Origin of the sequence: uncultured Roseobacter sp. (assembly GCF_947499265.1) — a bacterium.
Lineage (GTDB): Bacteria > Pseudomonadota > Alphaproteobacteria > Rhodobacterales > Rhodobacteraceae > Roseobacter.
In genome coordinates, this window is record NZ_CANMNK010000002.1 from 225,452 (window position 1) to 283,122 (window position 57,671).

At 59.9% G+C, this 57,671-nt stretch carries 45 protein-coding genes and 1 tRNA gene (2 of these 46 running past the window's edge); 32 read left to right on the plus strand and 14 right to left on the minus strand.

Annotation, left to right across the window (positions count from 1 at the left end):
• From Q1A63_RS05755 to Q1A63_RS05765, 3 genes are all read right to left on the minus strand, one after another.
• A protein-coding gene (locus Q1A63_RS05755) for a TRAP transporter large permease (protein WP_298970026.1) crosses the window boundary here: on the minus strand, positions 1-1,259 show its 5' portion. It extends 133 nt beyond the left edge of the window; the window shows 1,259 of its 1,392 coding nt (coding positions 1-1,259); the start codon lies at positions 1,257-1,259; its stop codon lies beyond the left edge, outside the window.
• Positions 1,256-1,738, minus strand: a complete 483-nt coding sequence (locus Q1A63_RS05760; protein ID WP_298970025.1) for a TRAP transporter small permease — start codon at positions 1,736-1,738, stop codon at positions 1,256-1,258. Before Q1A63_RS05760 ends, Q1A63_RS05755 begins: the two co-directional genes overlap by 4 nt.
• 78 nt (positions 1,739-1,816) lie before the next feature.
• Positions 1,817-2,815, minus strand: a complete 999-nt coding sequence (locus Q1A63_RS05765) for a TRAP transporter substrate-binding protein (RefSeq protein WP_298970024.1) — start codon at positions 2,813-2,815, stop codon at positions 1,817-1,819.
• A gap of 105 nt (positions 2,816-2,920) precedes the next feature.
• Here Q1A63_RS05765 and Q1A63_RS05770 point away from each other — a divergent pair, with 105 nt between their 5' ends.
• From Q1A63_RS05770 to Q1A63_RS05800, 7 genes are all read left to right on the plus strand, one after another.
• The gene (locus Q1A63_RS05770; protein WP_298970023.1) at positions 2,921-3,874 is read left to right on the plus strand and encodes a LysR family transcriptional regulator; all 954 of its coding nucleotides are present in this window, start codon (positions 2,921-2,923) and stop codon (positions 3,872-3,874) included.
• Positions 3,875-4,016: 142 nt separating this feature from the next.
• Positions 4,017-5,165 (plus strand): ABC transporter substrate-binding protein, encoded by a 1,149-nt coding sequence (locus tag Q1A63_RS05775; RefSeq protein WP_298970022.1) that lies wholly within the window; start codon positions 4,017-4,019, stop codon positions 5,163-5,165.
• A 57-nt stretch (positions 5,166-5,222) separates the two neighbouring features.
• Positions 5,223-6,311, plus strand: a complete 1,089-nt coding sequence (locus Q1A63_RS05780) for an iron ABC transporter permease (RefSeq protein WP_298970021.1) — start codon at positions 5,223-5,225, stop codon at positions 6,309-6,311.
• Positions 6,308-7,081, plus strand: coding sequence for an ABC transporter ATP-binding protein (locus Q1A63_RS05785; RefSeq protein WP_299630999.1), 774 nt, complete (start codon positions 6,308-6,310; stop codon positions 7,079-7,081). The genes Q1A63_RS05780 and Q1A63_RS05785 overlap by 4 nt, the downstream gene beginning before the upstream one ends.
• On the plus strand, positions 7,065-7,541 hold the full coding sequence (locus tag Q1A63_RS05790; RefSeq protein WP_299631001.1) for a pseudoazurin: 477 nt from the start codon (positions 7,065-7,067) through the stop codon (positions 7,539-7,541). Before Q1A63_RS05785 ends, Q1A63_RS05790 begins: the two co-directional genes overlap by 17 nt.
• A gap of 159 nt (positions 7,542-7,700) precedes the next feature.
• Positions 7,701-8,951: a hypothetical protein gene (locus tag Q1A63_RS05795; protein ID WP_299631003.1), complete on the plus strand. Its 1,251-nt coding sequence runs from the start codon at positions 7,701-7,703 to the stop codon at positions 8,949-8,951.
• Complete coding sequence (locus Q1A63_RS05800; protein ID WP_299631005.1) at positions 8,948-9,316, plus strand: replication factor A protein 3-like protein; 369 nt, start codon at positions 8,948-8,950, stop codon at positions 9,314-9,316. The genes Q1A63_RS05795 and Q1A63_RS05800 overlap by 4 nt, the downstream gene beginning before the upstream one ends.
• 197 nt (positions 9,317-9,513) lie before the next feature.
• Here Q1A63_RS05800 and Q1A63_RS05805 read toward each other — a convergent pair whose 3' ends face one another.
• Entirely contained in the window at positions 9,514-9,930 is a 417-nt protein-coding gene (locus Q1A63_RS05805) for a response regulator (protein ID WP_298970016.1), read from the minus strand.
• A gap of 190 nt (positions 9,931-10,120) precedes the next feature.
• On the opposite strand from Q1A63_RS05805, the gene Q1A63_RS05810 reads away from it, so the two are divergent.
• The 12 genes from Q1A63_RS05810 to Q1A63_RS05865 all read left to right on the plus strand — a co-directional run bounded on the left by Q1A63_RS05810 (position 10,121) and on the right by Q1A63_RS05865 (position 27,901).
• Positions 10,121-11,200 carry a serine hydrolase gene (locus tag Q1A63_RS05810; protein ID WP_298970015.1) on the plus strand — a complete coding sequence of 360 codons (1,080 nt, stop codon included), beginning with the start codon at positions 10,121-10,123 and terminating at the stop codon, positions 11,198-11,200.
• Positions 11,201-11,420: 220 nt separating this feature from the next.
• Positions 11,421-12,611, plus strand: coding sequence for an alginate export family protein (locus Q1A63_RS05815; RefSeq protein ID WP_298970014.1), 1,191 nt, complete (start codon positions 11,421-11,423; stop codon positions 12,609-12,611).
• Between the two features lie 22 nt (positions 12,612-12,633).
• On the plus strand, positions 12,634-13,227 hold the full coding sequence (locus Q1A63_RS05820) for an alginate O-acetyltransferase AlgF (RefSeq protein WP_298970013.1): 594 nt from the start codon (positions 12,634-12,636) through the stop codon (positions 13,225-13,227).
• 24 nt (positions 13,228-13,251) lie between these two features.
• Positions 13,252-14,649 carry an MBOAT family protein gene (locus Q1A63_RS05825; RefSeq protein WP_298970012.1) on the plus strand — a complete coding sequence of 466 codons (1,398 nt, stop codon included), beginning with the start codon at positions 13,252-13,254 and terminating at the stop codon, positions 14,647-14,649.
• Between the two features lie 11 nt (positions 14,650-14,660).
• Complete coding sequence (locus tag Q1A63_RS05830) at positions 14,661-15,710, plus strand: hypothetical protein (protein ID WP_298970011.1); 1,050 nt, start codon at positions 14,661-14,663, stop codon at positions 15,708-15,710.
• Positions 15,707-17,020: a hypothetical protein gene (locus Q1A63_RS05835; protein WP_298970010.1), complete on the plus strand. Its 1,314-nt coding sequence runs from the start codon at positions 15,707-15,709 to the stop codon at positions 17,018-17,020. The genes Q1A63_RS05830 and Q1A63_RS05835 overlap by 4 nt, the downstream gene beginning before the upstream one ends.
• Positions 17,021-17,147: 127 nt before the next feature.
• Positions 17,148-17,660, plus strand: coding sequence for a molybdopterin-dependent oxidoreductase (locus tag Q1A63_RS05840; RefSeq protein ID WP_298970009.1), 513 nt, complete (start codon positions 17,148-17,150; stop codon positions 17,658-17,660).
• 24 nt (positions 17,661-17,684) lie between these two features.
• Positions 17,685-20,237 (plus strand): PAS domain-containing hybrid sensor histidine kinase/response regulator, encoded by a 2,553-nt coding sequence (locus tag Q1A63_RS05845; protein WP_299631010.1) that lies wholly within the window; start codon positions 17,685-17,687, stop codon positions 20,235-20,237.
• Between the two features lie 139 nt (positions 20,238-20,376).
• Positions 20,377-21,804 (plus strand): HlyD family efflux transporter periplasmic adaptor subunit, encoded by a 1,428-nt coding sequence (locus Q1A63_RS05850; RefSeq protein WP_299631012.1) that lies wholly within the window; start codon positions 20,377-20,379, stop codon positions 21,802-21,804.
• On the plus strand, positions 21,791-23,374 hold the full coding sequence (locus Q1A63_RS05855) for a glycosyltransferase (RefSeq protein WP_299631014.1): 1,584 nt from the start codon (positions 21,791-21,793) through the stop codon (positions 23,372-23,374). The genes Q1A63_RS05850 and Q1A63_RS05855 overlap by 14 nt, the downstream gene beginning before the upstream one ends.
• Positions 23,375-23,750: 376 nt before the next feature.
• Positions 23,751-25,151, plus strand: coding sequence for a nucleotide sugar dehydrogenase (locus Q1A63_RS05860; protein WP_299631016.1), 1,401 nt, complete (start codon positions 23,751-23,753; stop codon positions 25,149-25,151).
• A 44-nt stretch (positions 25,152-25,195) separates the two neighbouring features.
• Positions 25,196-27,901 (plus strand): calcium-binding protein, encoded by a 2,706-nt coding sequence (locus tag Q1A63_RS05865; RefSeq protein ID WP_299631018.1) that lies wholly within the window; start codon positions 25,196-25,198, stop codon positions 27,899-27,901.
• A 21-nt stretch (positions 27,902-27,922) separates the two neighbouring features.
• Here the strand turns inward: Q1A63_RS05865 and Q1A63_RS05870 are convergent, their stop codons facing one another.
• From Q1A63_RS05870 to Q1A63_RS05895, 6 genes are all read right to left on the minus strand, one after another.
• Positions 27,923-28,537 carry a response regulator transcription factor gene (locus tag Q1A63_RS05870; RefSeq protein ID WP_299631020.1) on the minus strand — a complete coding sequence of 205 codons (615 nt, stop codon included), beginning with the start codon at positions 28,535-28,537 and terminating at the stop codon, positions 27,923-27,925.
• Between the two features lie 184 nt (positions 28,538-28,721).
• Positions 28,722-28,796: transfer RNA gene (locus Q1A63_RS05875), tRNA-Gly, on the minus strand.
• 118 nt (positions 28,797-28,914) lie between these two features.
• The gene (locus tag Q1A63_RS05880; RefSeq protein ID WP_299631022.1) at positions 28,915-29,295 is read right to left on the minus strand and encodes a VOC family protein; all 381 of its coding nucleotides are present in this window, start codon (positions 29,293-29,295) and stop codon (positions 28,915-28,917) included.
• A gap of 131 nt (positions 29,296-29,426) precedes the next feature.
• On the minus strand, positions 29,427-32,867 hold the full coding sequence (locus tag Q1A63_RS05885; RefSeq protein ID WP_299631024.1) for a pyruvate carboxylase: 3,441 nt from the start codon (positions 32,865-32,867) through the stop codon (positions 29,427-29,429).
• Between the two features lie 160 nt (positions 32,868-33,027).
• On the minus strand, positions 33,028-34,167 hold the full coding sequence (locus Q1A63_RS05890) for an alpha-hydroxy acid oxidase (RefSeq protein WP_299631026.1): 1,140 nt from the start codon (positions 34,165-34,167) through the stop codon (positions 33,028-33,030).
• A gap of 88 nt (positions 34,168-34,255) precedes the next feature.
• Positions 34,256-36,151 carry a diguanylate cyclase gene (locus tag Q1A63_RS05895; protein WP_299631027.1) on the minus strand — a complete coding sequence of 632 codons (1,896 nt, stop codon included), beginning with the start codon at positions 36,149-36,151 and terminating at the stop codon, positions 34,256-34,258.
• Positions 36,152-36,367: 216 nt separating this feature from the next.
• Here Q1A63_RS05895 and Q1A63_RS05900 point away from each other — a divergent pair, with 216 nt between their 5' ends.
• Entirely contained in the window at positions 36,368-38,779 is a 2,412-nt protein-coding gene (locus Q1A63_RS05900; RefSeq protein WP_299631028.1) for a UvrD-helicase domain-containing protein, read from the plus strand.
• A 4-nt stretch (positions 38,780-38,783) separates the two neighbouring features.
• On the opposite strand, the gene Q1A63_RS05905 is transcribed toward Q1A63_RS05900, so the two are convergent.
• Complete coding sequence (locus Q1A63_RS05905) at positions 38,784-40,049, minus strand: Hint domain-containing protein (protein WP_299631029.1); 1,266 nt, start codon at positions 40,047-40,049, stop codon at positions 38,784-38,786.
• 543 nt (positions 40,050-40,592) lie between these two features.
• Entirely contained in the window at positions 40,593-40,829 is a 237-nt protein-coding gene (locus tag Q1A63_RS05910; protein ID WP_298969997.1) for a DUF1127 domain-containing protein, read from the minus strand.
• 224 nt (positions 40,830-41,053) lie between these two features.
• Between Q1A63_RS05910 and Q1A63_RS05915 the strand changes: the two genes are divergently transcribed.
• The gene (locus Q1A63_RS05915) at positions 41,054-42,127 is read left to right on the plus strand and encodes an Mrp/NBP35 family ATP-binding protein (RefSeq protein WP_298969996.1); all 1,074 of its coding nucleotides are present in this window, start codon (positions 41,054-41,056) and stop codon (positions 42,125-42,127) included.
• Positions 42,128-42,141: 14 nt separating this feature from the next.
• Here Q1A63_RS05915 and Q1A63_RS05920 read toward each other — a convergent pair whose 3' ends face one another.
• Complete coding sequence (locus Q1A63_RS05920; protein WP_298969995.1) at positions 42,142-42,912, minus strand: hypothetical protein; 771 nt, start codon at positions 42,910-42,912, stop codon at positions 42,142-42,144.
• 739 nt (positions 42,913-43,651) lie between these two features.
• On the opposite strand from Q1A63_RS05920, the gene mraZ reads away from it, so the two are divergent.
• From mraZ to murD, 8 genes are all read left to right on the plus strand, one after another.
• Positions 43,652-44,155, plus strand: coding sequence for a division/cell wall cluster transcriptional repressor MraZ (mraZ, locus tag Q1A63_RS05925; protein WP_298969994.1), 504 nt, complete (start codon positions 43,652-43,654; stop codon positions 44,153-44,155).
• A gap of 3 nt (positions 44,156-44,158) precedes the next feature.
• A complete protein-coding gene (gene rsmH / locus Q1A63_RS05930) occupies positions 44,159-45,148 on the plus strand; it encodes a 16S rRNA (cytosine(1402)-N(4))-methyltransferase RsmH (protein ID WP_298969993.1) in 990 nt (329 codons plus the stop codon).
• A 2-nt stretch (positions 45,149-45,150) separates the two neighbouring features.
• Positions 45,151-45,513 carry a cell division protein FtsL gene (locus Q1A63_RS05935; protein WP_298969992.1) on the plus strand — a complete coding sequence of 121 codons (363 nt, stop codon included), beginning with the start codon at positions 45,151-45,153 and terminating at the stop codon, positions 45,511-45,513.
• On the plus strand, positions 45,510-47,291 hold the full coding sequence (locus Q1A63_RS05940; protein WP_298969991.1) for a penicillin-binding protein 2: 1,782 nt from the start codon (positions 45,510-45,512) through the stop codon (positions 47,289-47,291). Before Q1A63_RS05935 ends, Q1A63_RS05940 begins: the two co-directional genes overlap by 4 nt.
• A gap of 17 nt (positions 47,292-47,308) precedes the next feature.
• A complete protein-coding gene (locus Q1A63_RS05945; RefSeq protein ID WP_299631030.1) occupies positions 47,309-48,790 on the plus strand; it encodes a UDP-N-acetylmuramoyl-L-alanyl-D-glutamate--2,6-diaminopimelate ligase in 1,482 nt (493 codons plus the stop codon).
• Positions 48,787-50,223: a UDP-N-acetylmuramoyl-tripeptide--D-alanyl-D-alanine ligase gene (murF, locus tag Q1A63_RS05950; protein WP_298969989.1), complete on the plus strand. Its 1,437-nt coding sequence runs from the start codon at positions 48,787-48,789 to the stop codon at positions 50,221-50,223. The genes Q1A63_RS05945 and murF overlap by 4 nt, the downstream gene beginning before the upstream one ends.
• 3 nt (positions 50,224-50,226) lie before the next feature.
• On the plus strand, positions 50,227-51,309 hold the full coding sequence (mraY, locus tag Q1A63_RS05955) for a phospho-N-acetylmuramoyl-pentapeptide-transferase (protein ID WP_299631031.1): 1,083 nt from the start codon (positions 50,227-50,229) through the stop codon (positions 51,307-51,309).
• Between the two features lie 159 nt (positions 51,310-51,468).
• Positions 51,469-52,860 carry a UDP-N-acetylmuramoyl-L-alanine--D-glutamate ligase gene (gene murD, locus Q1A63_RS05960; RefSeq protein WP_298969987.1) on the plus strand — a complete coding sequence of 464 codons (1,392 nt, stop codon included), beginning with the start codon at positions 51,469-51,471 and terminating at the stop codon, positions 52,858-52,860.
• Positions 52,861-52,881: 21 nt separating this feature from the next.
• Here the strand turns inward: murD and Q1A63_RS05965 are convergent, their stop codons facing one another.
• Positions 52,882-54,057 (minus strand): NAD(P)/FAD-dependent oxidoreductase, encoded by a 1,176-nt coding sequence (locus Q1A63_RS05965; RefSeq protein ID WP_299631032.1) that lies wholly within the window; start codon positions 54,055-54,057, stop codon positions 52,882-52,884.
• 136 nt (positions 54,058-54,193) lie between these two features.
• On the opposite strand from Q1A63_RS05965, the gene ftsW reads away from it, so the two are divergent.
• The 3 genes in view from ftsW to murC are tightly spaced (each overlapping or abutting the next) and all read left to right on the plus strand, a layout consistent with a single transcriptional unit that may run on beyond the window.
• A complete protein-coding gene (gene ftsW / locus Q1A63_RS05970) occupies positions 54,194-55,363 on the plus strand; it encodes a putative lipid II flippase FtsW (RefSeq protein WP_298969985.1) in 1,170 nt (389 codons plus the stop codon).
• Positions 55,360-56,463, plus strand: a complete 1,104-nt coding sequence (locus Q1A63_RS05975) for a UDP-N-acetylglucosamine--N-acetylmuramyl-(pentapeptide) pyrophosphoryl-undecaprenol N-acetylglucosamine transferase (protein WP_298969984.1) — start codon at positions 55,360-55,362, stop codon at positions 56,461-56,463. The genes ftsW and Q1A63_RS05975 overlap by 4 nt, the downstream gene beginning before the upstream one ends.
• Positions 56,460-57,671 carry the 5' portion of a UDP-N-acetylmuramate--L-alanine ligase gene (gene murC, locus Q1A63_RS05980; RefSeq protein ID WP_298969983.1) on the plus strand. It continues 195 nt past the right edge of the window, so only the first 1,212 of its 1,407 coding nucleotides appear in the window; the start codon lies at positions 56,460-56,462; its stop codon lies beyond the right edge, outside the window. Before Q1A63_RS05975 ends, murC begins: the two co-directional genes overlap by 4 nt.

Here is a 57,671-nt window from a genome sequence, read left to right on the forward strand (position 1 = left end):
TTGCTGATCCTGGCGGCGACAAAGAGGTTCACCCCGATGGGTGGGGTCAGAAAGCCGATCTCGCAGGTCATGACCGTGAAGATGCCAAAGACCACCGGGTCGATTCCCAGGCTGGTGACCAGCGGGAAGAACACGGCGGTGAAGATAATGATCTGCGGGATGCTTTCCAGCCACATGCCGACAAGGATGTAGAAGGCGCCGATCATCAGCATCACCAGCCAGGGAAATTCGACCAGCCCGCGAAAGAGGCTCAGGACCGCATCGGGAATGTCGAAGATCGTCACCAATTGACCGAAAGCCTTGGTGGAGCCCAGAATAAAGAGCACGGTGCCAATGACGATGGCGGTGAATTTGAAGGCATGAAAAAGCTTGGCCAGGGTCAGCCCGCGATAGATGAAGAGACCGACAAAGAGCCCGTAGGCCACGGCCACGCCTGCCGCCTCGGAGGGGGTGAAAATGCCCGCGTAGATGCCGCCGAGAATGATCACCGGCGCAAAGACCGCCCATTTGCCTTCCCAAAAGGCCTCCAGCAATGGCCCCCAGCGGAAGGGCTCGCCGGTGCCGCCATAGCCGTTCTTGGTCGAGATGATGAAGACGACAACCATTAGCATCAGGCCCAGAACGATGCCGGGCACGATGCCGGCAAGAAACAGGCGCGGGATGGAGACATCGGTGACCAGTGCAAAGATGATCAGAAGATTTGAGGGCGGGATCATGCTGCCAAGCGCCCCGGCCGCGGCGGCGATGGCCCCGGCAAAGCGGGATCTGTAGCCCTCTTCCTGCATTGCCGGAATGGTGATCGATCCGATGGCCGCCGTGGTCGCGGGGCCCGAGCCGGAGAGGGCGGCAAAGAACATGCAGGCCACCACCGTGACCAGGCCCAGCCCCCCCTTATAGGCGCCCACGAGTTTCTGCGCGATATTGACCAGCTTCTCCGACATGCCGCCCTGTTCCATCAACTGCCCGGCCAGCACGAAAAGGGGGATGGTGACCAGCGGGAAGGGCTCAAACGCGGTCCAGGCCGCCTGTGCCATCAGGGTCATCGGAATGTCGGCGATATAGAGCCCTGCCACGGTGGCAATCCCCGCGGCAAAGGGGATCGGCACGCCAATGACCATGGTGACGACAAAGATCACCGCCATTGTGACCGGACCGTTCAGACCCACGGCATAGGTGGCGGCGACCCCAAGGATCATCAGGCCAAAGATGATCGACGGGATGATGCCGCGGCGCGCAGGGGACGTGTCTGTCTGGCTCACAGCGGCAGCCCTTTGAAGCGATCGTTTTTCCAGCGCCAGTAGACCTGTAGAATGCGAAACAGCATCAGGCAGAAAAGCATCGGGATGAACATCTGCACCCATCGCTGTTCGATCCCGAGGCCGGGCGTTTGATAGGTTACGTTAAACAGCAGTTGGGTATATGTGGTGGTCTGTACGATCATGAAGATCACAAAAGCGAACCACAAAGCATCCGCCAGCACGATCGAGAAGACCTGCAAGGCGCGGGGCAGGCGGCTGACCAGCAGCGTGATGCGGATATGGGCCCGTTCCCGCACGGCCATCGTCGCGCCCAGATAGACCGCAAAAATCATGCCGTAGACCGCGGTTTCTTCGGCCCAGACGGCGGCAGAGTGAAAGACGAAGCGCATCACCACCTGAATCAGGACCGATCCCACGACACAGGCCAGAAAGATCGTGCACAGAACCTCTTCGAAGTGTCGATCAAGTTTGCCCAGCATGAACCACCCCTTTCGTGTCGGGTGAAAAGCAGGCTGCAATCATCTGATCGCAGCCCGAAGTTTCAGGGAGAAAGGGTGTTATTCAGCCGCCGCCCGGATTTCGTCGACCAGCGTTTTGAAAACGTCGTCCTTTTCGGCGGCATATTTGTCCTGCACACGCTGCCCGGCGGCAATGAAATCGGTACGGTCAAACGCGGCGGTTTTCATCCCGCCCTCACCGGTGAGGAATGCGCGGATCTCATCCACCTGTTTCGTCATTTCCTCTTTCTGGTAGATCCCGGCTTCGCGGGCGGCCCGCATCACGGCCTCGCGCTGGCTGTCATCAAGCTTGTCCATGATCCGCTGACTGGCGAAAAGCGGTGAGAAATAGGTGAAATGCTCCAGCGCGGTAAAATGCGGCATGATCTCGTAGAATTTCTGTGACTTGATGAAGGAGGTGCCGTTGTCCGCGCCCTCTACCGTTCCGGTTTGCAGCGCGGTGGGTGTGTCGGCCCAGGGCAGCGGGATCGGGGCGGCGCCAAATTCGGCAAATGTATCGATCATCACCTGGTTCTTGGGCACCCGTACCTTGAGGCCCGCCATATCCTCCATCTTGGTGATGGGGTTGCGCGAGTTGTAGAAGTCGCGATCACCGACAAAGCCGAAGGTGAGCAGATGAACGCCCGTTGCGGCCTGCAGCTGCTCGGCAAAGCCCTGTCCCACGTCACCTTCAAGCACGCGGTAGGCATGTTCCTTGTCTTCAAAGATATAGGGCAAGACAAAGGCGTCCATCAGCGGGAAGTGCGGCGAGATGTTGTTGCCGGTGATCACATGCATATCGACGGTGCCCAGCTGCATCGCCTTGAACGCCTCATCCTCACCCATCAGCTGCCCGCAGCAGCGCACTTTGACATCGATGGTGCCATCGGAATAGGTCTCGGCCAGCTCTTCGAATTTATTGGCCAGAACCGCATAGGAACTGCCCTCGGCTGCCGCATATCCAAGATTGATGACGACATCCGCGGCGAGCGTCGCGTGGGCGGACAGGCTCAGGGACAGCAGCGATGCCGCAAGCGGCAGTGATCTGAAATTTGGCATTTTTCTCTCCGTGTTGAAATTTTTTTGGTTATTCCCGCAAGATTGCCACAGGTGTCATTGCAAGTATAATATCAAATCAGTCAGCTTTGATAACGAAACGGCATCATGAAAATTGGCCTCAGACATATCCGGTATTTCATCGCCGTGGCCGAAGAGCTGCACTTCCGCCGTGCGGCGGACCGATTGAGCGTGGCGCAGCCCGCATTGAGCCGCGCCATTCAGCATCTGGAGCAGGAGCTGCAGGTGTTGCTGTTTGATCGGTCGAACCGCAGCGTCCGGATCACCGATGCGGGCCAGACTTTTCTGGAAGGGTGCCGCAGCATCATGAACGCGGTGGAGCACACCATCGACGATGCCCGTCAGGTGCACCGCGGGCAAATAGGCAGCCTGCGCATTGGCTATACGGATATGGCGATTGCGGGTGTGCTGCCAAGGTTGCTGAAATCCTTTCAGGCGCAGCAACCGGGCATCGTTTTGCAGCCCAACCATCACGTGACCGCCACCCAATTGAAAAAACTCGATGAGGGCGAGCTCGACATCGGCTGTGTCACCGGTCCGATAAGCCGATCCGGATATGAGCAACAGCTCATTCAGTCGGAGCGTCTGGTCTGTGTGGTCTATGAAAATCACCGGCTGGCCCACCGTGGCAGCATCCATCTGGAAGAGCTGGCGCATGAGGATTTTGTGCATGGACCGTCAAAGGATTGGGAACATTTCTATTCCTATCTGATCCCGCTTTGTCGCAGATCGGGGTTTGTTCCGCACATCGTACAGGAAGCCTATAACTCTGCCGGTATATTGGGTCTTGTCGCCTGTGGGATGGGCGTAACCGTCCTGACGGAAAGTGTGCGTGGCTCACTGACCAATGACCTCGTGCCACTGGAGCTGGAGGGGATCACCGAGCAGCTGCAAACTGTCGCACTTTGGCGCACGGACTCGATTGTGGGGTCCAAATCCCTCTTCGTGGATTTCCTGCGGCAGAATGTATTTGGTGGCGCGATGGGGGCACCCCGGCGACAGGCTGATCAGGGCTCGAAAGGGAATGCGGGGCGAAGTTAACGCTGAACCGCGGGTTTGGGTCTTGAAACCGTCATGCGCAGACGGGCTTTACAGAAATCTGAAATTTCCGATAAAAATACTTGGGTATTGCCGCGAAATGCGCTACCAGCACCGCACACTGACTAACACATTGGAGACCGCCATGTCGTTTTCGACACCCACGCGCGGCTTCCTTGGTGCTGTTACAGCCAGCGTGATGATGATCGCGCAAGCCAGTGAAGCTCAAGCGGAAGCCTTGACTGTAACTGATATCGCTGGCCGAGAAGTCACCTTTACCGACCTGCCCGAAAAGATCGTTCTGGGCGAAGGGCGGATGATGTATTCCATCGCGCCGCTCGTCGATGGCAATCCTTTTGAAAAAATCGTCGGGTGGAAAGACGATCTGATCCTCTATGACCCTGACGCCTTTCGCAAGTTCGAAGCGGCCTTTCCGGAAGACACTGCCCGACTGATCAATTTCGGCAACCCCTATGCGGGCGATTTCAGCATCGAGGCCGTGCTTGAAGCGGAAACCGATCTGGTGCTGCTGGATGTCGGTAATCTCTTCAAGGCTGAAGAAACCGGGTTGGTGGAAAAGTTGGGTGATGCCGGTGTGCAGGTGGCGTTTGTCGATTTCCGGCGCAACTCGACCGAAAACACGGTGCCGTCCCTGCTCTTGATGGGCCGCATCCTTGGCGAAGAAAAGCGCGCCGCTGAATTCATCGATTTCTACATCGCGCAGATGCGCAGGGTTACCAATGTGGTTGACGCCATCCCCGCCGAGGATCGCCCGCTGGTGGTGGTTGAAAACGCCGCCGGGTGGCAGCAAGATTTCTGTTGCTGGTCCTTCGGGCCCTATAACTACGGCCGCTTTGTCGAGCTTGCGGGCGGGGTGAATTACGCTTCTACACTTGCCAACGCTTATTCGGTCGACATCAGCCTGGAAGGCATTCTGGAAGCAGACCCCGATCATATCATCGGCACCGGCGCCAACTGGGTGGAAGCACGGCCCGAGGTGACCTCGACCCTGCTGGGCTACGAAGGCGACCCGGCGGTCAATGCGCAAAAGCTGCAGGCCCTTGCCGACCGGGCCGGTTTTGCCGATCTGCGCGCGGTCAAGGAGGGCAATCTGCACTCCATCTACCACCAGTTCTACAATTCACCCTACCACTTCATCGCGGTGCAACAGATCGCCAAATGGCTGCACCCCGATGACTTCGAAGACCTTGATGTGGAAGCGAACTTCGACGAGCTGCATAAACGGTTTCTGCCGTTTGCGGCCTCAGGACAGTTCTGGACAACCCTGAACTGACACTCTGCGCCCGCGCCGGTATCTCGCCGTGGGCGCACCCCTGATCTGGATCGCGCCATGAAAGACCATGCCATCGCACCCGCCTCGGTATCCGGGCCAACTGCTGCGACGCTTGTCGCCGCCTACAAGAGGCGCAACCTGCGCCGCGTGGCACTGGTGCTCGGCGCTGGCGTGCTGCTGTGCTGCCTGATTGTGCTGGACGTGATCACCGGCCCTGCAAACCTCAGTTTCGGGCGCACGGTACAGGTGATCATTGACCCCTCGGTTGCCTCGCCGAAGGAGCAGGTGATCATCTGGCAACTGCGCCTGCCGGTGGCGCTGATGGCCGTGGCCGTCGGCGCGATGCTGGGTGTGGCTGGCGCCGAGATGCAGACAATCCTGAACAACCCGCTGGCGGACCCCTTCACGCTGGGGCTGTCTTCTGCGGCCAGCTTTGGCGCCGCGCTCGCGATCGTGCTGGGCTGGTCGGTGGTGCCGGGGGTCGGTGGGCTCTTCGTGACGATGAACGCCTTTGCGCTGGCCATGCTGACCTCGTGTTTTCTGTTCCTTTTCACCCGTCTGCGCGGGGTCAGCCCGGAGGCGATGATCCTCGTGGGCATCGCGATGCTCTTTACCTTCAACGCGTTGCTGGCCTTTCTGCAATACGGGGCCTCCGAGCTGCAATTGGCCCAGCTGATTTTCTGGCAACTGGGCTCGCTTGCCCGCGCCTCATGGGCAAAGGTTGGCGTCTGCGTCGTCATCCTGCTGATCGTTCTGCCCTATTTCATGTCGCGCTCCTGGGCGCTTACCGCCCTGCGCATGGGCGAGGAAAAAGCCGCCGCACTTGGGGTCAACGTGTCGTTGTTGCGGATGTCGGTGCTGGCCGGTGTCTCGCTGCTTTCTGCCGTTGCGGTCTCCTTCGTGGGCGCCGTGGCTTTCGTAGGCCTCGTCGGGCCACATATCGCGCGCATGATCGTGGGAGAGGATCAACGCGGCTTCCTGCCGCTCTCGGCGCTTTGCGGTGCGCTCATTCTTTCGGGCACCTCCATCGCCTCCAAGGCCATCACCCCCGGCATTGTCTATCCCATCGGCATGATCACCTCGCTGATCGGTATCCCGTTCTTCGTCCTGCTCATTCTGGGTCAACGCAAAAGGCACTGGCAATGAACACGCTTTCCGCTTCTGGCCTCGGGTTCTCCTACGGCGCCCGTCCGGTGCTGCAGAACGCCGACTTCGCAGCGCTGCACCCGGGGCAGCTGACGGCGCTGATCGGGCCAAATGCCGCGGGGAAATCGACCCTGTTTCGTCTGATCGCCGGGCTGGCCAAACCGACCACCGGCCAGATCAGGCTGGGTGACACCGATCTGTCCGGTATACCCACCCGCGCGCGTCTGAAACGCATCTGTTTCATGCCGCAGTTCTTTGCCGCCAACGCCGCCCTTACGGTCTTTGACGTGGTGATGATGGCCCATAAGCAGCTCAAGGGGTGGCGGGTGTCGGAGGCGGACATGCAGACCGTCAGCCGCGCCCTGCAGGCTGCAGGCATTGGCCATCTGGCGGAGGCCTACGTCAGCGACCTGTCAGGCGGGCAATCGCAAATGGTCTCGGTCGCGCAGGCGCTGATCCGCAACTCCGAGGTTTATCTCTTTGATGAACCCACCTCCGCCCTTGATTTGCGCCACCAGCTGGCGGTGCTGACCCGGATCAAATCGGCTATGGCCGACCGCGGTGCCATCGGCATGGTTGCCTTGCATGATCTGAACCTCGCCGCCCGGTTCGCCGATCACCTGATCCTGTTGGGGCAAGGGCGTATTCTGGCGCAGGGCCCGCCGGAAACGGTCCTGCGTTCCACGGCTATTTCGCAAACCTACGGGGTGGAGGTTGAGATCACCACCGGCCCCAGAAAGGATCTGATTGTCCATGCATACGCGTCGTAACATCATCCTGTCGTTGACCGCCTTGGGGGCCGCACGCGCCGCCTGGGCCTGCCCGGCGCCTACGGTGGACAAGACCGGCAACCACAGCGTCCTCATGCTCAATGCCGCCTGCGGGGACAGCAACACGCCGAACGTCTTTGAACCTGCAATCCTGCGCATCAACCGCGGCGAGAGCGTGACGTTCCTGCCCACGGACGCGGGGCACAACGCAGCCTCCAAACGCGGGATGATCCCTGAGGGGGCGCAGCCGTGGAATGGCGCAATCGATGAGGTGCTGACCGTGGATTTCACCGTGCCCGGCATCTACGGGTATCTCTGCTTGCCGCACTATGAGATGGGCATGGTCGGGCTGATCGTGGTGGAGGAAGATCTGTCCAATCTGGCAGCGGCCAAGAAGGTGCGCCACCCGGGATCTGCCCGCAAGACCTTTCGGGCATTGTTGGATCAATTGGACGTTTAACCTGGATCGTTTGCGCCAGAGAATCTGCGGCCATCGGGCGGTGGATCCCCTTTGATAAAGGAGGCCTCGCGCCGAAACACAATGAGCGGTTCTTTCCATGACGGAGCCATTAACCAAAGATTTCTTGTCGTGTGCCACCACCTGAGATAGAATTTTTGCATGAACGTCAGAGCTCAACCGTTGCGGAAACCACTTCCAACCGCCACCCGTCAGGCGAAACCACAGCTCAGCGCGGTGGGGGGGCAGGCGCATGTGCTGCAGGCCATCGCAGACCGCGCGAGCAATGCGCGGCAGTTGGGCGTGTTGCAGCGGATGGCTGATGGGCGCGCCCGGACAAACATCCCCGCAACGCCGGTGATCCAGGCCTATGGCCTGACCGACGAATCGAAAGATCCGGTTTGGCGGGTCAGCGACTCTGACAAATCTGCGGTGCCACAGGATCAGGACGAGGGTGGCAACAAGCTCTATGCAACACCCGACATCATCAAGGACGGGGACAAGAAGCTGCTCGCCGCCTCCTCGGCGATTGGTCTGCACCAATCCGATGATGAAATGACGCTGGCAGGCGAAACCGTTTACGGCGTGGCCCCCTATCTGCGGGATCAGGCCATCGCCGACGTGGATCATGATCGCACGAAAAAGCTCAAGCAGATCAACGCGGGTGATCTTGAGGATGATGAAGGGGTCACAGATGATGAGATCATGGCGCTCTGGACCGACTGCGGCAAGGCGGCACGCACAATCATGGGCGTGCAGGACACCGGCAAAAGCCCAAAGGCCACCACCAACATTGGCGATAGCGCCCCGTCCGGCAACCCGGCAGATTATTCAAACGAGCTTTATCCCAAAGCCATCACGGCGTTTTTCGGAAGCAAGGCGAACAAGAAATTCCTCAAGAAAAATGTGCACTACACCACCAACTTCATTGGCTGGGTCAGCTTTGTGAAGCCGAAGGATCCGAAACATGCCCGCAAGATGTATTCGGCGCTCGGCGAAGAGGGTCGCGAAGCCTTCGACAAACACGTTGGTATCAACCGCTTCGCCAACCCGGAGATTGGCGACGCCTACACGATGGTGACCGAAAAAGACATGCCGGGGTTCAAATCGTCCGGCCGCACGTGGAACTTCCACTGGGCCGGCGTCATCGCCAAGGATGGCGGCGACAATCTGACCCTGGAGGGTTATGCGGTCAGTGCCGCCTCTGAGATCAAGGAGGCCAAAGAAACCATGTCTGGTCAAGCGCTTAAGGACGAAATCGCGCGCCTGCGCAAGTGGGCGGCGGACTATGTCGACCGGGATTGGCTGTTCCAGATGTATGGAACCAAGCGCAAGGGCGAGACCTTCCACGACGATCATCTCGGTAGTGGCACCCACGGCAACCGTGCCACGACCTTCCACGCCACAAAATGAGCCAGGATGCACCTCTGATCGCGCCGTCTGCACTTGCCGAGAATGCCGGGCGTGTCGTTCGTCTGGCTGGCACCTATCGGGCTGAGTTTGACCCGGTGCACAAGACGCCCATGCTGGACGCGGATGGCCGTTCTGCCCCGGCAGCCTGCGTTGTGTTGCTCGCCCTTGATGATGGCACTTTTGTCGATCTTGCCAATCGGCCGGTGGAGGAAGGCCATCGCCTGGATGGGCAACGGGTGATCGCAACCGGTGAGCTTTCGGCGCCCTTGTCGGGTGGGGACGAACTGCTGGATGAGGCGGTGGCGGCAGAAGAGCCGCTCTATTCACTTATTCATCTCGCAACCATCAAAAAGGCTGACGGATGATCGCGGGCCGCCCCGCACAAACGTTATTTTGAGCGCTCAGATGTCGCCAGATGTCGCCGTGTGGGACAGGGCGGTAACGGCATCAGCGGCGAAAACCCCATCCAGGATTATGTCGACCAGATCAGCTTCAAGTTTCTAGGTTATTTTTCCAGCGGGTACGCCGTTTATCGGGAGGTCGACGGTTCATTGCCGATCTTTCACGCCTGTGCTTTGGCGCTGAAAATCTGCGTTGCAGCGCCTCCTCGCTTGCCGGAAGGCGATTTTCCAAGGTAGTTGATCAAAGCCTTCAGATCGCGGAAATCGACCGGTTTGCGCATGACCCATGAGGTGTTTTGATACATTTGAAACAGCTCGCCATTCGCAAATTTTGTACTGCCAGTGACATAGACAACCTCGGCATCCGGTGCCGCGTATCCGGCAAGTGCCGCGATCTGCAGGGAGCTGTCGTTTCCGATCATCAAATCCAGCAAAAGAATGTCCAGTTTGCAGCTGTTAACGATATTTGCCGCGGTCTCGATGTCTGAGACGGCATGGACGTTGTGGTTGTCGCTCTCCAATGCCTGAGTAAAGGCTAAGAGCAAAGGCAGATCGTCCTCCAAAATCAGGATATCCACGACGCCCTTCCCCCCGGTCTCAAATCAATTAACAAAAGGTAAATGGACTTTGTGAAGAAAGAGTTAAAACGCTCAATACCGTGTTCACAAAACGCAGCAAAGTTTTGGGGTCTTGGCTGATGTCCAGCCGTTCTCCGCCCAAAAAGTGACTGGGATTGATTACGTTGAGACGCGTGACCAAATCAGATCCATGCGGATCTTACAGCAGCTCAAACTGGCCTGTTACTCAGCGATTTTCATGACGTCGCAGACGGCATATGCGCAGGATATGTCGTCTCTGGCAAACGAGGTGCTGGAAATCAGTGGGGCGCCTGCGGCCAGCATCGGGGTCATGCGGGATGGCAACATGCGCGTGGCCAGCGCCGGTGCGATCTATCGCAATGGACCTGCCGTGACAGATGAGAGCCTCTGGCACATTGGGTCCAATACCAAATCGATGACCGCAACGCTGATTGCCCGATTGGCCGAACGTGGCGTGATCCGTTGGGAGGATGCAATTGCCGATGTTCTAGGGCCCGTCCTCTCGGACATCGATCAGGGGTATAGGGCGGTCACCTACGCTGATCTTCTACATCACCGCGCGGGGTTGCCGGCCAACCCAGGGCGTTTGTCCATGATCCGCATGTCCGGAAGCGCAGCGGAGCGCGATGTGCCCGCCGATCGCCTTTCGGCAGCAGCGGCTGCCTTGGCGCAGGCACCCCGGGCTCAGGGGTCCTTCCAGTATTCCAATCTGGGCTACATCGTTGCGGGTGCCATGCTGGAACAGCAAACCGGACTGCCATGGGAAACGCTGATCACGCGTCATGTCTTTAGCCCACTTGGGATGGATAGCGCAGGGTTTGGCGCCCCCGGTGTTTCCACGCCGGAGACGCAGCCCTGGGGTCATCGAAAGTTCCTCTTTGTGCGCCGCGCGATCTCGCCCGGCCCCGCCGGGGATAACCCGCCATTTTTTGGCCCCGCAGGCACCGTTCATCTCTCGATCCCGGATCACCTGACCTACCTGAACGCTCACGCAACGCAAGACACCACATTCCTGACGCCGGAGAGTTGGCGGCGTTTGCATGATCCGCCTGAGGGAGCCGATTATTCCGCCGGGTGGGGCCACCGCCAGGGGGTGCTGGCGCATGCCGGGTCCAACACGATGTGGTATTCCTTTGTTGCTTTCGACCCGCAGACGCGAACCTCTGCGGTCATAAACGTCAACAGCGGCGACCGCGCGCGCGCCGAGGCCGCGATTGCGGCGGTGGTCGCAAAGCTTTTCCAGCCCTAGGGATTCACGCCTTTAGCCCATCCTGAGCGCGCGGCTGAATATACCAAAGGATAGCCCGCCTAAACGGATTGTCGTCTTCCTGTGCCTTTGCAGGTCTGCTCGGAGCGAGCGGTCTGCCGTAGTCATTCCTCAGCACAGCCAGTGCGAGGATGGTTCGATGGTAACGAGTAAAAAGACAGTTCAAGGCACGATGTTTGCTGCCCTTTGTGGTCTGTGTCTGATGGCAGAGACAACTGGCGCGATTGCAGGCAGCAAAGATGCACCGCAGGCATCAGTGGTTTTTGACATCGCCAAACGTAAAAAGGCGAAACGCACCGTCACGCATTGGCTGCGCACCTCGTTTTACGGCAACCTGCGGTTTCAGGGTGAACGTGATATCGCCCGCGACGATGGCGTATCAGATCGCAAGGATGAATTCGCCAGCTATCTGGGGGGGGTCGGGCGCGCAAACATCGCGCGTGGTGTGACCGGGTTTGTCCATGGTGAGGTAAGCCTGAAGGACAAAAAGACCCACGCCCGCTCCTATGATCGGATCATGCAACCGCAGCTCAAAGAGGCGCTTGTTTCTGTTGCGCTTACAGATCGGGCGCAGGTGAGTGTCGGGCGGCTGCGGTTTTCCGATCCCCATAAATGGGTTGCTGACGCATCGGTGGATGGTTTGCATTTTGCACATAGATTGCAGGGCAGGGCCTTTGAGTTTGCCGCGGTGTCCGGGACGCGTGATATCACCGCCGACTATCTGATCGCCCATATCTCGGACACAGATCACGCGCGGCGCTTCGGCCTCTTTGCCATCGCAGAACGCGATGGAAGCCAGCGCCGTCTGCACCTGTCCACCTATCGGTTCGCCCAGGTATCGGAGCGATTTTCCTACCAGCTCAACGCGGGTGTGGTGATGGGGGATGCGGCACAAGACCGATCATATGGCGTCGGCGTCGATGTCCGCGCGCATCAGGAATTGAGCACAGGCCGCTGGAACCCGCAGATCACCTATGGGGTTGCATTTGGCACATCCGGGTTCCAACAAAGCGGGCTGCACAGCAATAAAACCTATGACGGCGGGCAGACGCAGTTTCACCGGTATGGCTATATTTTTCAGCCTGAGCTGACCAATATCGCCATTGGCACTTTGGCCTATGGGTTGCGCCCCTCGCGCAAGTTTTCGATGGATCTGGGCTTGCACGCATACTTGCAACCCAGCCGGTCCACGATTGGCCCGGAGGCGCGGATCAAGGGGACCACCACGGGAAACGCACGTTTTCTCGGGTCGGAAATCAGCCTCGCGGGGGCATGGCGGCCCGGCAAGAAATCCAAAATGGAATTCGGCGTGGCCCGGTTCACGCCGGGATCGGCCTATTCTGATCGCAGCAAGGCCCACCGCGTCTACGCCCGCATCTCCTATTACTTCTGACGCTTTTTGAAGGAGCCTTCATATGAAACATTCATACCTCACCGCCATTTTCATTGCAGCCCAGGTGATATGTTCAACCGCCACGGCGAGTGACACGAGCCTTTACCCTGAAGCCGCCCCGGCGGACGCCAGCTTTGTCCGCTTTGCCGGGTTCGATCCTGACGAGACCGCGGAATTCGCGGGCAAATCCTTTGCGCTCACGCTAGAAGATGACTGGGCCTACCTCCCGGTGTCCTCGGCGCTGCTGGACGGGGTCGCTCCGGGAAGCTTTGTCACGATTGTGCGCGGCGCGGATGGCCATCAGCAAGCCATCCTCGAGGGGCCGCGTTCTAATGCGGCACGCGTGCATCTCTTTTTGATCAATGCGACCGAGCGAGTTCTGGAGCTTCGTCTTGCGGACGGGTCCACGCCGGTGATCGAAACCGTGGCTGCGGCAACCGCCGGTGCGCGCGACGTCAACCCAGTGGCCATTGCGCTGGGCGTCTTTGAGCTTGGCAACCCGATCCCTCTGGCCATTTTCGATGTCGCACTGAGGCGGGGGCAGAACCTGAGCTTCATCGCCGATGACACCGGCATCCGGCTGGTCGAAAACCGCTTTGGCACCGTCGCCAGATAACGCGCCCCGCAGCAGAGGTTTCTGATGATTTTTTCCAGCGCCATATTTGTCTTCGGGTTTTTGCCAGCCTTTCTGACGCTTTACTATCTGGCTCCGAAGCGGGCGCGATCCGCTGTTATTCTGCTGGGCAGCTACGCGTTTTATGGCTGGTGGCGTCTTGACTATCTGGCGCTGATCTTCGGCATGTCGTTGGTGAGCTATGCCGCGGCCCATGTGGCCCACACCACGAAATCCGGCGGGGTCAAAACCTGGGCGGTTCGGCTTGGCGTCCTCTTTGATCTGGCTGTGCTGGCGTACTTTAAATACACCATCTTCGCGCTCACGGGTCTGAGCGATCTTTCGGTGGCGCTTGGCGGCGGCGATATCACCGTCCCGGCAATCATTCTGCCCATCGGCATCAGTTTCCACACTTTTCAATCGATCAGCTACATCATCGATGTGGCCCGTAAGGACGCACCCCCCGCGCGCAATTTGATCGATTTTCTCGCCTTCGGGTCCTTGTTTCCCCAGCTGATTGCAGGGCCGGTGCTGCGCTACAAGGACCTGTCCGCGCAATTTGCCAATCGCACCCATTCGGCTGCAAAATTCCTGCAAGGTGTTGGGCGCTTTTCGCAAGGTCTGGCGATGAAGCTGCTGATTGCCGACAGCGTCGCCCCGCTTGCGGACCGCCTCTTTGCAATCTCCGCCCCTTCGGCGAGCGAGGCCTGGTTGGGCGCTCTTGCCTACGCCATCCAGCTTTTCTTCGACTTCGCGGGGTATTCAGCCATGGCCATTGGATTGGGCCTGATGATCGGATTTCGCTTTGTCGAAAACTTTGACGCGCCCTATAGCAGCCAATCGATCACCGAATTCTGGCGGCGCTGGCATATCAGCCTGTCCCATTGGTTGCGGGACTACCTGTATCTGCCGCTGGGCGGTAACCGCAAAGGGCCGCTGCGCACATATTTCAACCTGATGCTGACGATGGTGCTGGGTGGTCTGTGGCACGGTGCCAACTGGACCTTTCTGCTCTGGGGGGCCTGGCACGGGGCGTTGTTGGCAATCGAGCGCGCACTTGGGGCGAAATCGGCGGCGCAGGTCTGGCCTCGCATGATCGGCTGGCTGGTGACGATGAGCGTGGTTTTGATCGGGTGGGTGATGTTTCGGGCCGCGTCTGTTGAAGACGCGTTTCAGATCTACGCCGGGATGGTGGGGGTCCATGGTTGGGTCGTCACAGCAGGCATCGCCTGGCAGATACAGCTCACAGAACTGACCGCATTGGCCGGGGGGATGGCACTCTGCGCACCCGGTCAATGGCTCCAAAGACCAATAGCAAATGCGTCACGTTGGCTGCGCGGGGCGGGGGCGTTCTCACTGATGATCGTATCCTGTCTCGCGCTGATCGCGCAAACCCACTCTCCCTTTCTCTACTTCCAATTCTAAGGAGGATCCTGATGTATCTGAAACAATCACATCTGCACCATGCGGCGGCGTTCGGCTTTGTCGCGGCGCTCGCGGGCATCGGGCTGGCAAGTCATCCAGGGATCAAGAGTGACCATACATCTGCGGATGTTTTCAGGGGCGCGGTGCAATCGCAGTATGAGGCGGCCTTTGTTGCAAATAACCCGCTTGAGGAGATCGCCGTGTCGACCCTTGGTGCCGTTCGCTATGGCGTTTTTGGTCAGGCGATGCCCGGCGCGATTGTCGGGCGTGACGGATGGCTGTTTACCACCGAAGAGCTCGTCACACCCGAAGGTCAAACGCAGAACATCGCGTTGGCGGCGGACGAAGTGGCCGTTGTGCATGCTGAATTAGCCGCGCGTGGCATCACGTTGATCCCGGTGATCCTGCCCGATAAAGCGGAGATCTACTCAGAGGCCTTGGGTGTTGCCCGCCCGGAAATGGTTAAATCACGGCGCCAGCGGTTTTTGCAGGAATTGGCCGCAGAAGATATCGCAGCGCTGGATGCGACCGACACCCTGTTGCGGACCAAGGAAACGGCAGATGCGTTCATGCGCAGCGACACGCATTGGTCGCCTGCTGGCAGCCGGGCCGTCGCCCATCTGGTGGCCGAGTGGGTGAGGGACCAAGGTATCACCCTTGCGCCAGCCACTGTCACGACACGCGCTGAGGGGCGCATTGCCTTTGATGGGGACCTGCTGCGCTTTATTCCGACGGGGGCTTTCCGCCCTCTCATGGGCCCGCCGCAGGAACACATCACCCGCTACACGACAACTGTGGAAACGGGTGGCGGTCTGTTCGGCGCAGCGCAGGTTGATGCTGTCTTGGTTGGGACCAGCTTCAGTGCGCGCGAGGATTGGCATTTTGCGGGTTTCCTCAAACAGGCGCTGAGCGCGGATGTGATCAATTTTTCCCAGGAAGGCCGCGGGCCGTTCCGGCCGATGGATGCCTTTCTGGCGTCCGACTTTCTCAAGAATACACCCCCAAAAACCGTCATCTGGGAAATTCCGGTGCGCTATGTCTCAAAGGAGCTAAGATCATGAAAACGTTGCTTGCCAAGGTGGTTCTCGCCACCAGTATTGTCCTGGCTACGCCGGTGTTGGCGACACCTTATTGCGTGGGGCTGGAGAACATCGAGAGCCTGCCCAAGAAGTATCAGAAACGCGGGCCGTTCTATTCCGATGCGGAAACTGGATGGATCATTGGCGCTGACCAACTCAAGGCCGATTTTGCCGTGTCAGAAGAAGCGACGGAGCTTTGGCGATTGATGGCTGCGGAATTCAAAGCCCGCGGCGCACAGCTGGTGGTTCTTGCTGCGCCCCCACGCCCGCTGTTTGTGCCGGAGGATGTTGTTGCGGCCATGGGTCTCGACGGCAGCTTCGACCGGCAGGCCCTGTCACGGGGGTTTTCGGACTACATCGCGGCGCTGAACCAGGCAGGGATTGTCGCCCCGGACCTGTCTGAGCTTGCCGAAAGCGATGAATCTGAGTCGATCTATTTCAAACGCGACACCCATTGGACGCCGAGGGGTGCGGCCCTTTCGGCCGCATATCTTCGCTCAGCGATGGCGGGATCAACAGGGCGTGAAGCCTTGCCGGAGGTTCCGTTCTCCGCGGACTACAGCGAAAAAGGATCATTGAGCGTGGTAGTGGAGCAGGTTTGCGAAGAAAGGCCGAGGCCGGAGACGGTACCGGCGCCGGTATTCGCAAAGCGCGGCACCGCATCCGACCTTCTGTCGCAAGAGGCCGGGGGGCCGCGCATCGCGCTGGTGGGCACAAGCTTTTCCGACCGCTATCAACGGGACGCCTATCAGGTCGCGGATGCGCTGGCGCATGTGCTGGACGGAACGGTTGAAAATCACGCGGTGACCGGTGGCGGCCTTGTCGGATCGATGACCGCGTTTATCGGCAGCGGCGCCTTGGATCGGGGACAGTTTCAGACGGTTGTCTGGGAATCCCCCTATACGGCTGCGTTGACCCGGGTTGACGGCCTGCGCCAGATCCTGGGCGCATTGCGAGGCCAATCAGCGACCCACCGCACGCCTGTCAAAATCGGGCCCGTCGGGGACGCCTGGACCGGGATTTCCCATGCATTCGATGCTGTGGCCTACAGCGGCCTCGAGATCGAAACACGGGGTCGATCAACCGGCACGCTCGTGGTCGAATTGATCGGTCAGAGCGGCGAGAAAACACGCATCAAGCTGATCAAATCTGAACGCATTGACCCGGCGCAGCGTAGTGATCACTGGCATGTGGCGCTGGCTGCCCTGGAGATGACCGATATTGCAAGGATCAAACTCCGTCTTGTCGGGCAGAAGGCGACCCATGGCACAGAGCTGCGTTTGCTGCACTAGATCGCGGCGATTTCGGCGGCGACTATACCTTCGTATAGCGGCCTATCCCGTTGCTTTGTCGCATTCGTTTCGCGCAGGCCCTAATCAGGAACACAACCGACACCCGCGCAAATCCGACGGAGCCATCATGACCCATTTCAAAGTGAACCTTGTCGCGACAACCCTGATCGCCGGTCTGACAATGCCTGCGCTGGCTGAGCAATTGCCTGCGCCGACAGGTGAGGTTGTTCTGACCCTGTCCGGTGATCTGATGCATGAGACAGCGGATGATGTCGTGACACTGGACATGGCGATGTTGCAGGCGATGGATCAGATCGTGTTTACAACCTCGACGATCTGGATGGAGGGTGAGGTTGAATTCACCGGCGTTTCCCTGCGCGATGTGCTCGACTATGCCGGGGCGCAAGGCGATACGGTCAGCGCGCTGGCGCTGAACGACTACAAGGTCGACATTCCAGTGGGCGAGATTGAAGAGGGCGCGCCCATTGTCGCTTATCTGATGGACGGCGCGGAAATGTCGCCACGCGGCAAAGGGCCGCTTTGGATCGTCTACCCCTATGACGAGGACACCAAGTACCGCACCGAAGTCGTCTATTCACGTTCTATCTGGCAACTTGATCGTATACATTCGGGCGACTAGCGCGGTGCTGGTCGTGGCATTGGAATGATCCCTGACGTGTTCGAACAGAGTGGTATCCTGAGACGACTAATCCCGCTTGGCGTGATCTTTGCAGGCATCGCGGCGCTGGCGGTGACCTTCCTGTCGATCACGCAGCGGATGACCGACCTGCGCGAGGCACCGGGCGACAACCTGACCTGGACCCTGTCACAGGTTGAGGTCGACGTCTTGCTGCTGACGGATGAGGCGTTGCTGGCGATGCAGGCGGACACACCGGATCTTGCCACGCTGCGGCGCCGGTTCGACAATGTCTACAGCCGCGCCACCAGTATCAGCGAGAGCCCGGTCTTTGGTGCGATGCGCGCAGATGAGACCTTTGCCGCGCAATTGGCAACCTTGCGGACCTGCATCGACAAGCTGGCGGTGTTGATCGACGCTTCGGATGTTGAGTTGGTGGCAAATCTGCCAAGGGTCTGGGAACTCTCCAGCACGATCCGCGAGGACGCGCATGACATAGCGCTGACAGGTATCAAGCTGCGGTCCGTTGCTTCGGACGCAGAGCGTGAAGCCTTCAGTCGGCTGCTCTTTGCGGCGGCGGCCATCAGCCTGGCGCTGATCTTGTTCCTGGGGGTGATGCTGGTCTTTCTGTTGCGGCAATACCGGTCACATCGCGAAATCTCCGAGGCGGCGGAACGGGCGAATTCGCGGTTGAAATCCAGTTTCGATGTATCGCTGGATGCGATCATTGTTGCGGATGATCAGGGGGTCATCCTCGACTATAGCGGTGCCGCGGAAACCGTTTTTGGTTTCAGCAAGGACGAAGCGATTGGCGCCAAGATGTCGGATTTGATCGTCCCGCATCAGCACCGCGCCGCGCATCTTGCCGGGATGGAGCGTTTCAACAGAACCCGCGAAGCGCATCTGGTGGGCAAGGGGCGCATCGAGATCACCGCCTTGCGCAAGTCGGGCGAGGAGTTTCCGGTGGAGATATCCATCGGCATGTCGACGGATCATCGTGGTACGATTTTCATTTCCTACCTGCGCGACATCACCGACCGGCGCGCCGCTGAAGAGGACCTGAAACGTGCGCGCGATGAGGCGTTGCAGGCCGAACAGGCCAAATCCAATTTCCTGGCGGTGATGAGCCACGAAATGCGCACCCCGCTCAATGGTATTTTCGGCACCATTGAGCTTTTGCAGAATACGAAACTTGGAAAAACGCAAAGAGGATACCTCGATATCGCCAAACAGTCGGGCGATATCCTGCTTTATCATGTCAACAACGTCCTCGACGTTGCGCGGATGGATGTCGGCAAGCTGGAGTTGAGCAACGATACCTTTGAGCTTACACAGTTTTTCAGGGATATCGTCACGACCAATGAAACCACTGCCTATGCGCAAAGCAACCGGTTGAGCCTCGATCTGGGCGACATGCCGCGGTGTCATGTCGTCGCCGATGAGCAGCGGTTGCGGCAGGTGGCGTATAACCTGGTCAGCAATGCGCTCAAGTTCACCCATCACGGGGAGGTCACGCTGAAAGCACGGATCATCGGGCAAGAATGGCTCGAATTTTCCGTGACCGATACCGGTGTCGGCATCCACCCCGAGGATCAGACCCGGGTGTTTGATCGTTTCTTTACTCAGGAAAAATCCTACGACCGCCTGGCGTCCGGCGCGGGGCTGGGTCTGACCATCTGCCGACAGCTTGTTGATATGATGGAAGGCACGATTGCGCTCGACAGCGCGGTGGACAAGGGCAGCACCTTCACCGTCCGGGTCCCGCTTCGCATTGCGACCGAACCGCTCAAGCCTGCAGCCAAACCGGAGGTGCCAGAGAATACCGACGCGCTCGATGGCCTGTCTGTTCTGCTGGTGGAGGACAATGAAATCAACCGGCTGATCGTGCGGCAGATGTTGCAGTCTCAGGGGGCTGCGGTCACCGAAGCCCACAATGGGCAGGAAGCTGTGGACCGGGTTCATGAACAGCAATATGCGGCCATCCTTATGGACGTCAGCATGCCGGTGATGAACGGTGTGGACGCCACCGAGATTATTCGACAGGCGGACACGCCAAACAAGCAAGCACCGATCATTGGGCTGACCGCCCATGCGCTTGCGGATGAGCAGGCAAAATTCCTTGCCGCCGGCATGGACATGTGCCTGAACAAACCCGTATCGCAGGCCGATTTGGTGGGTGCGCTTGTCTCCGTTGTCACACAGGATGGCGCGCCGGGCCAAAATCGACCAAAGACGGCTCCCAATGACCTGATCGACGCCCATATCTTTGGGGACCTCAAGAGCGTGTTCAAACCTGAGAAACTGCAAAAACTGGTTGAAGATTTCGAAGCGGAAATATTCGGTCTCCTGGCCGCGATCCCGGATCTGATGAACGCCGAAGACCTGTCCGACCTGGCGACGCGCACGCATAAATCGATTGGCTCGGCGGGCATGATCGGGACGCTCGGATTTCAGCGCCAATTGCGCGCGCTGGAACAGGCCGCCAAGGACAATAACGCAGAAGTGGCACAGGCCGCAGCGGCGGAAGTTAAAGCCGCCTGGAAGGGTACGCGCCGGGCGTTGCGCGCTGCTGCCCACTGAGCATGCCCTATCCCAAAGCCTAGTCTGCCCTAGGCTTTTGACGCAGTAATTGTCCGGCTGCGCCCCCCAACCCTTTTGAAACTCCTGATATCCAGTGATGGTGGCAGTCGCCGGACTGTCGATCAGTCGGGAGTATGCCATGAACATTCGCCACGCATGTCCTCTGCCGGATCTGTCATTTCCCGTGACAGCACCGCTGCATTTGCACAAGGCGAATGGCTGCAAGATCGTTGTGCGAAGGTGGTCCCTGGAGGGGCTCTGGGTAGAGGGCACATCCGGGGATTTGGCTGGCGATGTTGTGTTATCCGTTCCCTTTCAGGGTGTTGAGGTTTCATTTCCTGCCACATTGACCGCTGCGGATACGCCCGGCCAATATCATTTTGTCGACCTCACAGTGCGCCAGCGTGAAACACTCTCGGCCTTTCATCAGGGGGTGCTGTCGGGGCAAATGGTGTCGACCGCCGATATGATCACCAGCCTCGACACACCCGTTGATCTCGTGCCGATGGGCGAGACCGAAGAGGAAGAAGCAACAGGGCGCGCCAGGGCCAGGCCGCGTTTCCTGCGTATCCTGGGCAATAGCGTCATCTATCTGATGCTTGCCCTGATACTGGTGGCAGGCCTGGGCGGGCAGATCTGGCAGCGTTTGTCGCAGATCACTCTGGATCATGCGCGTTTTACAGCCCCGGTAATCGAATACACGGCCCCTGATGCGGGATATGTGGCCCGGCTCACCGTCAAGGTGGGGGATGATGTCGCCGCCGGGGATATCCTGGCGCAGATCGAGGATCCCGATCGGCGCAGCGATGTTGAGGAAGTCCGGACAGAGGTGCTTTTGGCGGAACGGCGTCTTGCCACCGCCGAGGACCGTCTGGCCCGCCATCTTGCGCTGCGGGCTGCGCGTCGGGCCGCTTTGTTCGAAGCGTTTCAGCAGCTCTGGCTGCCGTGGCACCGTCGCGATCCGCGCGCCACCCGCTATCCGCCCCGGATCGAGGCGGCGTGGCGAGCCCTCTACGCGTTTGACCGGGGGCGCGATACCGAAGCTGGCGGGTATTTCGACATGCTGGCAACGCTGCAATCCGGCGTTGAAGAACGGCAGTTGGACCTGCGGCGCTGGAAACGCGAGCTGCGCCACCGCAAAGCCGCCGCCGACAAGCTGGTGATCCGAGCACGTTCTGCGGGCACGGTCTTTGCGGTGCATGCTGGCAAAACCAGCTACGTGGCGCGCAACGCCCTGGTTTTGGAGGTTGAGGACCGCACACCGCGTGTGGCCGTGGCCTGGCTAGATGACAGCATGGCGCGCGACGTCCACATCGGCATGACCGCCGACATCACCTACATTTTTCGGGGCGCGCGCAAACACGCGTCCGGCACGGTTACCGACATTCAGGCAGGCGCCGACCACGTTCGACCTGATCGTTTCGGGATGGTCCTGACGGTAACAGCGGACGATGTTGGGCTGTTGAACAGCCGCAAGTGGTTTCGCCGTAACGCGCCGGCGCATGTAACGCTCAACCGGCGCCCGGTCATCGCATTCTGGTCGGGGGACGGCAATGACACCCCCTGAAACCCTCTACGCAAGGGAAAAACACCTTGATGGCTGGCTCCAGCAATTGTCAGGTCCGGCCCCACGTGGCTTTGCCAAATGGTCCGGAACAAGGATCGCGCAGTTTGGCGTTTTGCTGGTGGCGTTGACTGCGGCCATGGTCTGCTGGCCCAATAATTTTTTCCACCCTGATTTGGTGCAGGTGACTTTCGTGCTGGGCGTGCTCGGCATCTGGCGGTTCGGGTGGTGGTTTACCCACGCGATCCGCGCCGAGAACTATGCGCGCCTGAAATGGCCGGGCATGCGGCGGCGGGCCAATGCGGTTTGGCAAAATGGCTGGCGGCCGCGTCATCTGCATATCCAGATGACCACCTATTACGAAGACCCGGCCATCACTCGACGAGTCATCGGATCGATCATCGGGCAAATCCGGCGAGAAGGCATTCCGACGACGCTGTGGATCGGCACGGGCTCATCCTACGACGAGGAGATCATTACCGATTTTGTCCGCACCCATGCCGCCGACCTTGATGCGGATCTGATTTTCCTGCGCCAGAACCAGCCGGGAAAGCGCATGGCCATCGGGATGATCCTGCGCGCGATGAACCGGGCGGGGATCGAACGCGATGATCTGGTGATCTTCATGGATGGGGATGCCGTCTACGGTAGGGATGTGCTCGAAAAAACCTGTTCGATGTTCGGTGCGGACCCGGATTTGCAAGCGCTGACCACGAATGAAGAGGTGCTTTGTTATGGGCCGCGTTGGATCCAGAGCTGGCTGTCGATGCGTTTTGCACAGCGGCGCCTCGCGATGCAGAGCCATGCGATGTCCGACAAGGTGCTGACCCTGACCGGTCGGATGAGCGTGTTTCGTGCTAAGCATATCATCGACGAAAAGTTCATTCGCACGGTCGAGGCGGATCATCTGGACCATTGGCTCTGGGGCAGGTTCCGCTTCTTGTCCGGGGACGACAAAAGCACCTGGTACCACCTGCTGAGCAAAGGCGCCAAAATGACCTATGTGCCTGATGCCTGTGTCTATACGATCGAGCGGATCGAAGGCTCAGGCACGGGCCGTATGGTTCAGAATTTCCGGCGCTGGTCCGGCAATATGCTGCGCAACGGCGCGCGGGCGATTGCCCTTGGTCCGCGTCTGGTCAACCCGTTTATCTGGTGGTGTCTTGTCGATCAACGCATCGCGATGTGGACCATGCTGGTCAGCCCGACGCTAGCGCTGCTGACCCTCTTTGTCGATCCGGCCTATCTTGTGCATTGCGTGATCTGGATCGTGTTGAGCCGCACCTTGCTGTGCCTGTTTCTGTTCAGATATGCACGCATCCCGGATATCAGCTGGCCGTTCATTCTCTATTTCAATCAGATCATCAACGCGGGCGTGAAGGTCTACATGATATTTCACCTCAGCAAACAAAGCTGGGCAAACCGCGGCAATCAGACAGCGGGTCGTGGCACGGCGATGCGCGACAGGATCCAGACTCTGATCGCCAAGTTTCAGATGATCACCACAGTCCTTGCGTTTGTCTCCGGGTTGGCGGTGTACGTTGGCCTGCTGGACCTGCCGCGGGTTTTCTGACGCCGGGGACAGGGTTTGCCATCAGCGTTCATGAGGTGGATGACCCCGTGAATACTATTCGCAATGTCCCCCAGTCCAGCCGTCGCCATATGCGAAGCTGTGGTCGGTATCCTGTAGCGACCTCTAATCTCTCTATCGAGCTGCCAACGCGCGTGCTGCTGGCAGAATTGGTTTCCCGCGCCAAAGACCCATCCGGTTCAGACCCGATGCTGCGCCGTTCAAGCGTCGTTTCTTTGAACCCGCGCGAAGGGTCAAGCGAGGCTATGCCAAAGGATAGGGACCCCATACAAATTTTATCCGACCTATACGGGCGCGGAAAAGATTGTTGAAAAACAGTCCGCTACAAAGGGTTCAGTTACGAGTAAAGGATTTAAAGATGTTTGACAGTCCCCCCACGTTCGCCCAGGAAATCGCGATCCCTCCCCTGCGGATGGTTGATGAAAAACCAGCCATCAGCGTCGTTGGCCTTGGCTACGTGGGGGCTGTTTCGACGGCCTGTCTGTCCAGCCTCGGGCACCCTGTGATCGGTGTGGATATTGACCCCGATAAGGTGGCATGCATCGGCAACGGACGCTCTCCGATCCACGAAAAGAGCCTGGAGCATTTGCTGCAAAAGGGCGTCGCGCGCGGCCTGGTAACGGCCACGGATGATCTGGAACAGGCCGTGGTGGAAACGGACGTCACCTTTGTTTCCGTCGGCACGCCAACGGCCGCAGATGGCGGGTGCGATCACAGCTATATCGACGCCGCCGCCCGCGCCATCGGCGCCGGATTGAAGCGCAAGCAGGATTTTCATGTGGTGGTGATGCGATGCTCGATCCCGCCGGGCGTCACCATGGGGTATATGGCCCCGATCCTCGAAGAGGTGTCAGGCCTCAGGGCGGGCGTGGATTTTGGTGTCTGCTTCAATCCCGAATTCCTGCGTGAGGGCGTGGCGGTCGAGGATTTCTACGCGCCGCCCAAAACGGTTATTGGTGCAAATGACGACCGCAGCGCGCGCATTCTCTCGCGCATCTACGAGGCGGTCGATGACGCGCCGATCATCACCTCCGTCGAGACGGCGGAGATGGTCAAATATGTGGACAATGTCTGGCACGCGACCAAGGTCTGCTTTGCCAATGAAGTCGGACGTCTGTGCAAGCCACTGGGTGTCGACAGCCACGATGTGATGGATGTTTTCGTGCAGGACACGAAGCTCAATCTCTCGCCCTATTACCTCAAACCCGGTTTTGCCTACGGGGGGTCCTGCCTGCCGAAAGAGGTGCGCGCGGTTGCCCATATCGCAGCGGCGCAGGGTGTCGATGTGCCCCTGATCAACAGCCTTGGCGCGTCGAACACATCGCATATCGACACCACCATTGGCATGGTTCGACAGACCGGGGCGAAAAAGGTCGGTGTTCTGGGGCTGGCTTTCAAGCCTGGGACAGATGACTTGCGCGAAAGCCCAATTCTGGAGGTGATCGCCGCCCTCAACGCCGAAGGTGTCGAGGTTGTCATCCACGACCCGGTCATCACGCCGGACACGCCACTGGCCGGGCAACTTGCCTATGTGCGTCATGGCAGCCCCGGTTTGCAGGCGCTGGCAAAGGACCTGCCGGGCATGATGCGCGCGGAATTGGATGACGTTACGCAAGACGTCGAAGCGCTGATCGTGACCCATGCCAATCCGGCCTATCGGGCAGCGGCACTGAATGCAGGCGATACGCCCGTCATCGATGTTGTTCGTGTGGCGCAAACCCTCCCGCCGTCGCCGGCCTACAGCGGCATCGGCTGGTAAATCAGCTTCGTCATCAACGGTACGCATAATCAAGGAAAAGAAAAATGTCAGTAAATCAAAATCAATCCCTCCAGATCGGCACCCACCTGTCCGAAGCACTTTACGGCACCACGGCCTCCGACTATGTGGTCGGGCTCTCCGGTGATGACGTGATCCGAACCGACATGGGGGACGATGTTGTTTTCGGCGATTTCCTGCAGTCGAACCTGCTGAATGGCACCGAAAACGCCACCAGCTTCGCACAATATGCGGAAACGGGGGTTTGGGCGGTCACCACCGGCGCAAATGGCCACACCAGTATGAGCCAAGCGGTCGATACCCGGTTGGGCGAGGTCTATGAGATCCGTTTTGATCTGGCGGCCAACTATGGCGCGGGCTCCGTCAGCGGCGCGGTGGAGGTGCTGTGGAATGGTACGGTGATCGACAGTTTCGACACCAACAGCGCCAGCTTTTCCGCCCATGATATCACCTTCGAAGGTGTGGATGGCATCGGTGAATTGACGTTCCGGTCCATTGACAGCGCCCAGCCCACCGGTCCGGTTATTCACACGGACGGTCCGATTTACTACTATGAAAAGCAGATGCAGATCGGTGACCAGCCCGTTGAAGTGAAGGCCTTTGCCGAAGGCCAGCCCAATATCTATCAGGTCATCAATGGCACCCTTCAGGTCTTTGATCCGCAGGCCGGCACCTACACACGCGCCGGAGAGACGGCGACTGTGACGGTCAATGCGATTGGGTTCAACACCCAGGACGACATGATCTACGGTCTTGCCGTATCGAATGGCACGGATAGCCTTGGCAATGCCGTGGCCAGTTCTGACCTGGTGATGCTGGATGCCTCGGGCGCCAGTTTCCGCATTGGCACCACACCCTATCGCTCCTGGACGGGGGATTTTGATGCGGATGGCAACCTCTGGGCGTTCCAGTCCAGCATGGATCGCATCACGATGATCGATGTGGACGACGTGGGCGCGGATGGCGCCGTTGCAACAAAGACGTTTCCGTTCCCCAAGTCCATGATCACGGATCAGCTCTGGGATGTGGCCTTTGACGCGCAAAGCGGGTCCTTTTTTGGTGTGACGCGTCCCATCGCCGAGGGCCGCCCCAGCACGCTCTACCAGATCGATATCTCCACAGTGGCTGACGGTGGTGTGCCGACCATTTCCACCACCCAGATCACCGGCACGGTGATCGACGGCATCCTCCAGGACGGCGTGCCGCAGATCACATTCGGTGCCGCGATCCATGATGCGGATGGCAATCTCTATGTTGGGGGCAATGGTGGTGATCATGATATGAACGATGCCACGGCCAGCGCCGGGGGTATCTACCGTGTGGTGCAGGAGGCGGGCAGCGACACCGCGCATCTCGAACTGGTGGCGACCAGTCCTAAATCCTATTCCAACGATGGCACCGCAGACCCGCGCGCCATGGACCCGTTTACCGAGATTGATCGCGCCGCAACTGTTCTGATCCGCGATCTGAATGTAGCGGCGACAACGGGGGGCGACACCTCATACGACGATGTCATTGAAAACGGTGCCGGGGCGGATGCCGCCCATGGTGGGATCGGTGATGACAAGATCGCGGGCCAAAGCGGGAATGACACGTTGACTGGTGGTGATGGCGATGATCAGCTCTTTGGCGGCAATTCCGACCGAAGCGCCGCGCCCGTTGCCTATACCTATGACGGGCTCGGCAACCGCTACGATGCCGCGGGCAACCTGCTGCCCGAAGACAATGATACGCTTTTTGGCGGGGCGGGGGCGGATATGATCCACGGCGGCGCTGGCAATGACCAGCTTGATGGCGGGACGGGCGATGACGAACTCATCGGCGGGTCCGGGTTCGACACGCTGCACGGGGGGGACGGTCACGATCAACTTTCGGGGGGATCGGAAAATGATCATCTTTATGGCGGGGTCGGTGATGACACGCTGACAGGTGGCACTGGCAACGATCACCTTTTTGGTGACGCCGGAGCCGATACGCTGGCGGGTGGCGAAGGCGATGATGTGATGGACGGCGGGGCGGGCAATGATCTGCTCAATGGCGGTGTTGGCGATGACCTGTTGAACGGCGGGCAGGGTGACGACGTTCTGCGCGGCAGCACGGGCAACGATATCCTGACCGACGCCCACGGCAATAACACGATGGAAGGTGGCTCTGGACACGACCAGCTGACCGGCGGCAGCGGCATCGATCATATGACCGGGGGCTCTGGAAATGACATTCTCTCAGGGGGCGGTGCCCGTGATGTTCTGAAAGGCGGTACCGGTGATGACCGGCTCGACGGGGGCGATGACAAGGACAAACTCTACGGTGGCACCGGCAATGATGTGATCCATGGCGGCAACGGCAGCGATTATATCAACGCCTCAGCTGGGGATGATCAGGTTGATGCGGGCGCCGGCCGCGACAAGATCCTGCTGGGCGCAGGGGACGATATCGCCCTGGGTGGTGCTGACACCGATTGGTTTGTGTTCCGCGCCGAGGATATGGACGGCGGCACCGACACGATCCAGGATTTCACTTGTGACGGTGTTGAAAATGACCGCTTGGACTTCCGGCTGCTTGAGCTCCTGGCGGCGGGTCAATCCAAATCAGAATGGGTCGCGGAACACGTGGTTCAGAACCAGGATCATAGCGTAACCATCGATGTGCAGGATCTGACCGTTAATCTATGGGACCACAACGACATGATGGACGCGTTTTACCTTCAGGTCTGTGACGGTTTGGAGCTTTGAAGCGCGCGCGAGAGTGGCAGGTCAGAACAGGCCTGCCTCTTTCGCGATCATCGCCGCATGAGTGCGGTTCTTTGCTTCCAGCTTGCGGCAAAGCGTTTTGACATGCAGCTTGATGGTGACTTCCTGCAGATCGATCTCGCGCGCGATCTCCTTGTTTGCAAGGCCGCGCGTCAGGCCGGAAAGCACCTGCAACTCACGCTCTGTCAGCACATCCTTGAGCGGATGCGCGGTCTCTTCCTCTTCCTGGGTCATAAAGTCGATGGGCGCATATTTCTCGCCCATGGCCATGAACCGAATGGCGTTTACCAGCGATTTGGCGGCAACCGTTTTGGGCAGGAAGCCAGCGGCGCCCATTTCCAGCGCTTCTTCTGCAATCGATTTGCTGGCCGATCCCGATATCAGCGCCACAGGCCTTGGCCGCACCGCATCCATGATTTTTTGCAGGCCGTTCAACCCGTTCATTCCCGGCATCTCGTAGTCAAGCAACACCAGATCGAAGGGATCATGCGCCACCAGCGCTTTTTCAACGCCGGTCAGGTCGCTGGATTGGACAACCGTGAACCCATCTTCGTTTTCGATAAAGGCCGCAATCGTCTCGCGGACCAATTCATGATCGTCTGCTAAGAGAATTCTCACCTGTGCCTCACATTTGATCTCCGGCACCTGCATACCACCTAAACGCTAAAATCGTATGGCTTTTCATGCATTTTCTTTGGTGGTGCCAGACGCTCGCCGGTGACCATGTGGAGAGTAAAAAACACGTGCCAACAACGGCGATAGATGACGCCGTCGTAACACGATGATTTTCCTGAGGACCCATTGGAGCGGGCGAGGCGATTCGAACGCCCGACCCTAACCTTGGCAAGGTTATGCTCTACCCCTGAGCTACGCCCGCTTCCTTGGGTGAGCCGTGGAATACCCCTGCTGCCGATCACCTGCAAGAGGAAAAACCCAAAACCGGGATATTTTTTTGGCCGCTGACGGTCCGCCATATTCGGAGATTTTTCCCAGGCTCAGCTGGCTTTTTGAAGCAAATCCCAACGGTTGCCAAACGGGTCGCGGAAAACGGCCACGCGACCATAGAGTTCGTCGCGCGGGTCTTCTTCAAATATGATGCCACGGGCCAACAGGCGCGCGTGATCCCGGGCAAAATCGTCGGTTTTCAGGAACAACCAGACCCGCCCACCGCCTTGCTGGCCGATCATCGCTTTTTGCTCGGGGCCGTTTGCTCTGGCCAGGACAACGGATGTGGTTGCGCCCGGTGCACGCACTTCGACCCAGCGTTTGCGCCCTTGTGGCTCATCAGCGATCAGTTCAAATCCCAAGGTGTCACAGAAAAACGCAATCCCGGCGTCATAATCGGGAACGATAAAAGAGAAAGAAGAGATTTCCATCCGGCCCTCCTGATGGCGTGGCGGGGTCGGCGCGATGGAGGCTGCGCCGCGTTTCATATCTTTTTGACCGCCTCACCATAGTAAAGCAGCTCACTGAAAAAGTGCTTTGCCTTCAATGGCCTGTGGCCACTTTACTCCAACTCGACCAGCAGATCCTTTGCATCGATCTGCCCACCCGGCGTGACATGCACGGCCTTAATCACCGCATCGCGTTCGGCGTGGATGCCGGTTTCCATCTTCATCGCTTCGATGGTCAACAGCAGATCGCCCGCTTTCACCTTGCCGCCGACCTTCGCGGCCACCGAGGCCACAACGCCCGGCATCGGTGCGCCGATGTGGTTTGCGTTGCCGGCTTCTGCTTTGGGACGTTGTGCGGTGGTTGCCTTGACCAACCGGTTCGGCACCCGAATGACCCGTGGCTGGCCGTTCAGCTCAAAGAAGACCTTGACCTCGCCGTCCTCATTGGTGTCACCCACGGCCTGCAGCCGGATTTCCAATGTCTTGCCCGGGTCGATCTCGGCGGAGATTTCCTCACCCGGTTCCATCCCGTAAAAGAACGTGCGGGTCGGCAGCGTGCGCACCGGGCCATAGGTGCGATGACGGCCCATATAATCCAGGAAAACTTTGGGGTACATCAGGTAGCCAGACAGGTCTTCATCATCGACGGTGCGGCCCTCCATCGCGTCGGAGGCCTCCTTGCGCAGCGCTTCAAGGTCTGCTGCGGGCAGGTGTTTGCCGGGCCGCTCGGTATTGGGTTTTTCGCCCTTGAGCACCTTGTCCAAGATGCCGGTCGGGAAGCCGCCGGGAGGCTGCCCAAGGTTGCCGCGCATCATGTCAATGACGCTGTCGGGGAAGGACACATCCGTGCCAGGGTCTTCCACATCGGCGCGCTTCAGGCCTTGCGATACCATCATCAGCGCCATGTCACCCACCACCTTGGACGACGGCGTGACCTTCACGATATCGCCGAACATCTGGTTCACATCCGCATAGGTCTGCGCCACCTCATGCCAACGATCTTCCAGCCCCAATGAGGCCGCTTGTGCCTTGAGGTTGGTAAACTGACCGCCGGGCATTTCGTGCAGATAGACCTCGGACGAGGGCGCCTGCATGCCGGTCTCGAAGGCCGCGTAGTGGCTGCGCACCTCTTCCCAGTAATCCGAGATTTCGCGTACCGCCGCCATGTCCAGCCCGCTATCGCGGTCGGTGTGTTTGAGGGCCGAGACAACGGAGCCAAGGGTTGCCTGGCTGGTGTTCCCTGAAAGCGCGTCCATCGCACAGTCGACCGCATCAACACCGGCTTCGGAGGCGGCGAGGATGGTCGCGCAAGCGACACCAGCGGTGTCATGGGTGTGGAAGTGAATGGGCAGGCCGACCTCGGATTTCAGCGCCCGGATCAGCTGGCGCGCAGCGGCGGGTTTCAGCAGCCCGGCCATATCCTTGAGCCCCAGCACATGGGCGCCTGCTTCGCGCAGTTCCTTGCCCATATCGACATAGTACTGCAGGTTATACTTCGCGCGGTCGGGGTCGTTGATGTCCCCGGTGTAGCAGATCGAACCTTCACAAACCTTGCCCGCTTCGATCACCGCATCCATGGCGACGCGCATGTTCTCCACCCAGTTGAGGCTGTCAAAAACGCGGAACACATCGACACCGGTGTTCGCGGCGACGCGGACAAATTCCTGCACCACATTATCGGGGTAATTGGTATAGCCGACGCCGTTGGAGGCGCGCAGCAGCATCTGCGTCATCACGTTAGGCATGGCCGCGCGCAGATCGCGCAACCGCTGCCAGGGGCATTCCTGCAGGAACCGGTAGGCCACGTCGAAGGTCGCGCCGCCCCAGCATTCCACGCTGAAAAGCTGTGGCAGGTTGGCGGCGTAGGCGGGGGCCACCTTGATCATGTCATGGCTGCGCATCCGCGTGGCCAGCAGCGACTGGTGACCATCCCGCATCGTGGTGTCGGTGATCAGCAGCTGGCGCTGTTGTTTCATCCAGTCGGCAACGGCCTGCGGGCCTTTTTGCTCCAGCAGATTGCGCGTGCCCATCATCGGCTCGGCTTTCAGCGCCGGGGGGCGTGGGTCTCGGACATGGGCACCGGGGCGCGGGTGGTCCTTGGTCTCCGGGTGCCCGTTAACCGTGATGTCCGCGATATAGGTCAGCACCTTGGTGCCGCGGTCCCGGCGGCGGCTGAACTGGAACAGGTCCGGCGTCTCATCGATGAATTTGGTGTGGTAGGTATTATCAAGGAACGTCGGATGTTTCAGCAGGTTCTCGACAAAGGCGATGTTGGTGCTGACCCCGCGGATACGGAACTCACGCAAGGCTCTGTCCATCCGCGCAATCGCGGCTTCGGGTGTCTGCGCCTTGGCGGTCACTTTCACCAGCAGGCTGTCATAGTAGCGCGTGATCACGCCGCCGGAATAGGCCGTGCCGCCATCGAGCCGGATGCCCATGCCGGTCGCCTCGCGGAAGGCGGTGATACGGCCATAATCGGGGATGAAATTGTTCTGCGGATCTTCGGTGGTGATCCGGGTCTGCAGCGCGTGCCCGGTGAGGTGCACGTCACCCTGCGTGGGTTTGCCCGTGGCGTCCGCGATGCTCTTGCCCTCGGCGATCAGGATCTGCGCCTGCACGATGTCGATGCCGGTGACCTCTTCGGTCACCGTATGTTCGACCTGAACCCGCGGATTGACCTCGATGAAATAGAACTTGCCGTCCGCCATATCCATCAGGAATTCGACCGTCCCGGCGCATTCATAATTCACGTGTTTGCAGATTTTATAGCCCAGCTCGCAGACCTCTGCGCGCTGCGCTTCGGTCAGATAGGGGGCAGGCGCGCGCTCCACCACTTTCTGGTTGCGCCGCTGAACGGAGCAGTCCCGCTCATAAAGATGGTACATGCCGCCGTGTTTATCGCCGAGGATTTGCACCTCCACATGACGGGCCTTGAGGATCATCTTTTCCAGATAGCCTTCGCCATTGCCGAAGGCCGCTTCGGCCTCGCGGCGGCCCTCCAGCACCTTTTCCTCCAGCTCAGCTTCGGCGTTGATCGGGCGCATGCCGCGCCCGCCACCGCCCCAGGAGGCCTTCAGCATCAGCGGATAGCCGATCTCTTTCGCTTCCGCCTTGATAGCTTTCATGTCATCGCCCAGCACTTCAGTGGCCGGGATCACCGGCACATCTGCGGCCATGGCAACGCGGCGGGCCGAGGCCTTGTCCCCCAGTGCCCGCATCGTTTCCGCACGTGGCCCGATGAAGGTGATGCCATTCTGGTCACAAGCATCCACAAATTCGGGGTTTTCAGACAACAGCCCGTATCCGGGGTGGATCGCGTCGGCACCGGACGCCTTGGCCACCCGGATCATCTCGTCAATCGACAGATAGGCGGCCACGGGTCCCAATCCTTCGCCAATCCGGTAGGCTTCATCCGCCTTGAAACGGTGCAGGCCCAGCTTGTCTTCCTCGGCATAGACCGCGACCGTTTTCTTACCCATCTCATTGGCGGCGCGCATGATGCGGATGGCGATTTCGCCACGATTGGCAATCAGGATTTTGCTGAATTCTGGCATGAGATGGTTTCTTTCGGTGTTGGTCGGGTGCGTCTGTGTAGAAAGATTATCTTGGCGCGTAAACGCGTAGTATTGGGTAGAGCCGGTTATTTCCGCCGCACCGCAGCATTTTGCGACAGAAATGTAAAGTGACCATCGTCCCTTCGGTGCCTGCGCGAGGTTAGGTCAATCTCAGGGGCGGTGGCAAATCCTGCAGCCTGCGTGCGCCCAGTTGGCCCATGTTTGAAATGAGATCCTTGGTCAGCAAGTCCACAAGGTGGTCGACGCCTTTGGGACCCAGGGCGGCAAGGGCAAAGTGAAATGCGCGGCCCAGCATGATAAAATCGGCGCCCAAGGCGAGGGCGCGCAGGATATCGAGGCCGCCTTCGATGCCGCTGTCAAAAATCAGGGGCAGCTTGGTTGCGGCGCGGATGTCGGGCAGGGCGTCGATGCTCGCCGGGGCGGCATCAAACTGCCGCCCGGCGTGGTTCGACACCCAAAGCGCATCCACACCCGCTTGTTCCGCAGGCTGCGCATCTTCCGGGCGCAGCACTCCTTTGAGGACAAACGGCCCGTCCCAGGCATCGCGCAGCCATGCGACATAGTCCCAATCCGGCGAGGTGCGCAGCAGGTAACCGACGTGCGCGGTGGAGGACAGCGGCGTTGCCGTCTGCGGCGCGTATTTTTCCAGAGTTCGCATCTTTGGCAGACCGCGCTGCGCCATCGCCAGGGCCCAGGCGGGGCGCAGCGCAATCTGCCCCATCAAACGCGGTGTAAGCCGTGGGGGCATGGTCAGGCCAGAGCGCGTTTGCCGTTCGCGGCGCGAGGCTACCGGCACATCCACGGTCAGCACCAATACTTTGAAACCGGCCAGCTTGGCGCGGCCCAGCATGTCCCGGCGGATGTTTTCGTCGCGCGGCGGGTACATTTGAAACCAGGCTGCCGGTCCCAAATGGGGGGCGAGATCCTCTGGCGACTGCGTGGCCACGGTCGACAGCGTATAGGGAATGCCCGCGCGCGCCGCACCCCGCGCCAGATGTCCCTCGGCGTCCGGCCAGATCAGCCCGGACATGCCGACAGGCGCCACACCGAAAGGCAGCGGCAGATCGTCGCCGAATAGGCGGGTGCTCAAATCCGGTGTGAATTCGCCGCGCAGAATTGCGGGTGCAAAGCCGATCCGGTCCAGGCAGGTTCGGTTGCGCGTTTTTGTGGCCTCATGGCCCGTGCCGCTGTCGAGATATTCCCAGACAAATTTCGGAATGCGTTTTTGCGCGCGGGCGCGCAGGTCAACGAGGGCAGGGTAGGTGCTGTGCAAATCCATGCCGGGACGCTAGCAACCAATCGTGGAGCCGGAAAGCGCGTTTTACACCGGCTCGACCCCGTTCAGGTTCGCCGTCAACGGTTCAATGCTAACTGGCCCGCGACACATGTTCCGCCTGGGCTTCGAATGCGCGGTCCGCCATTTCTTCGGCATCTTCGCTGCGCCCTCCGCCGTCGGTACGGCCAACGACCACCAGATTGCGACCCTGTGCCTTGGCGTCATACATCGCGTCATCGGCCACACGCAGCAGGTCCTGTGGCATCTGGCCATGGTCCGGGAAAAGCGCGACCCCAACCGAAACGGTGATCCGTGGCAGGTTCTTTTCGCCATAGCGTAGTGTGATGGCTTCGATGGCGCGGCGCAGCTTTTCCGCGCGGTGTTCGGCCGTCTGACGGTCTGTGCCCGGCAGCAGCAGCATGAACTCCTCGCCGCCCATCCGGCAGGCAATCTCATCGCCATCGCAGGCCCGTTCCAACGCTTCACCCACAGTGCGCAGGACCATGTCACCCGCATCATGCCCGTGGTTGTCGTTGAATTTCTTGAAGTGATCCACATCCATATAGAGCATGCTGAACGGGCTCTCGTTCCGCTGTGCGCTCTGGATCATTGTCCGCAGATAATCCGTCATATGCCGACGGTTGAACAGACCCGTCAGAGGGTCGCGCACCGAGCGTTCCTGCAGCTGGTCGCGCATCTGCACATTGGCAATGGCGAGGCTGATCTGTTCGGCGCACATTTGCGCCAGCTTCTGGTTTTCGCGAAAAACCTCAACCGGGACCATGGATTTCGCTTTCAGATGCATCAGGCCAACTGTTTCGCCATGGGCCAAGATCGGGAAGCAGAAATAGGGGCGGTCGTCATGGGGCTCCGCATGCTCGCAGACAAAATCGATGCTGGAGGTGCCATAGATATAGGTGCGCCCACGCCGCAGGCCCCAACACTCCTCGGGATGAATATGCGCTTTATGCGTGCCTTCATTCCAGGCGGCCGCACCGTCCAGCACATCCCGCGAGTTGGAATATACATAGACGCTCCCTTCACAATCCGGCAGCATATGCGTCATGAAACGCGCGACCATTTCAAAGAGTTCGTCGAGTGACCGGCTGGATTGCAGCCATTCATTCAACTCGCCGAGCAGGCTCACCTCACGGGCCAGCTGCATCTGCCGCTCAAGCGATTGACGCTCCTGTGTCGTCCGGGTTTCCAGTTCCAGCATCTGCCGCCGCCCCCGGCGCAAAACCGACGATACAATGACGGAAAAGATGGTCATGAAGATCGCGGACAGGGTCATCATCAACCACTCGATGCGCCAGGCATAGGTGTCGCGAATGTCGGTCATATCGGTGTAGAACTCGATCGCGCCCACAACGGCCCCGTCAATCACCACCGGCGTGTAGACTTCGGCCACCTCCCGCGACATCTCGTTGGTGTCGGCCAAGGCGTGCAGCTCAAAATCATCTACCTCGGAGGCCGATTTGGTTGAATGCGTGTAATACGCCTCTCCCCGCATGACCTGCTCCGAGAAATAGGGTGTGGCATTGACGCCGCCGATGTCCGAGGCGCGGCTGGACCAGAAGACGTTGCCCTCGGCGTCGAAGAGTTTGAACCGGTAAATGTCGGAGGCCCGCGTGATCTGTGACAAGAACAGCGTGTCTCGAGACGTAAGGCTGTATTTGCTGTCGACGATGGGGCTGCTGGAGTTCAAACCCTGATTGCCCGGCCCGATGTCCGTATCGGGCACAAATGCACGCGCGCCGTAGTCCAACTGATCGAGCACGCGTTTGCGCCAGAGTTTGGCCTCCTGCTTGATGTCCGTCTCCAGCATCCAGTCGACAATCGGGTAGGGCAGCTTGATGTTGGCGAAGATGTTGGCGGCGGCCATGAAGACCAGCAGGGCAACAACACCGTATTTGCGAATCCGGACCGAAGACGTTTTATCTTTGATATGATCCGAAATCTTGTTGGACAGTTCTACCACTTCCACGCGATACACTCCTCTGAAACACCATGTACCGGGATGAGGTGTTAAGATTTCGAATTCCTTAATCTCTTGATCTGCCAATGGTAAATGCGTGCCGTTACAGCCGGTATTTCAGTTGCATTTGTCCTAGTTTGGGCGGGTTCCCATGCGTCATAGGACCTGTCGAACATTATAAGAACATAGCTTTAAACCGAGGCCAGTCCGGGGTAAGATGGCGCCATGAGCAGTTTTGATGAAATGGACGCCTTTGACGGCGCATCGCTGAGTGCGCGGGCGATGGCCGCCCGTCCGCAGCCCTATCTGGATGGTCTGAACCCGGCACAGCGCGCCGCGGTGGAGCAGTTGGACGGCCCGGTTCTGATGCTGGCCGGTGCGGGGACGGGTAAAACCCGGGCGCTGACGGCGCGGATCGTGCATTTGCTGAACACCGGGCGGGCCCGACCCAACGAGGTGCTGGCCGTGACCTTCACCAACAAGGCCGCGCGCGAGATGAAAAACCGCGTGGGCCAGATGTTGGGCCAACAGGTGGAGGGAATGCCCTGGCTTGGCACCTTCCACGCGATCTGTGTGAAGCTCTTGCGCCGCCATGCGGAACTGGTGGGGCTGAAGTCGAACTTCACCATTCTGGACACCGACGACCAGTTGCGGCTGCTCAAACAATTGGTCTCTGCCGCCAACATCGATGACAAACGCTGGCCCGCGCGGCAACTGGCCAGCATCATCGACGGCTGGAAGAACCGCGCCCTGACGCCAGAAAAAGTGCCCGCCAGCGATGCGGGCGCCTATAATCATCGTGGTACGGAGATTTATGCGCAATATCAGACACGGCTGAAGGAGCTGAACGCCACCGACTTCGGTGATCTCCTGCTGCACATGGTCACGATTTTTCAGGCGCACCCGGATGTGTTGGCGCAATACCAGCGCTGGTTCGCCTACATCCTCGTCGACGAATATCAGGATACGAACGTGGCCCAATATCTCTGGCTGCGCCTACTGGCGGGGGGGCACAAGAACATCTGCTGTGTAGGCGACGATGACCAGTCGATCTATGGCTGGCGCGGTGCCGAAGTGGGCAATATCCTGCGGTTCGAAAAGGATTTTCCGGGCGCTCACGTGGTTCGGCTGGAGCAGAATTACCGCTCCACCCCGCATATTCTGGCCGCAGCTTCCGGTGTGATCGAAGGCAACGAGGGGCGGCTGGGCAAGACGCTGTTCACCGACCTGACCGAGGGCGAAAAAGTGCGCCTGATCGGGCATTGGGACGGCGAGGAAGAGGCGCGCTGGATCGGCGAGGAGGTCGAGGCCGCACAACGCGGCACCCGCGGGATGAAGCCCTTTGGCCTCGATCAGATGGCCATCCTGGTGCGCGCGTCGCATCAGATGCGCGCTTTTGAGGATCGGTTCCTGACCATCGGGCTGCCCTACCGCGTCATCGGCGGCCCGCGCTTTTACGAGCGGATGGAGATCCGCGATGCGATGGCCTATTTCCGCGTCGTGGTTAGCCCGGACGATGATCTGGCCTTTGAGCGGATCGTGAACACACCCAAACGCGGCCTTGGCGACAAGGCACAACAGACCATTCAGCGCATCGCGCGGGAAAACGGCGTCGCCCTGCTCGAAGGCGCGCGGATCGTGGTGGAGACGCGTGCCATCGGCGGCAAGGGCGGCGCGGCGCTGGCGCAGCTTGTTGAGGGCATTGACCGCTGGGGCAAGATGACAAAAGGGCGCCTGCTGTCGGTGTCCGAGACCGATGACGTGATCGATGATGGCACGGTTCAGATGGAGTATGGCCCGCCTGAGGTCAGCCATGTGGAACTGGCGGAGATCATCCTGGATGAAAGCGGCTATACCGCGCATTGGCAAAACGACAAGACGCCCGAGGCGCCCGGGCGGTTGGAAAACCTCAAGGAGCTGGTCAACCAGCTGCATAACTTCGAAAACCTGCAGGGATTCCTCGAACATGTCAGCCTGATCATGGACAATGAGAGCGATGACGGCGGCGAAAAGGTGTCGATCATGACGCTGCATGCGGCCAAGGGGCTGGAGTTTCCGGTTGTGTTCCTGCCGGGCTGGGAGGACGGTCTCTTTCCCTCGCAACGCTCGATGGATGAAAGCGGGATGAAAGGTTTGGAGGAAGAACGCCGTCTGGCCTATGTCGGCATCACGCGGGCCGAAGAGGTCTGCACCATCTCCTTTGCGGCCAACCGGCGGGTGTTTGGCCAGTGGCAAAGCTCGATGCCCTCGCGATTCATCGACGAGTTGCCCGAGGAGCATGTCGAGGTCCTGACCCCGCCTGGCCTCTACGGCGGTGGCTATGGTGCGGCGGCGCCCACGTCCAACCTGCATGACGCGGCGGCAGAGGCGAATGTCTATAATTCACCGGGCTGGCGACGCTTGCAGGCCCGCAGTCAGGAACGCCCGGTCAGCCAGCCGCGCGAAAGCAAGAACACCGTGATCGACATGTCCGCCGTTTCCAGTTTCACCATGGGCGAACGGGTGTTCCATCAGAAATTCGGCTATGGGGCCATTCAGGGCATCGAGGGTGACAAGCTGGAGATCGCGTTTGAAAAGGCGGGTGTTAAAAAGGTGGTCGCCAAATTCGTGACAGGGTGCGACGATATCCCGTTTTGAGCGCTTAGCCGACCTTGCTGCGCAACAGTGCTGCGGCTTCATAGCTTTTCACAAAGGGCCGGGCGGCGCGCAGCGGCCCGCGATGACCCTTGGCAATCTCAGGGAAGATGTCGACCAATTCGTCATAGCTGGCCTGATCCGTCTGCAAAATATGATCTCCGGCGAAGAAGCTTTCCAGTTGTGCGCCCTGAGAGAAGACGATCTCATGTCGGTCGAACATCATGTGATAATAGGTAACGGTCTCGCAAGGCGCTGCAAAAACCTGATCTCCGTCGCACAAATGCTTGGCGGCGCAGAGGACCTCGGGCGCCTGAAACATCAACTCACATTTCCAACCCGATAAAAGGACGCGGTGCTGCGGCGAAAGGCTGATCTTCTGCGCATTTCCGATGCTGCCGGGCATGAATGTAATGGGCGCGAGATGGCCTTTGCCGACCACTGCCCGCCTGCCGATCCAGCGGATGGGGCGCGGCCCGTGATCCAGCGTCTCAACCAGATCCCCAACGCTCATGTCTTCCACCGCGACGTCCCCCTGTGGCGTGGCAAGCGGGGTGCCTTCGGTGAAACAGGCAACCGTCACATTCGTGATGTTAAGGTAGGTAAAACTATTGCCGTTCGGCAGATTTACGGTTCCGCCTGTGGCGGAAAACGGATTAACGGTGGAGCCCTGCGGTACAATCAGGCTGTCATCGCCGGTGCCCCCCTGCACGAACCCGGTATTCAGGCCCGCGAAAATCGTGTCGTCGCCGCTGCCGCCTTCGAGGTTGCCGCCGCCGTCCTCCGCAAAAAGCGTATCATCGCCGCTGCCCCCGCGCAGGATGTTGTTGTTGCCGCCACCGCCGCGCAGGATGTCGTCGCCGCGCCCGCCGTCCATGTTGTTGTTGCCACTGCCGCCCTGCAGCACATCATCACCGCGCCCGCCGCGTATGGTACCGCCGAGGGTGCCGTCGTCCGTGAAGGTATCGTCGCCCCCGCCACCGCGATACCCGCGCGCGTTCAATCCAACAGATCCGCTGACGTCGTTGTCGGCGTCGTTTCCGCGGAACTCGACGAATTCGCTGAAAGACCCGCCTGCCAGGTCGGTATCGGTATAGGTGGTGGTGACGCCGCTGTTGGTGTCGGTGAAGGTGATCGAATTGCCCGTCAGCGTGATCTGGAACCGGTCGCTGAGGCTGCGGGCGTCGATGGTGCTGTCGGGGCCGATGTCCAGTGACGCCCAAAAGGACGCATCCGTGATATCCGAATTCGTCAATCTGATGAAAACTGGCATGTCGCACCAACCCGTTTTTCGCGCCACATCCCCAGGCATCTGCCCGGATGATTTGCGGAATTATCCTCACACCCCTCACACAATCCTATCAGGAACAGGGGTTAAGTCACTCAGATCGCGACAATTTGAGCAGTTTTCAGCCCAAGGCGGCACCGCACTCTGTGGCGCCGACCGAGGGGACGATGGGGGTTTTAAGAAAGAAAAGGCGGCGCCCGGGAGGAGGGCGCCGCCTTCTTTGTCCGCTTCGGAGATCAGGGAGGAGGATTGTCCCCGAAGCGTATGACACCAAGCCGGTTGGCTTGAAGATTAGGGACAGCGGCATCCGGGAGGAGGATGAATGCCGCTGCCAAGTTACAGACATCCCAGGGAGGAGGAGAGGAATGCCTGATCTGGTAACCTGCCCGCGGCGACGCTGTGTCGAAGAGGGCCGGCGCGCATCTGAGCGCTTTTGTTCATGGCGGCGGCATCCGGGAGGAGGATGAATGCCGCCGCTGTGTTACAGATGTCCAAAGGGAGGATAGGAGCATCTGATCCGGTTCAGGCTTAGACGCCTGTTTGTTTCTGAGCTGTTTCCCAGGCCAGGCCGCGCAGCATCGAGCGGGACAGGCCGAGGTCGGCCAGTTCGCGATCGCCCAGTTCCGCCAATTCGGCATATGTCTGGCTATAGATGCGGTACCGTGCGTAGCGTGCGGCTGCCGAGTGCAGCAGGTTTGCGGTTGCGGCCAGGATCCGTTCGATCACACTGGCAGAAGCTGTGTTTGTATGTGTGTAATAGGCCATTGTTTTCGCCTCGAGTTTCGTTCGTGTTCGTTCTTGTGTCCTATATTTAGGAATATGCTGCGGGTGCACAATGCCTAGATTTTCAATGCTGCTATGCAGCAAATGCATGGGCGACCTAGCGTAAATTTATGCGTATCGCTATAGGGTTAAGCAGTTTGAACGCTTACATTATGTTAGCGGCAACAGGCGCTTAAGAACGCAGCGCTAATGAGGAGAAAATGAGCATGTCTGTAACGAAAGCCGAAATCGAAGCGGCTCTGAGCCGTGTTGCGCTGCCAGACGGCAAAAGCCTCCTTGAGCATGATTTGATTCGTGCCTTGACCATCGACGGCGGCGCCGTGCGCTTTGTGATCGAGGCGCCGAGCCCGGAGGTTGCGCGCCAGATGGCCCCGCTGCGGGATGCTGCAGAGAAGGTCGTTGCAGAGCTGCCCGGCGTCGATACCGCCTCCGTTGCGCTGACCGCCCACGGTCCGGCGGAAAAGAAGTCGCCGCCCCCCAGCCTCAAGATCGGTGGGCATCCAAAACCGCAGGCAGGGCCGACGAAACCCAGCGGTGTCAAACGCATTCTGGCCATCGGCTCGGGCAAGGGCGGGGTGGGCAAATCCACCGTTTCGTCAAACCTGGCCGTGGCGCTGGCGCGGGCGGGTCGTAAGGTCGGGCTGCTGGATGCCGATATATATGGTCCCAGCCAGCCGCGGATGATGGGGGTGAACAAGCGCCCGGCCTCGCCGGATGGCAAGACCATCATTCCGTTACACGCGCATGGCGTCACACTCATGTCCATCGGCTTCATGCTCGAAGAGGGGAAGGCCGTGGTCTGGCGTGGCCCGATGCTGATGGGCGCGTTGCAGCAGATGCTGGGGCAGGTGGAATGGGGAGAGCTCGACGTTTTGCTCGTCGATCTGCCGCCTGGTACCGGGGATGTGCAGCTGACACTATGTACCAAGAGCGAGCTGACCGGCGCCATCGTCGTGAGCACCCCGCAGGATGTGGCCCTTATAGATGCGCGCAAGGCGCTTGATATGTTCGACACGTTGAAAACGCCGGTGTTGGGGCTGATCGAGAACATGTCGATGTTTGTCTGCCCCGACTGTGGGTCCGAACATCAGATATTTGGGCAGGGCGGCGTGGCCGCCGAGGCTGAGAAACTTGGCGTGCCCCTGCTGGGGGCGCTGCCGATTGATCTGGAAACGCGGTTGGCGGGCGACCGAGGTACCCCCATCGCCGTGGGTGATGGCGCGATGGCGCAGGCCTATGCGCAGATCGCGCAGGGCCTGATCAAAGGCGGGATGGCGTAAAGCCGGTTGCCGTTTCAGTCGAGTGACCGGCCCTGTAGCAGGTATCCATAGAGTGTGCTGAGCACGCTGATGTAGATCAGCGACTGCACCATGATTTGCAGAATGACAAAGAGACCTAGATACGCGGGCATAGCTGTCGCCAGGCCTGTTGCGAGCTGCTCGACCACAACATTCAGCACGCCGAGCAACACGGCCGTCCACAGAATGTCACGCGACACAGCCTTGGTCGCCTGCCAGCTTTCGGAATAGCGCAACCGCTGCCCGGTGGCCGCGGCTGGCAGGATCAGGCTGACCCGCAGCAGAACCCAGGACAGGAACATAGCAAAGGCCAGGCTGAGAGCGATGGAGGCAAGGGTAATGATGCTCGCACTTGTCGCCGCCAAAATGGCCAGAACGAAGCCAAGCACAAAGCCACCGGGCAGGGCAGCGAGAAACGAAATCACCCCGACGACCAATGCACCCTTGAAGTACTGACCGAAGATGGCCGCCGTCGGACGCATGATATGGTCCCGGTCCTCCCCTTGCAGCAGCGCATATCGATGCCAGAGAATGGCAAAGGTCATCCACCCCAGGATACCGAGCAGGAGCGCGCCGCCAAACAGCGGGAAATTGATCGCGGCAGGAGCATCCAGCAGATCGTTTCCCAAACCGCCCAGGCTGTTGAAAAGCAGATATGTGGCATAGCCGCTCACGATCATGCCCGGCGCAATGACCTTCAGGGTTTGGGTTGGGGCTGCAAGAATGAGCCGGAAGGATCTGCTGAGGATATTGATGGGGAGGCTCATGGGGCGGTCTCATTGGATTTCTATTGCGTTATCTCTCTACTACGCGCCCACAGCCGTGCGCGCAGCATCAAGTTGATGCTTTCGGACGAGATCAGCATGGGAATTGATGGGACGTGTTGAATGGGTCACAGGGATGACTCGCTGGTCCGCGCCGGAAACGAATCAAAAATGGCGGATTTCCTGAAGGAATCTGCGAATTCCCAGCTCGGCGTGGTAGAACATAAAGTAAACAAAGGGCCCGTAATTGGTGCTCGGCTAATTTATTTGGGAAATCGAGGGAAAATTTTTGCTTTCTGGTCGGGTCTATATGTTGTGTTTCATCTGTCCACGGACGCTATTTGTTCCTCTTGGTCGTGAAATATACAACTATATATTGTTTTTCGTTAACCTCAAAAGCAAGATTTAGGGATTTGGTAACTAAAAATCCCTTGCCGTACCATGATTTCCCGCGTTATACCTTTCTACATCAGATGAGAACGAGCCAGGGGCACCAAACGACCCCACGCAAATCAAAAACTCTAGCAGGTTTCATACAGGCACCTCGCTTTCATCCGACCAAGAGATCCGGCGCGCGAGCGAGCAGACATCCCCCCAGGTGGCGCGCGCAGCTGGACTTCCCCGCAGGAGCGGGACGAGGGCGGCGGGTTGATCAGTGGCAGCAGATCAACCCGCCGTTTCCATTTCACGGCAGGGGGATAGGCGTCAATCTTAAAGTGGCGTCGAAGGTTGGGATAAGGCAGTGGGCCGCAGGTTCAGAGGCGAAAGCCATCACAAGGTCGACACAAAGGGGCGGGTCTCTATCCCAGCCTCTTTTCGGCGTGTGATCGAGGCTGCTGATCCGAACTGGACCTCCGGCGATGCCCCTGAATTGGTGATTGTCTATGGCGATCACCGCCGCAGTTACCTGGAATGCTATACCGTTGAGGCCATCAACGAGGTCGATGACAAGATCGACGCGCTGCCGCGCGGATCGATGGAGCGCAAAATGCTGCAGCGCCTCTTTCACGGTCAGTCCTTTCCGACGTCCGTGGATGAGACCGGGCGGCTGGTGCTGCCCGCCAAGCTGCGCCAGAAAATCGGGCTTGATAAGGAAGCGTTCTTCATTGCGGCTGGCGATACTTTCCAGATCTGGCAGCCCGAGACCTATGAGGCGGAAGAGGCGGCCAAAACCGAAGCCTGGTTGGACGAGCTGCCGCAAGACTTCGATCCGCTGGCGTTTTTGGATGCCAAGCAAGGGGAGTGACACATGGCTGCTGCGGCCCCCTCTGACACGTCTGCCCCCCACATTCCGGTTCTGTTGCCCTCGATCCTAAAGGCCGTAGCCCCGGTCACGGGCGTTTGGCTTGACGGTACTTTTGGGGCGGGTGGCTACACGCGCGGCTTGCTTAAAGCCGGCGCGGATAAGGTCATCGCCGTGGATCGTGATCCGCTGGCCTTCGAGATGGCAGCCGACTGGTCGGGTCAATACGGCGCGCGGCTGGTGCAGCAGCAGGGTGTCTTTTCCAAGATGGACGAATATGCGACCGATCTGGACGGTGTTGTGCTCGATCTGGGCGTGTCCTCGATGCAACTGGATCTGGCGGAACGCGGATTTTCCTTCATGCGGGACGGTCCGCTGGACATGCGCATGAGCCAGGACGGCGTGTCGGCGGCAGACATTGTCAATGACGCTGCCGAAGAGACGCTTGCCAATATCCTGTTTCACTACGGTGAAGAGCGTGCCAGCCGCCGCATTGCCAAGGCGATTGTGCGGGAGCGCGCGCTGGATCCGATCAAAACGACATTACGTCTGGCGAGCATCATCGAAGGCTGCTTGCCGCGCGCCAAGCCGGGGCAATCGCATCCGGCAACGCGAAGCTTTCAGGCGCTGCGCATTGCGGTGAATAATGAGTATGGCGAGCTTTTTCAGGGGCTTATGGCAGCCGAACGGGCCTTGGCGCCCGGTGGAAAGCTCGCTGTGGTCACCTTTCACTCGGTGGAAGACCGTATGGTCAAACGCTTCCTGACCGCGCGGGCGGGTGCCGGCGGCAATGCCAACAGATACGCACCCCAGATCGAACAGGACCCACCAGCGTTCACGTTGAAGTCGCGCAAGGCCGTTGCCGCGGATGCTGCTGAGATTGCCGCCAACCCGCGTGCTCGTTCGGCGAAACTGCGGGTCGCCGAGCGCACCGATGCGCCAGCCCAGGAAATAGACGCGAAAACCATCGGGATGCCGATGGTCAAAGAGGTATAGTGATGCGGACGGTCCTTTACATTCTCACCACCCTTGGCGTGATTGGCCTCGCCTTCTGGGCCTACCGGGAAAACTACGCGACCCAGGCGGCGCTGAGCGAGACCAGAGATCTGCGTCAGGACATCCGCGAAGCGCATGAACGTTTGGCGGTGTTGCGTGCGGAGTGGGCCTATCTCAACCGTCCGGACCGTTTGCGCGATCTGGCCGAGATCAATTTTGACCGGTTGGGCCTGCTGGAACTGCGCCCGGAACAATTCGGTTTTGTCGATCAGGTGGCCTACCCGCCCGATCCGATTTTGCCCATCACAAATCCGGTAGATGTATCCAACCTCGGGGACGCATCGAATGAAGAGGCCCGCCCATGATCCGCACACCGCTTCGCCCGCTCGCGCGTATTCTGGAAGCCCGCGAAAAGGGGGAAAACCCCGACGCGATTGAACGCGAAAACATCCGCATCCGCCACGAGCAGATGCGCGACCAGGCCCGACAACGCGCCGAGGGCCGCCTGCTGGTGCTTGGGTTGTTCTTTGTCGTGGCGTTCAGCGTCATCGGCACGCGCATGGGGCTGCTGGCAACCGCAGAGCCGATGGAGCCGCAGGCCGAAGCGCCCGGCGCCCGCATCCATGCCAGCCGCGCGGATATTGTCGACCGCTACGGGCGTCTGCTGGCCACCAATTTTGAGACGCATTCACTTTACGCACAGCCACCGCAGATGATCGACCCGGCGCATTCTGCGCGGGAGCTGGCCCGCGTGTTTCCGAACCTTGATGCCGATGAATTGCTGGAGGATTTTACCAGCAAACGCAAATTCATCTGGATCAAGCGCAAGATCAGCCCGGAGCAAATGCAGGCGGTGCATGAAATCGGCGATCCGGGGTTGCTCTTTGGGTCCCGCGACATGCGCCTCTATCCCAATGGGCGTCTTGCGGCCCATGTCATGGGCGGCGCAAGCTACGGTCGGGAAGGCGTGCATGCCGCTGAAGTCATCGGCGTGGCGGGGGTGGAGAAGTATTTCGACGACTACCTGCGTGATCCGGCAAATGGCAATAAGCCCCTGCAGTTGTCGCTGGACCTGACGGTTCAGGCCGCCGCGGAGCGCGTGCTCTATGGCGGCATGAAGCTGATGAACGCCAAGGGGGCGACCTCGATCCTGATGGATGTCCATACCGGGGAAGTGGTCAGCGTGGTTTCGCTGCCGAATTTTGACCCCAACAACCGCCCGCGTCCCGCGACCCAGGGTGATGCCTCCGACAGCCCGCTTTTCAATCGCTCGGTGCAGGGCGTTTACGAGCTTGGTTCTACCTTCAAGATCTTCACCGTGGCACAAGCGATGGATCTGGGGCTGGTCAACCCCTCCACGGTGATCGACACCAAGGGGCCGTTGCGTTGGGGGAAATTCCGCATCCGGGATTTTCGCAACTATGGCAATGAGCTGACCGTCTCCAAGATCATCGAGAAAAGTTCCAACATTGGCACGGCACGACTGGCACAGCAGATCGGTGTGGCGCGTCAACGTGCGTTCCTGGGCGAGCTTGGCATGCTGGAGGCCACGGATTTCGAGATCGTGGAGGCCGCAACAGGCAAACCGCTTCTGCCCAAAAACTGGTCCGAGCTGAGCACCATGACCATCTCTTATGGCCATGGGTTGTCGACCTCACCGATGCATCTCGCGGCGGGCTACGCCGCCATCGCCAATGGCGGGTTGAAAGTGAAGCCCACGCTGCTCAAGCAGGATGGCCCGCAATCCGGCGCGCGCGTTTTCTCGGAAAGAACATCCGCAGAGGCGCGCAAGATGCTGCGCCGCGTCGTCACCGAAGGTACCGCCAGCTTTGGTGATGTAGCGGGCTATGCTGTGGGCGGCAAAACCGGTACGGCTGACAAACCGCGCCGTCAGGGTGGTTATTATGATGACAAGGTGATCGCGACATTTGCCTCGATTTTCCCGGCACATGACCCGCGCTACGTATTGATTGTGACGCTGGACGAGCCGGTGGATACCATCGGTGACGAGCCGCGCCGGACCGCCGGATGGACCGCCGTGCCCGTGGCGGCGGAGATGATCAAACGCGTGGCCCCCTTGCTGGGCCTCAGACCAACCGTTGAACCTGTGGAATTGACAGATATAAAGCTCACCAAGAATTAAGCCGAAAAGGCTCGGGCATGAGCGCTGACATAAAATCACTTTCCTCACTGGGACTGACGGCCAAGGCCGGGCGGAACCCGACGATCACCGGTCTTGCCGTGGACAGCCGGGATGTGGAGGAGGGGTTCCTCTTTGCCGCCATGCCGGGGGTCAAGATGCACGGCGGGGAGTTCATCCAATACGCCTTGCGGATGGGTGCTGCGGCGATCCTGACCGATGCGACGGGTGCGGAGATTGCCCGCGATGTGCTGGCCGAAAGCGATGCCGCCATTGTCGTGACGACCGAGCCCCGTGAAGCACTGGCCCGCACTGCCTCGCTGTGGTTCGGGCGCCAGCCCCCGGTGGTTGTCGCCGTGACGGGGACCAATGGCAAAACCTCTGTCAGCACCTTCGTGCGGCAGATCTGGACGATGCTGGGGCATCAGGCGATCAACCTCGGCACGACCGGCGTTGAAGGATCCTGGACTGCGCCGCTGATGCACACCACGCCGGAGCCGATCACCCTGCACCGGGCGCTTGCTCAGGCTGCAGATCATGGCGTGACCCATGCGGCGATGGAGGCCTCCAGCCACGGATTGGATCAGCGGCGTCTGGATGGCGTGACGCTCAAGGCGGCAGGGTTCACCAATTTCAGCCAGGATCATCTGGATTATCACGAAAGCTTCGAGGCCTATTTCGATGCCAAGGCGGGGCTCTTTGCGCGGGTCCTGCCGGAAGACGCCAAGGCCGTGATCAACATCGAGGAAGAGCGCGGGGTCGATATGGCCGCCATAGCCAATGCCCGCGGGTGCCCGGTGGTCTCGGTCGGGCGCGATATCGGTGATTTCCATCTGGGGAATGTTCAGGTCGATGCGACAGGTCAGACCGTGCAGTTTTTCCATTTGAGCAAATCCTACGTGCGTCGCCTGAACCTGATCGGTGATTTTCAGGCGGAAAACGTGATGCTGGCGGCAGCACTTGTGGTGGCCTGCGGTGAAAAGCCGAACCATGTATTTGATACCTTTGAAGACCTCAAGACGGTGCGGGGCCGGATGCAATTGGCGGCAAAACGTGAGAACGGGGCAACCGTTTTTGTGGACTATGCCCATACGCCGGATGCGGTGGCCACCGCTTTGCGCGCACTGCGGCCGCATGTGGTGGGACGGCTCATCGCCATTGTTGGCGCAGGTGGGGATCGTGATGCCACCAAACGCCCGCTGATGGGACAGGCTGCGGCTGACAACGCGGATCTGGTGATTGTGACCGATGACAACCCGCGCTCCGAAGACCCCGCATCGATCCGCGCGTCGGTTCTGCTGGGGGCGCCTGAGGCGCAAGAAGTGGGGGACCGGGCCGAAGCCATCCTGCGCGGTGTCGACGCGTTGGGACCGGGAGATGCCCTGTTGGTTGCAGGCAAGGGCCATGAGACCGGCCAGATCGTTGGCGATGATATCTTGCCCTTTGACGATGTGGAGCAGGCGAGCGTTGCCGTTGCCGCGCTTGATGGGAGGATGGCATGACCCTCTGGACGGCGCAGGAAGCCGCGGCTGCCACGGGCGGCACGGTCACGGGCGATTGGTCCGCCACGGGCGTGTCCATTGACACGCGCACGCTGCAGCCGGGCAATCTCTTCGTAGCCCTGAAGGATCAGCGCGATGGGCATGAGTTTGTCGCGCAGGCGCTGGAAAAAGGGGCGGCCGCGGCGCTGGTGGACCATGTTCCAGGCGGCGTGCCCGACACGGCACCCTTGCTGATGGTTGACGACGTTCTGGCCGGGCTGGAAGCCCTGGGTGCCGCCGCACGCGCCCGCATGACCGGCAAGGTCGCGGCGGTCACCGGTAGCGTCGGCAAGACATCCACCAAGGAAATGCTGCTCGAAATGCTCTCTGCTCAGGGGCGCACCCACGCCTCCGTGGCCAGCTACAACAACCACTGGGGCGTGCCGCTGACCCTCGCGCGGATGCCCCGCGAGACCGAATTTGCCGTCATCGAGATCGGCATGAACCACCCTGGTGAAATCGCCCCGCTTGCCAAAATGGCCCGCCCGCATGTGGCGCTGGTCACCACGGTCGCCGCCGCGCATCTGGAGGCCTTTGACGACATCAGCGGCATTGCGGTGGAAAAGGCCTCGATCTTCGAGGGTGTGGAACCGGGCGGCGTGGCGGTTCTGAATGCGGATGTCGAAACTTCTGCGATTCTGATGGCCAAGGCGCTGGATTGCAAACTCCGCGACATCAGTTTTGGTGCGGAAGGCTATGATTTCAAACTTATTCGCGCTGATCTGCGCGATGACATGACCGTGGTGCAGGCGCAGATGGGCGAGGCGCCGCTGCTCTATAAAATCGCCTCACCGGGGCGCCATTTTGCGATGAATGCGCTGGGGGCGCTGGCGGTCGTGGCAGCGCTCAGGGTTGATATTGCACTGGCGGTCGGCGCTCTGGGGCGTTGGCGCCCCTATAAGGGGCGGGGGCAGCGGGAACGGATTTTCCTCGACGCGGTACACACGCGCCTCTCGCTTGACCTCATTGATGACAGCTATAACGCCAATCCGACCTCGATGGCTGCCGCACTGGAGGTTCTGGCCGCAGCGCCGGTGATGAATGACATTGGCCGCGTGTCCAAGGGTCGCCGCATCGCCTATCTGGGCGATATGAAGGAGCTGGGCTCGGACGAGATTGCCCTACACGCGGGCCTTGCCCATTTGCCCGCGACGCAGGAGATCGATGTGATCCACTGCATCGGGCCGCTGATGCGCGCGCTCTATGATCTCTTGCCGGATGCCCAACGCGGCGATTGGTTCGAAACCGCACAAGAGGCGCTGCCCCGCCTCAAACGTTCTCTTGATAGCGGTGACGTGGTGCTGGCCAAAGGGTCACTCAGCATGAAACTCGGCCTGATCGTTGACGCGATCCGCAAAATGGGACATGCCCCGCTGGACGTGGAAGAAGGATAACGAATGCTTTACTGGCTCACGCTGCTGTCGGACGGGGGGGATTTCTTCAACCTCTTTCGCTACATCACTTTCCGCGCGGGCGGGGCATTCCTGACGGCTCTGGTCTTCGGGTTCCTTTTTGGCAAACCGCTCATCGCGGTGCTGCGCAAACGCCAGGGCAAGGGTCAGCCGATCCGGGATGACGGCCCGGAAAGCCATTTTATCAAGGCCGGTACACCCACTATGGGTGGGTTGCTGATCGTCGGCGCACTGCTCACCTCGACACTGCTCTGGGCCCGGCTCGACAATCCCTTCATCTGGATCGTGCTCTTTGTCACCATGTCCTTCGCGGCCATCGGCTTCATGGATGACTATGCCAAAGTCTCCAAACAGACCACGGCGGGGGTGCCGGGCCGGGTGCGTCTGCTGCTGGGCTTTGTCATCGCCGCTGTCGCCGCCCATTGGGCCGCACAGCATCACCCGGAGGCGCTGCACAACCGGCTGGCGCTGCCTGTTTTCAAGGACACGCTGATCAACCTGGGCTATCTCTTTGTGCCCTTCGCGATCATCGTGATCGTGGGCGCTGCCAATGCGGTGAACCTCACCGATGGTCTCGATGGTCTGGCGATCATGCCGGTGATGATTGCCGCCGGAACGCTGGGCGTGATCGCCTATGCGGTGGGGCGGGTCGACTTTACCGAATATCTCGATGTGCATTACGTGCCGGGAACGGGTGAAATCCTGATCTTCACGGCGGGTATTTTCGGCGGTGGCCTTGGCTTTCTATGGTACAACGCGCCGCCCGCGGCGGTGTTCATGGGCGATACCGGAAGCCTTGCCCTGGGCGGGGCGCTGGGGGCGATTGCGGTTTCCACCAAACACGAGATCGTGCTGGCGATCGTCGGCGGGCTCTTCGTGGTCGAAGCGATGAGCGTGATCATCCAGGTGCTCTACTTCAAACGCACCGGCAAGCGGGTCTTCCTGATGGCGCCGATCCACCATCACTATGAGAAAAAGGGCTGGGCGGAGAGCACCATCGTCATTCGCTTCTGGATCATCTCGCTGATCCTAGCGATGATTGGGCTGGCGACGCTGAAGGTGCGGTGACACGTCTCCTTTGGGCGGCGCTCAGACAAATCCGGCGCTGATCGCCGCGTGCAAATGTGGCCTGATCCCTGTCGCATTTTCTCCCGATAGAGTTAACGCGCTTGTCAGCAAGCTGCAGGAGCGGCAGTGTCGCCCCGACAATTTCCAAGGAGAGCTTAGGTGATTCCGGTCAGAGGTTTGCAAGGTCACAAAATCGCTGTGTTGGGTCTTGGCCGTTCCGGTCTGAGTGCTGCGCGCGCGCTGGCCGCGGGCGGTGCCGTGCCAATTTGTTGGGATGACACACAGGCCGCGCGCGACACGGCTGAGGCTGAAGGGTTCACCTGTCAAAGCTTCCGCAATGCCCGCGACTTTGACGACATCGCCCGGTTGATCGTCAGTCCGGGCATCCCCCATCTCTATCCCGCACCGAACCCGGTTGTCGCCGCAGCGCTGAGCGCGGGCGTGCCGGTCGACAATGACATCGGGCTGTTCTTTCAGTCCTTTGCCACGGCGGAATGGAACCGCTTTGACGTGCCCCCGCGGGTCGTGGCGATCACCGGATCCAACGGAAAATCCACAACTTCGGCGCTCGTGCACCATATTCTGAGCGAGGTGAACCGGCCGTGTCAGTTGGCGGGCAACATCGGGCGCGGGGTTCTCGATATCGATCCGCCGATTGATGGCGAGGTCGTTGTGCTGGAGCTGTCCAGTTACCAGACCGATCTCGCGCGCAGCCTGACCCCGGACATCGCGGTGTTCACCAACCTGTCGCCGGATCACCTGGACCGTCACGCAGGTATGGGTGGGTATTTCGCGGCCAAACGACGCTTGTTTGCGGAAGGCGGCCCGGACCGCGCGATCATTGGCGTGGATGAAGCCGAAGGGCGTTTTCTGGCGGGGCAACTGGCGGAGGGCCGCGCCGATGACCGGGTGATCCGGTTGTCCGTGGCCGAAAAACTGACCGGGCCGGGCTGGCAGGTCTTTGCCCGCAAGGGGTTCTTGTCGGAATACCGCAAGGGCAAACAGGCCGCCTCGATTGATCTGCGCGGCGTGCCGGGATTGCCCGGCGCGCATAATCACCAGAACGCCTGCGCCGCCTATGCCGCCTGCCGGGCATTGGGGCTTGCCCCCAAAGTCATCGAGGCCGCGTTCCATAGCTTTGCAGGGCTCCCGCACCGCAGTCAGCTGATTGGTGAAAAGGATGGTGTGCGCTTTGTGAACGACAGCAAAGCCACCAATGTGGATGCCGCGGCCAAGGCCCTCTCGGCCTTCGAGCGGGTGCGCTGGATCTGCGGCGGGCTTGAAAAAGAGGGCGGCTTAGCAACGCTCGGCGACGCCCGCACCGTGGTGAAAGCCTATGTGATCGGGCGCGAGGCGGCCAATTTTGCGATGCAATTGCCGGTGGAGGCCGAGGTCTGCACCACGATGGAAAAAGCGGTGGCGCGGGCGGTATCTGAGGCTGAGGCGGGGGAAGTGATCCTGCTTGCGCCTGCGGCAGCGAGTTTTGATCAATACGATAACTTTGAAAAACGCGGCGAGGCCTTTGCCGACGCCGTGGCAAAACATCTCTGACTGCGGGGATCTCGGTTGCGCCTAGGGCCGCAGTGCGGAGGCGGCCGCCATGGCCGATGACCACGCCCATTGAAAATTGTAACCGCCCAGCCAGCCCGTCACATCCACGGCCTCACCGATGAAAAACAGCCCCGGAACAGCGGTAACCTCCATTGTCTTGGCCGAAAGCGCGTCGGTGTCCACACCGCCCAGCGTCACTTCTGCGGTACGGTAGCCTTCGGTCCCCGTGGGTGTCAGGTACCATTCGGACAGCCGCGTGCTGATCGCCTTGAGTTTCGCATCCGATTGATCGGCGAGATTGCCAGACAGATCGGTTTCAGTGGCGAGAAAGTCTACCAGCCGGGCGGGCAGGTGCTGCGACAATTCCGTTGTCAGGTTGCGCCGTCCGGAGTGTCTACGTTTGTCGCGCAGCGCGGTATAGAGATCAGCGTGGGGTGCCAGATTGACGCAAATCGGCTCCCCCTCACGCCAATAGGAAGAGGCTTGCAGAACCGCCGGCCCAGACAGCCCGCGATGCGTGAAAAGCAGTGCTTCCTCGAAACTGGTCCCGCCGCCGGTGACCCGGACATCGGTGGCCACACCCGCCAGACCGGCAAACCGCTCCTTGGTGAAGGTAAAGGGCACAAGCGCCGGGCGCGTCTCGGTGAGGGGCAGACCAAACTGCGCCGCGATCTCATAGGCAAGCCCTGTCGCCCCCATCTTGGGGATGGATTTGCCGCCGGTGCAAATCACCAGCGTTTTTGCGGTCACCGGTGTTTCCGCCCCGTCGGATTTCAGCAGAAACGTGAGTCCGTCAGGCGACTTTGCAAAGCTGTGCGCGGTTGTTTGCAAACGCAGGTCAACGCCGTTTTCCTGCATCAACCCGCGCAGCATCGCGATGATTTCCTTTGCGGAGGTGTCGCAAAACAACTGACCCAGCGTCTTTTCGTGCCACGCGATGCCGTGGCGATCCACCAGATCAATGAAATCCCACTGCGTGTATCGGGCCAGCGCGGATTTGGCGAAATGCGGATTGCCGGACAAAAAGGCCCCGGCGTCGCAATACATGTTGGTGAAGTTGCAACGCCCGCCGCCTGAAATGCGGATCTTTTCCCCTGGCGCGCGGGCATGATCCACGATCAGAATGCGCCCCTTGGCATGGGCGGCGCACATCATGCCTGCGGCCCCGGCACCGATAATTGCTGTGTCTACCTGCATCACGGCCAACTGGCGTGAAATCCCGCAAATGGCAAGCCTTGAGGCTAGCGTTGTGGATGATTTCGCGTTACTGTGTGCGGATCAGACCCCGAAAAGGGGCGTATCGAGGCAGTGTAGTTATCCAAGGCAGGCACCCATGACAGAAATGGTCTATGGCGCAGTTCCGGTTCGCGATGGTGAACCGATCCTTCCCAAATGGTGGCGGACGATCGACAAATGGGCGATGTCCTGTGTGCTCATCCTCTTTGCGGTGGGGCTCTTGCTGGGGCTCGCCGCCTCGCCGCCGCTGGCCGCAAAGAACGGGTTCGAACCCTTCCACTACGTGCAGCGGCAGGCGTTCTTTGGCACATTGGCGCTCCTGACCATGATCGTGACCTCGATGATGTCTCCGGTGCTGGTGCGGCGGCTGGCTGTGCTTGGTTTCATTGTGGCCTTTATCGCGCTGTCTTTACTGCCATTTTTCGGAACGGACTTTGGCAAAGGGGCCGTGCGCTGGTACGGGCTGGGCTTTGCGGCGATCCAGCCCTCCGAGTTTCTGAAACCAGGGTTCGTGATCGTCGCGGCCTGGATGATGGCGGCTTCCTCCGAGTTGAATGGCCCGCCCGGAAAAACATGGTCTTTCGCGCTCTGCATGGCGATTGCGATGATGTTGGTCATGCAGCCCGACTTTGGGCAGGCCTGCCTCATTCTCTTTGCTTGGGGTGTGATGTATTTCGTCGCGGGGGCGCCGATGGCGTTGCTGGTCGGAATGGCGGCACTGGTGGTTTTTGGCGGCACGCTGGCTTATTCCAATTCGGAACACTTCGCCCGCCGTATCGACGGTTTTCTGAATCCCGATATCGACCCACGGACGCAATTGGGGTATGCCACAAATGCTATTCAGGAAGGTGGCTTTTTTGGTGTCGGTGTGGGTGAGGGGCAGGTAAAATGGTCCCTGCCGGACGCGCATACGGACTTCATCATTGCAGTGGCAGCTGAGGAATACGGATTGATCCTGGTGCTGGTCATCATAGCACTTTATGCGACCGTGGTTGTGCGCTCCTTGCTGCGGCTGCTGCGGGAACGCGACCCGTTTATCCGCCTGGCGGGCACCGGGTTGGCTTGTACGCTGGGGGTTCAGGCGATGATCAACATGGGCGTCGCCGTGCGGCTGCTGCCCGCCAAGGGGATGACCCTGCCGTTTGTGAGCTATGGTGGGTCTTCGGTGATTGCCAGCGGGATCGCGGTTGGCATGTTGCTGGCGTTCACCCGCACCCGCCCGCAAGGCGAAATCAGTGATCTTCTGGCACGTGGGCGGGTAAAGTGAGCAAGCAACCTCTTTTATTGATCGCGGCCGGGGGCACAGGCGGGCATATGTTCCCAGCCCAGGCGCTGGCCGAAGCGATGTTGCTGCGGGGATGGCGGGTGAAGCTGTCCACCGACGCGCGCGGTGCGCGCTATACCCAAGGCTTCCCGCACAGCACCGAGATCGAAGAGATCAGCAGCGCCACTTTTGCGCGCGGCGGCCTGCTGGCAAAGGCGATGGTTGCACCGCGTCTGGCCGTGGGGGCGGTTTCGGCGCTTTTTGCCTTCATGCGGGACCGACCATCGGTGGTGGTGGGATTTGGCGGCTATCCGACGATCCCGGCAATGTCGGCGGCTTACCTGATGAAGCTACCGCGGATGATCCACGAGCAGAACGGCATATTGGGGCGTGTAAACAAGATCTTCGCGGCGAAAGTTGATGCGATTGCCTGCGGCACATGGCCCACGGATCTGCCCGATGGGGTCACAGGCTATCACACCGGAAACCCGGTCAGAAGCGCCATCCTGGAACGGGTGGAGGCCGGGTATATCTCGCCCGGCGACTATCCGATGGAGCTTCTGGTCATCGGTGGCAGCCAGGGCGCGGGCATTCTCAGCGATGTGATCCCGCCCGCCATTGCAGGTCTGCCCATGGACATGCTGCGCAACATCCGGGTCAGTCACCAGGCCCGCGACGAAGATCATGAGCGCGTAACGGAATTTTATGCAGAGCAGGGTATCAACGCGGATGTGCAACCGTTCTTTCATGATGTTCCGCGCCGCATGACCGAAGCGCAACTGGTGATCAGCCGTGCAGGGGCCTCTTCCGTCGCCGACCTCTCGGTGATCGGCAGGCCCTCTATTCTGATCCCCTATGCGGCGGCGACCGGCGATCACCAAACCGCAAACGCGCGCGGGCTGGTTGAGGCGGGCGGCGCGATCATGATCCCCGAAAGCCGGTTGAACGTGGATGCCGTGACGGAACAGATCCTCTCGGTGCTGGACAATCCCGAGGGGGCGATGCAAATGGCCCGCTCGGCCGCGCGCTTTGGCAAACCGGATGCAACGGAAGCCTTGGTGGAACTGGTCGAGGGGCTGACAATGAAAAGGCAAGAAGAATGAGTGCAGCAACAAAACTGCCCGGCGACGTTGGGCCCATCCATTTTGTCGGCATCGGCGGTATCGGCATGTCGGGCATCGCCGAGGTGCTGTTGAACCATGGCTATACCGTGCAGGGGTCTGATCTGAAAGCCACGCCGATCACCAAGAGGCTGCAAGAGCTGGGCGCGCATATTTTTGAAGGTCAGCGCGCCGAAAACATCAACAATGCCGAAGTCATCGTGATTTCCAGCGCGATCAAACCCGGCAATGCCGAGCTGGACGCGGCCCGCGTGCAGGGCCTGCCCATCGTGCGCCGTGCCGAGATGCTGGCGGAGCTGATGCGGCTGAAATCGAACATTGCGGTGGCGGGCACCCATGGCAAAACCACCACGACGACCATGGTGGCGACGCTGTTGGATGCGGGGGAGTTCGACCCGACGGTCGTGAACGGCGGCATCATCCATGCCTACGGCTCCAACGCGCGGGCGGGTGAGGGCGAGTGGATGGTGGTCGAAGCGGATGAAAGCGACGGCACGTTCAACCGCCTGCCGGCCACCATCGCGATTGTCACCAACATCGATCCCGAGCACATGGAGCACTGGGGGGATTTTGACACACTGCGCCAGGGCTTCCTCGATTTTGTCTCCAATATTCCGTTCTATGGCGTTGCCGTCTGCAACACCGATCATGCGGAGGTGCAGGCGCTGGTGGGCAAGATCACTGACCGCCGCGTGGTGACCTATGGCTTCAATGCTCAGGCTGATGTGCGGGCGGTCAATCTGACCTATAAAAACGGTGTGGCGCATTTCGATGTCGCCCTTCAGGCTGAGGGGATCATGATCGAAGACTGCAGCTTGCCGATGCCTGGGGATCACAACGTCTCCAACGCGCTGTCGGCCATTGCCGTGGCGCGACATCTCGGCATGAAGGGCGATCAAATTCGCACCGCACTTGCCAATTTCGCCGGCGTGAACCGTCGCTTCACGCGCGTGGGCGATGTCGAAGGCGTAACGATCATCGATGATTACGGCCATCACCCGGTGGAGATCACAGCCGTTCTGAAAGCAGCCCGGCAGGCGACGGAGGGTCGGGTGATCGCCGTGCATCAACCGCACCGTTACACGCGGCTGTCTGATCTCTTTGATGAATTCTGCGCCTGTTTCAATGACGCCGATGTGGTCGGCATTGCCGAGGTCTATGCCGCGGGCGAGGACCCGATCGAGGGTGCC

Coding starts and splice junctions, on each gene's coding strand:
- Q1A63_RS05760 (WP_298970025.1), bottom strand. CDS start 1,738: ATGCTGGGCAAACTTGATCGACACTTCGAAGAGGTTCTGTGCACGATC.
- Q1A63_RS05765 (WP_298970024.1), bottom strand. CDS start 2,815: ATGCCAAATTTCAGATCACTGCCGCTTGCGGCATCGCTGCTGTCCCTG.
- Q1A63_RS05770 (WP_298970023.1), top strand. CDS start 2,921: ATGAAAATTGGCCTCAGACATATCCGGTATTTCATCGCCGTGGCCGAA.
- Q1A63_RS05775 (WP_298970022.1), top strand. CDS start 4,017: ATGTCGTTTTCGACACCCACGCGCGGCTTCCTTGGTGCTGTTACAGCC.
- Q1A63_RS05780 (WP_298970021.1), top strand. CDS start 5,223: ATGAAAGACCATGCCATCGCACCCGCCTCGGTATCCGGGCCAACTGCT.
- Q1A63_RS05785 (WP_299630999.1), top strand. CDS start 6,308: ATGAACACGCTTTCCGCTTCTGGCCTCGGGTTCTCCTACGGCGCCCGT.
- Q1A63_RS05790 (WP_299631001.1), top strand. CDS start 7,065: ATGCATACGCGTCGTAACATCATCCTGTCGTTGACCGCCTTGGGGGCC.
- Q1A63_RS05795 (WP_299631003.1), top strand. CDS start 7,701: ATGAACGTCAGAGCTCAACCGTTGCGGAAACCACTTCCAACCGCCACC.
- Q1A63_RS05800 (WP_299631005.1), top strand. CDS start 8,948: ATGAGCCAGGATGCACCTCTGATCGCGCCGTCTGCACTTGCCGAGAAT.
- Q1A63_RS05810 (WP_298970015.1), top strand. CDS start 10,121: ATGCGGATCTTACAGCAGCTCAAACTGGCCTGTTACTCAGCGATTTTC.
- Q1A63_RS05815 (WP_298970014.1), top strand. CDS start 11,421: ATGGCAGAGACAACTGGCGCGATTGCAGGCAGCAAAGATGCACCGCAG.
- Q1A63_RS05820 (WP_298970013.1), top strand. CDS start 12,634: ATGAAACATTCATACCTCACCGCCATTTTCATTGCAGCCCAGGTGATA.
- Q1A63_RS05825 (WP_298970012.1), top strand. CDS start 13,252: ATGATTTTTTCCAGCGCCATATTTGTCTTCGGGTTTTTGCCAGCCTTT.
- Q1A63_RS05830 (WP_298970011.1), top strand. CDS start 14,661: ATGTATCTGAAACAATCACATCTGCACCATGCGGCGGCGTTCGGCTTT.
- Q1A63_RS05835 (WP_298970010.1), top strand. CDS start 15,707: ATGAAAACGTTGCTTGCCAAGGTGGTTCTCGCCACCAGTATTGTCCTG.
- Q1A63_RS05840 (WP_298970009.1), top strand. CDS start 17,148: ATGACCCATTTCAAAGTGAACCTTGTCGCGACAACCCTGATCGCCGGT.
- Q1A63_RS05845 (WP_299631010.1), top strand. CDS start 17,685: ATGATCCCTGACGTGTTCGAACAGAGTGGTATCCTGAGACGACTAATC.
- Q1A63_RS05850 (WP_299631012.1), top strand. CDS start 20,377: ATGAACATTCGCCACGCATGTCCTCTGCCGGATCTGTCATTTCCCGTG.
- Q1A63_RS05855 (WP_299631014.1), top strand. CDS start 21,791: ATGACACCCCCTGAAACCCTCTACGCAAGGGAAAAACACCTTGATGGC.
- Q1A63_RS05860 (WP_299631016.1), top strand. CDS start 23,751: ATGTTTGACAGTCCCCCCACGTTCGCCCAGGAAATCGCGATCCCTCCC.
- Q1A63_RS05865 (WP_299631018.1), top strand. CDS start 25,196: ATGTCAGTAAATCAAAATCAATCCCTCCAGATCGGCACCCACCTGTCC.
- Q1A63_RS05880 (WP_299631022.1), bottom strand. CDS start 29,295: ATGGAAATCTCTTCTTTCTCTTTTATCGTTCCCGATTATGACGCCGGG.
- Q1A63_RS05885 (WP_299631024.1), bottom strand. CDS start 32,867: ATGCCAGAATTCAGCAAAATCCTGATTGCCAATCGTGGCGAAATCGCC.
- Q1A63_RS05890 (WP_299631026.1), bottom strand. CDS start 34,167: ATGGATTTGCACAGCACCTACCCTGCCCTCGTTGACCTGCGCGCCCGC.
- Q1A63_RS05900 (WP_299631028.1), top strand. CDS start 36,368: ATGAGCAGTTTTGATGAAATGGACGCCTTTGACGGCGCATCGCTGAGT.
- Q1A63_RS05905 (WP_299631029.1), bottom strand. CDS start 40,049: ATGCCAGTTTTCATCAGATTGACGAATTCGGATATCACGGATGCGTCC.
- Q1A63_RS05910 (WP_298969997.1), bottom strand. CDS start 40,829: ATGGCCTATTACACACATACAAACACAGCTTCTGCCAGTGTGATCGAA.
- Q1A63_RS05915 (WP_298969996.1), top strand. CDS start 41,054: ATGTCTGTAACGAAAGCCGAAATCGAAGCGGCTCTGAGCCGTGTTGCG.
- Q1A63_RS05920 (WP_298969995.1), bottom strand. CDS start 42,912: ATGAGCCTCCCCATCAATATCCTCAGCAGATCCTTCCGGCTCATTCTT.
- rsmH (WP_298969993.1), top strand. CDS start 44,159: ATGGCTGCTGCGGCCCCCTCTGACACGTCTGCCCCCCACATTCCGGTT.
- Q1A63_RS05935 (WP_298969992.1), top strand. CDS start 45,151: ATGCGGACGGTCCTTTACATTCTCACCACCCTTGGCGTGATTGGCCTC.
- Q1A63_RS05940 (WP_298969991.1), top strand. CDS start 45,510: ATGATCCGCACACCGCTTCGCCCGCTCGCGCGTATTCTGGAAGCCCGC.
- Q1A63_RS05945 (WP_299631030.1), top strand. CDS start 47,309: ATGAGCGCTGACATAAAATCACTTTCCTCACTGGGACTGACGGCCAAG.
- murF (WP_298969989.1), top strand. CDS start 48,787: ATGACCCTCTGGACGGCGCAGGAAGCCGCGGCTGCCACGGGCGGCACG.
- mraY (WP_299631031.1), top strand. CDS start 50,227: ATGCTTTACTGGCTCACGCTGCTGTCGGACGGGGGGGATTTCTTCAAC.
- Q1A63_RS05965 (WP_299631032.1), bottom strand. CDS start 54,057: ATGCAGGTAGACACAGCAATTATCGGTGCCGGGGCCGCAGGCATGATG.
- ftsW (WP_298969985.1), top strand. CDS start 54,194: ATGACAGAAATGGTCTATGGCGCAGTTCCGGTTCGCGATGGTGAACCG.